Annotated in this window: 48 protein-coding genes, 1 tRNA gene and 1 other RNA gene (1 of these 50 running past the window's edge); 31 read left to right on the forward strand and 19 right to left on the reverse strand. The window is 44.2% G+C overall.

The features are described 5' to 3' along the window. The 5 genes from AB5Z01_RS08355 (at position 1) to ppdK (ending at position 7,248) form a co-directional block, all read left to right on the forward strand. A tRNA-Gly gene (locus AB5Z01_RS08355) sits at positions 1 to 76 on the forward strand. Positions 77 to 399: 323 nt separating this feature from the next. Continuing rightward, entirely contained in the window at positions 400 to 1,413 is a 1,014-nt protein-coding gene (locus AB5Z01_RS08360; protein WP_368365454.1) for a helix-turn-helix domain-containing protein, read from the forward strand. Between the two features lie 279 nt (positions 1,414 to 1,692). After that, positions 1,693 to 2,361 carry a M23 family metallopeptidase gene (locus tag AB5Z01_RS08365; protein WP_287216446.1) on the forward strand — a complete coding sequence of 223 codons (669 nt, stop codon included), beginning with the start codon at positions 1,693 to 1,695 and terminating at the stop codon, positions 2,359 to 2,361. 256 nt (positions 2,362 to 2,617) lie between these two features. After that, complete coding sequence (locus AB5Z01_RS08370) at positions 2,618 to 3,844, forward strand: class I SAM-dependent rRNA methyltransferase (protein ID WP_287216445.1); 1,227 nt, start codon at positions 2,618 to 2,620, stop codon at positions 3,842 to 3,844. 773 nt (positions 3,845 to 4,617) lie between these two features. After that, positions 4,618 to 7,248, forward strand: coding sequence for a pyruvate, phosphate dikinase (ppdK, locus tag AB5Z01_RS08375; RefSeq protein ID WP_022288531.1), 2,631 nt, complete (start codon positions 4,618 to 4,620; stop codon positions 7,246 to 7,248). A 147-nt stretch (positions 7,249 to 7,395) separates the two neighbouring features. On the opposite strand, the gene AB5Z01_RS08380 is transcribed toward ppdK, so the two are convergent. The 3 genes from AB5Z01_RS08380 to AB5Z01_RS08390 form a co-directional block, all read right to left on the reverse strand. After that, positions 7,396 to 10,125, reverse strand: a complete 2,730-nt coding sequence (locus AB5Z01_RS08380) for a glycosyl hydrolase (protein WP_287216410.1) — start codon at positions 10,123 to 10,125, stop codon at positions 7,396 to 7,398. Between the two features lie 138 nt (positions 10,126 to 10,263). Further along, complete coding sequence (locus AB5Z01_RS08385; RefSeq protein WP_368365455.1) at positions 10,264 to 10,566, reverse strand: hypothetical protein; 303 nt, start codon at positions 10,564 to 10,566, stop codon at positions 10,264 to 10,266. 99 nt (positions 10,567 to 10,665) lie between these two features. Next, positions 10,666 to 11,670, reverse strand: coding sequence for a zinc ribbon domain-containing protein (locus tag AB5Z01_RS08390; protein ID WP_278460298.1), 1,005 nt, complete (start codon positions 11,668 to 11,670; stop codon positions 10,666 to 10,668). Between the two features lie 154 nt (positions 11,671 to 11,824). Here AB5Z01_RS08390 and rnpB point away from each other — a divergent pair. The 3 genes from rnpB to AB5Z01_RS08405 all read left to right on the forward strand — a co-directional run bounded on the left by rnpB (position 11,825) and on the right by AB5Z01_RS08405 (position 16,562). Next, an RNA gene (gene rnpB / locus AB5Z01_RS08395) (RNase P RNA component class A) lies at positions 11,825 to 12,171 on the forward strand. A 180-nt stretch (positions 12,172 to 12,351) separates the two neighbouring features. Next, on the forward strand, positions 12,352 to 14,514 hold the full coding sequence (locus AB5Z01_RS08400; protein ID WP_287214347.1) for a bifunctional diguanylate cyclase/phosphodiesterase: 2,163 nt from the start codon (positions 12,352 to 12,354) through the stop codon (positions 14,512 to 14,514). A gap of 86 nt (positions 14,515 to 14,600) precedes the next feature. Beyond that, a complete protein-coding gene (locus AB5Z01_RS08405; RefSeq protein WP_287214349.1) occupies positions 14,601 to 16,562 on the forward strand; it encodes a cellulase family glycosylhydrolase in 1,962 nt (653 codons plus the stop codon). 60 nt (positions 16,563 to 16,622) lie between these two features. Here the strand turns inward: AB5Z01_RS08405 and AB5Z01_RS08410 are convergent, their stop codons facing one another. Both AB5Z01_RS08410 and AB5Z01_RS08415 read right to left on the reverse strand, forming a co-directional pair. Next, on the reverse strand, positions 16,623 to 17,492 hold the full coding sequence (locus AB5Z01_RS08410; protein ID WP_038670760.1) for a DegV family protein: 870 nt from the start codon (positions 17,490 to 17,492) through the stop codon (positions 16,623 to 16,625). A gap of 98 nt (positions 17,493 to 17,590) precedes the next feature. Continuing rightward, positions 17,591 to 19,945, reverse strand: coding sequence for an ATP-dependent Clp protease ATP-binding subunit (locus tag AB5Z01_RS08415; protein ID WP_368365456.1), 2,355 nt, complete (start codon positions 19,943 to 19,945; stop codon positions 17,591 to 17,593). Positions 19,946 to 20,176: 231 nt separating this feature from the next. On the opposite strand from AB5Z01_RS08415, the gene AB5Z01_RS08420 reads away from it, so the two are divergent. Next, entirely contained in the window at positions 20,177 to 20,332 is a 156-nt protein-coding gene (locus tag AB5Z01_RS08420) for a hypothetical protein (RefSeq protein ID WP_022288524.1), read from the forward strand. 49 nt (positions 20,333 to 20,381) lie between these two features. Here the strand turns inward: AB5Z01_RS08420 and pap are convergent, their stop codons facing one another. After that, positions 20,382 to 21,893 (reverse strand): polyphosphate:AMP phosphotransferase, encoded by a 1,512-nt coding sequence (pap, locus tag AB5Z01_RS08425; RefSeq protein ID WP_368365458.1) that lies wholly within the window; start codon positions 21,891 to 21,893, stop codon positions 20,382 to 20,384. 197 nt (positions 21,894 to 22,090) lie between these two features. Between pap and AB5Z01_RS08430 the strand changes: the two genes are divergently transcribed. Next, the gene (locus AB5Z01_RS08430; protein WP_368365459.1) at positions 22,091 to 23,125 is read left to right on the forward strand and encodes a hypothetical protein; all 1,035 of its coding nucleotides are present in this window, start codon (positions 22,091 to 22,093) and stop codon (positions 23,123 to 23,125) included. Positions 23,126 to 23,226: 101 nt separating this feature from the next. Here AB5Z01_RS08430 and AB5Z01_RS08435 read toward each other — a convergent pair whose 3' ends face one another. The 3 genes from AB5Z01_RS08435 to AB5Z01_RS08445 form a co-directional block, all read right to left on the reverse strand. Further along, a complete protein-coding gene (locus AB5Z01_RS08435) occupies positions 23,227 to 24,207 on the reverse strand; it encodes a D-alanyl-D-alanine carboxypeptidase family protein (protein WP_368365460.1) in 981 nt (326 codons plus the stop codon). Between the two features lie 93 nt (positions 24,208 to 24,300). Beyond that, a complete protein-coding gene (locus tag AB5Z01_RS08440; protein WP_287214357.1) occupies positions 24,301 to 25,305 on the reverse strand; it encodes a zinc ribbon domain-containing protein in 1,005 nt (334 codons plus the stop codon). Continuing rightward, complete coding sequence (locus tag AB5Z01_RS08445; protein ID WP_051706340.1) at positions 25,289 to 26,050, reverse strand: serine/threonine-protein kinase; 762 nt, start codon at positions 26,048 to 26,050, stop codon at positions 25,289 to 25,291. The genes AB5Z01_RS08440 and AB5Z01_RS08445 overlap by 17 nt, the downstream gene beginning before the upstream one ends. Before the next feature lie 60 nt (positions 26,051 to 26,110). On the opposite strand from AB5Z01_RS08445, the gene AB5Z01_RS08450 reads away from it, so the two are divergent. Then, positions 26,111 to 26,530, forward strand: a complete 420-nt coding sequence (locus AB5Z01_RS08450; RefSeq protein WP_022288517.1) for a hypothetical protein — start codon at positions 26,111 to 26,113, stop codon at positions 26,528 to 26,530. 156 nt (positions 26,531 to 26,686) lie between these two features. On the opposite strand, the gene AB5Z01_RS08455 is transcribed toward AB5Z01_RS08450, so the two are convergent. From AB5Z01_RS08455 to AB5Z01_RS08465, 3 genes are all read right to left on the reverse strand, one after another. Beyond that, complete coding sequence (locus tag AB5Z01_RS08455; RefSeq protein WP_287214362.1) at positions 26,687 to 28,726, reverse strand: zinc ribbon domain-containing protein; 2,040 nt, start codon at positions 28,724 to 28,726, stop codon at positions 26,687 to 26,689. A 203-nt stretch (positions 28,727 to 28,929) separates the two neighbouring features. Further along, entirely contained in the window at positions 28,930 to 29,304 is a 375-nt protein-coding gene (locus AB5Z01_RS08460) for a DUF4363 family protein (protein ID WP_118162147.1), read from the reverse strand. Between the two features lie 13 nt (positions 29,305 to 29,317). Further along, on the reverse strand, positions 29,318 to 30,004 hold the full coding sequence (locus AB5Z01_RS08465; protein WP_287214364.1) for a DUF421 domain-containing protein: 687 nt from the start codon (positions 30,002 to 30,004) through the stop codon (positions 29,318 to 29,320). A gap of 110 nt (positions 30,005 to 30,114) precedes the next feature. Between AB5Z01_RS08465 and AB5Z01_RS08470 the strand changes: the two genes are divergently transcribed. The 3 genes from AB5Z01_RS08470 to AB5Z01_RS08480 are packed head-to-tail and all read left to right on the forward strand — an operon-like array spanning position 30,115 to position 33,810. Then, positions 30,115 to 31,614 carry a spore germination protein gene (locus AB5Z01_RS08470; RefSeq protein WP_287214366.1) on the forward strand — a complete coding sequence of 500 codons (1,500 nt, stop codon included), beginning with the start codon at positions 30,115 to 30,117 and terminating at the stop codon, positions 31,612 to 31,614. Next, a complete protein-coding gene (locus AB5Z01_RS08475) occupies positions 31,611 to 32,678 on the forward strand; it encodes a GerAB/ArcD/ProY family transporter (RefSeq protein WP_287214368.1) in 1,068 nt (355 codons plus the stop codon). The genes AB5Z01_RS08470 and AB5Z01_RS08475 overlap by 4 nt, the downstream gene beginning before the upstream one ends. Continuing rightward, on the forward strand, positions 32,665 to 33,810 hold the full coding sequence (locus tag AB5Z01_RS08480) for a Ger(x)C family spore germination C-terminal domain-containing protein (protein WP_287214370.1): 1,146 nt from the start codon (positions 32,665 to 32,667) through the stop codon (positions 33,808 to 33,810). The genes AB5Z01_RS08475 and AB5Z01_RS08480 overlap by 14 nt, the downstream gene beginning before the upstream one ends. Here the strand turns inward: AB5Z01_RS08480 and AB5Z01_RS08485 are convergent. The 3 genes from AB5Z01_RS08485 to AB5Z01_RS08495 are packed head-to-tail and all read right to left on the reverse strand — an operon-like array spanning position 33,791 to position 36,170. Next, positions 33,791 to 34,636 carry an RluA family pseudouridine synthase gene (locus tag AB5Z01_RS08485; protein ID WP_287214372.1) on the reverse strand — a complete coding sequence of 282 codons (846 nt, stop codon included), beginning with the start codon at positions 34,634 to 34,636 and terminating at the stop codon, positions 33,791 to 33,793. The two genes, AB5Z01_RS08480 and AB5Z01_RS08485, sit on opposite strands and share 20 nt — an antisense overlap. Continuing rightward, positions 34,633 to 35,466, reverse strand: a complete 834-nt coding sequence (locus AB5Z01_RS08490; RefSeq protein WP_368365461.1) for a hypothetical protein — start codon at positions 35,464 to 35,466, stop codon at positions 34,633 to 34,635. The genes AB5Z01_RS08485 and AB5Z01_RS08490 overlap by 4 nt, the downstream gene beginning before the upstream one ends. A gap of 44 nt (positions 35,467 to 35,510) precedes the next feature. Further along, on the reverse strand, positions 35,511 to 36,170 hold the full coding sequence (locus AB5Z01_RS08495) for a histidine phosphatase family protein (protein ID WP_287214376.1): 660 nt from the start codon (positions 36,168 to 36,170) through the stop codon (positions 35,511 to 35,513). Between the two features lie 173 nt (positions 36,171 to 36,343). Here AB5Z01_RS08495 and AB5Z01_RS08500 point away from each other — a divergent pair, with 173 nt between their 5' ends. The 11 genes from AB5Z01_RS08500 to AB5Z01_RS08550 all read left to right on the forward strand — a co-directional run bounded on the left by AB5Z01_RS08500 (position 36,344) and on the right by AB5Z01_RS08550 (position 47,538). Next, entirely contained in the window at positions 36,344 to 36,937 is a 594-nt protein-coding gene (locus AB5Z01_RS08500) for a helix-turn-helix transcriptional regulator (RefSeq protein WP_117864901.1), read from the forward strand. Between the two features lie 75 nt (positions 36,938 to 37,012). Next, positions 37,013 to 38,011: an FAD:protein FMN transferase gene (locus tag AB5Z01_RS08505; protein ID WP_368365462.1), complete on the forward strand. Its 999-nt coding sequence runs from the start codon at positions 37,013 to 37,015 to the stop codon at positions 38,009 to 38,011. A gap of 27 nt (positions 38,012 to 38,038) precedes the next feature. Continuing rightward, a complete protein-coding gene (rsxC, locus tag AB5Z01_RS08510; protein ID WP_287214382.1) occupies positions 38,039 to 39,343 on the forward strand; it encodes an electron transport complex subunit RsxC in 1,305 nt (434 codons plus the stop codon). A gap of 13 nt (positions 39,344 to 39,356) precedes the next feature. Beyond that, a complete protein-coding gene (locus tag AB5Z01_RS08515) occupies positions 39,357 to 40,298 on the forward strand; it encodes an RnfABCDGE type electron transport complex subunit D (RefSeq protein WP_287214384.1) in 942 nt (313 codons plus the stop codon). Next, positions 40,295 to 40,855, forward strand: a complete 561-nt coding sequence (locus tag AB5Z01_RS08520; protein ID WP_022288501.1) for an FMN-binding protein — start codon at positions 40,295 to 40,297, stop codon at positions 40,853 to 40,855. Before AB5Z01_RS08515 ends, AB5Z01_RS08520 begins: the two co-directional genes overlap by 4 nt. Beyond that, a complete protein-coding gene (rsxE, locus tag AB5Z01_RS08525; protein ID WP_022288500.1) occupies positions 40,848 to 41,531 on the forward strand; it encodes an electron transport complex subunit RsxE in 684 nt (227 codons plus the stop codon). The genes AB5Z01_RS08520 and rsxE overlap by 8 nt, the downstream gene beginning before the upstream one ends. Positions 41,532 to 41,533: 2 nt before the next feature. Next, the gene (locus AB5Z01_RS08530; protein WP_022288499.1) at positions 41,534 to 42,103 is read left to right on the forward strand and encodes an electron transport complex protein RnfA; all 570 of its coding nucleotides are present in this window, start codon (positions 41,534 to 41,536) and stop codon (positions 42,101 to 42,103) included. A gap of 48 nt (positions 42,104 to 42,151) precedes the next feature. Beyond that, positions 42,152 to 43,390: a 2-hydroxyglutaryl-CoA dehydratase gene (locus AB5Z01_RS08535; protein ID WP_368365463.1), complete on the forward strand. Its 1,239-nt coding sequence runs from the start codon at positions 42,152 to 42,154 to the stop codon at positions 43,388 to 43,390. Between the two features lie 22 nt (positions 43,391 to 43,412). Next, the gene (locus tag AB5Z01_RS08540; RefSeq protein WP_117896861.1) at positions 43,413 to 44,222 is read left to right on the forward strand and encodes an RnfABCDGE type electron transport complex subunit B; all 810 of its coding nucleotides are present in this window, start codon (positions 43,413 to 43,415) and stop codon (positions 44,220 to 44,222) included. Positions 44,223 to 44,426: 204 nt separating this feature from the next. Beyond that, positions 44,427 to 47,210 carry a right-handed parallel beta-helix repeat-containing protein gene (locus AB5Z01_RS08545; protein ID WP_287214388.1) on the forward strand — a complete coding sequence of 928 codons (2,784 nt, stop codon included), beginning with the start codon at positions 44,427 to 44,429 and terminating at the stop codon, positions 47,208 to 47,210. 79 nt (positions 47,211 to 47,289) lie between these two features. Continuing rightward, positions 47,290 to 47,538: a hypothetical protein gene (locus tag AB5Z01_RS08550; protein ID WP_022288495.1), complete on the forward strand. Its 249-nt coding sequence runs from the start codon at positions 47,290 to 47,292 to the stop codon at positions 47,536 to 47,538. A gap of 101 nt (positions 47,539 to 47,639) precedes the next feature. On the opposite strand, the gene AB5Z01_RS08555 is transcribed toward AB5Z01_RS08550, so the two are convergent. The 3 genes from AB5Z01_RS08555 to AB5Z01_RS08565 are packed head-to-tail and all read right to left on the reverse strand — an operon-like array spanning position 47,640 to position 51,768. Next, positions 47,640 to 49,541, reverse strand: a complete 1,902-nt coding sequence (locus AB5Z01_RS08555) for an ABC transporter ATP-binding protein (RefSeq protein WP_117891317.1) — start codon at positions 49,539 to 49,541, stop codon at positions 47,640 to 47,642. 12 nt (positions 49,542 to 49,553) lie between these two features. Further along, positions 49,554 to 51,311, reverse strand: coding sequence for an ABC transporter ATP-binding protein (locus AB5Z01_RS08560; RefSeq protein WP_330019217.1), 1,758 nt, complete (start codon positions 51,309 to 51,311; stop codon positions 49,554 to 49,556). A 25-nt stretch (positions 51,312 to 51,336) separates the two neighbouring features. Beyond that, positions 51,337 to 51,768, reverse strand: a complete 432-nt coding sequence (locus tag AB5Z01_RS08565; RefSeq protein WP_022288492.1) for a MarR family winged helix-turn-helix transcriptional regulator — start codon at positions 51,766 to 51,768, stop codon at positions 51,337 to 51,339. A gap of 199 nt (positions 51,769 to 51,967) precedes the next feature. On the opposite strand from AB5Z01_RS08565, the gene AB5Z01_RS08570 reads away from it, so the two are divergent. After that, a complete protein-coding gene (locus AB5Z01_RS08570; RefSeq protein WP_368365464.1) occupies positions 51,968 to 52,840 on the forward strand; it encodes a LysR family transcriptional regulator in 873 nt (290 codons plus the stop codon). A 166-nt stretch (positions 52,841 to 53,006) separates the two neighbouring features. On the opposite strand, the gene AB5Z01_RS08575 is transcribed toward AB5Z01_RS08570, so the two are convergent. Next, positions 53,007 to 53,741 (reverse strand): D-alanyl-D-alanine carboxypeptidase family protein, encoded by a 735-nt coding sequence (locus AB5Z01_RS08575; RefSeq protein ID WP_368365465.1) that lies wholly within the window; start codon positions 53,739 to 53,741, stop codon positions 53,007 to 53,009. 247 nt (positions 53,742 to 53,988) lie between these two features. On the opposite strand from AB5Z01_RS08575, the gene AB5Z01_RS08580 reads away from it, so the two are divergent. The 5 genes from AB5Z01_RS08580 to AB5Z01_RS08600 all read left to right on the forward strand — a co-directional run. Then, positions 53,989 to 54,711, forward strand: coding sequence for a carboxymuconolactone decarboxylase family protein (locus tag AB5Z01_RS08580; protein WP_287214396.1), 723 nt, complete (start codon positions 53,989 to 53,991; stop codon positions 54,709 to 54,711). 15 nt (positions 54,712 to 54,726) lie between these two features. Further along, positions 54,727 to 55,092: a MerR family transcriptional regulator gene (locus AB5Z01_RS08585; protein WP_022288488.1), complete on the forward strand. Its 366-nt coding sequence runs from the start codon at positions 54,727 to 54,729 to the stop codon at positions 55,090 to 55,092. A gap of 241 nt (positions 55,093 to 55,333) precedes the next feature. Further along, a complete protein-coding gene (locus AB5Z01_RS08590) occupies positions 55,334 to 56,290 on the forward strand; it encodes a hypothetical protein (protein ID WP_287214398.1) in 957 nt (318 codons plus the stop codon). A 395-nt stretch (positions 56,291 to 56,685) separates the two neighbouring features. Beyond that, on the forward strand, positions 56,686 to 57,522 hold the full coding sequence (locus tag AB5Z01_RS08595) for a glycosyltransferase (protein ID WP_256322002.1): 837 nt from the start codon (positions 56,686 to 56,688) through the stop codon (positions 57,520 to 57,522). Continuing rightward, positions 57,522 to 57,671, forward strand: partial view of a CDP-glycerol glycerophosphotransferase family protein gene (locus AB5Z01_RS08600; protein WP_287214400.1) — the 5' portion only. 975 nt of this gene lie beyond the right edge of the window; only the first 150 of its 1,125 coding nucleotides appear in the window; it begins with the start codon at positions 57,522 to 57,524; its stop codon lies beyond the right edge, outside the window. Before AB5Z01_RS08595 ends, AB5Z01_RS08600 begins: the two co-directional genes overlap by 1 nt.

Here is a 57,671-nt window from a genome sequence, read left to right on the forward strand (position 1 = left end):
GCGGATTTAGCTCATCTGGTAGAGCGCCACCTTGCCAAGGTGGAGGTAGCGAGTTCGAGCCTCGTAATCCGCTCCAAAAAAGTCCTTACGATGAGTAAGGACTTCATATTTTTTGCGGGTTTATTTCAATTACCAGAATACTTTTCTTCCTGAAAGGAGATGGAGGTGCGACCCCTCTGACCCGCTCCAGTAACGCCTTGCTTTTTAGCAGGGCGATTTTTTGTGCTGTTTTGTGGGTGTGGATAGGGCAGTGATAAGATGAAAAAGATGCGAAAAAGTGCGTAGATAGGCGGCTTGACTGACAGTCCAGCCCGATTTTATTGACATTTTCAAAGCCTTGGTCTATAATGTTGACTATAGAGAGCGCACTCTGAATTATGCTGAAAGGTGACGATGAAAATGGAAGATAAATCTACACTGGGAAAATTTATTCAGACAAAAAGAAAAGAACTTGGCTTATCACAGAAAGAGCTTGCAAAGGCGCTTTATGTTACAGAGTCGGCTGTGTCAAAGTGGGAACGTGGTATATCTTATCCTGACATAACCATGATATCAGGCATATGCGAGGTCTTGCACATTTCTGAGCATGAGCTTTGCACTGCAAGCGAGGATCGTCAGCAGAGGGAAGCCGACCTTATGGTGAAAAGCTATAAACGCTTCGTTCGTGGGTATACTATCATAACAGGACTTTGCTATCTTGGAGCGATAATACCGAGCTTAATTTATAATGTGGCACATGGGGGCATTGGCTGGTTTATGGTGCTTATCACATCGCTTATGCTGACGTTTTCTTTTATAAATGTGCCTGTGCTTGTGAGGGAGAATAGGGCGTTGTGGACGCTTGGGGCTTCAACAGTTTCGCTTATGCTTCTTTATGCCGCAGGGTGCGTTTATTCACATGGGGATTGGTTTGTTATGGCGGTTCTTGGAACTCTTCTGGGGGAAGCTGTCGTATTTTTGCCTTTTGTGCTGAGAAGTGAACAGCTTGAAAAGTATGTGAGAAACAGCAAGGGTCTTGTGTGCATGGCGGCGGATTCGGTACTGACTTTTGCCTGCGTTATTTATGGTACGCTGAAATACGGTGACGTGGTAGATCTTCGTGACGGCATGATGGCGACGGTGGCTTGTGTGGCATTGGTGTGGGCTGTGTTCCTTATTATAAGGTATCTGAAAGTGAACGGCTTTTTCAAGGTGGCACTTTGCTTTGTGGCATCTGCGGTATGGGTAGCGGCAATGACTGTGCTGAGCAATGCATGGAACGGCATGAAACTGTCTGAGATAGTTTCGCTGAAAGGTGCTGACAACAGCCGCTATGATGTTATAGTCTGCCTTTGTCTGGCGGGAGTTGCGGCGGTGCTTGCTATTGCAGGGGTTGTGTATAAGTTTGTGAGGAAAAAACCGCAGGATAGGTAAGGCTGAGAGGACAAAAGAAAGATACAAAACGGATAGGGATAATTGGACCTATACAAAGACATTGGGACGTCGAGGACACCGTCTCCTACATAAATGTGATTAGAAATAGGAAATACTGCACTTGGGTGAAAGCTTGGGTGCGGTATTTTTATTTTGCTGTGAATATTTTACCCGTATATGTCAAAAATAATGCCAGAGGACTTATGCCGCCGATAGCATAAGACTGCCGTGGGCGCAACAGTGGCTGCGGAAATCATATCGGAGAAAGGTTTTGTGTGTATGAAAAAATTCAGTATCAGAAATTCACACGCAGGCAAGGCTCTGGGAGCGAAGGGTGTTTACATTACACTTGCGGCGTGTCTGCTGGCTCTTGGCGGTGCGGGTATAGCTGCATATAACAAGGCTATGGAGGATATCACCGACAATCTGACTATTTCGAGCGTCGACAGCACTGCGCCAAAGCAGGCTGATAACAAGAAAACGGACGTTAAAAAGGACGAAAGCTCCAAGCCGGATGTGGACATTCAGACGCAGCCAAATGTTATGCCTGTGAACGGTGAGATATTAGAGCCGTTTTCTAATGGCGAACTTGTGAAGTCAGAAACTCTCGGCTACTGGAAAACCCATGACGGCGTTGATATCAAAGCTGACCTTGGCGAACCTGTCAAGGCGATGAACAAGGGCACTGTCACAAAGATATGGGACGACCCTCTGTGGGGCGACTGCATGACTATCGACCATGGAAACGGCATTGTAGGGCATTACTACAATCTGTCAAAGGAAATGTCCGTCAAGGAGGGCGACGAGGTGAATGCAGGGGAGGTCATAGGTGCTGTGGGCGACACTGCTCAGGCGGAAGCGGCAGAGCTTTCTCATCTGCACTTTGGCTTGAAAAAGAACGGTCAGTGGATAGACCCTATTGAGTTTATTGACCCTGCTGACAAATAAGCTTTCTTCATTTTGGTGCTTTGTAATACAAAGCGCTGATGTTATAATCCCCCATATAACGCCGCATCTGAAAATTTTCGGGTGCGGTGATACATATGTATTGCAGAATAGAGAGAATTGTGCTATAATTATACTTTAAGGCAATATTGCTGATGTTTTTACACAGAACATAGAGTGGCGGGACGCCGAGGGCGTCGTCCCCTACGGTCTGTTTTATATTGTGTGGATAATGTATAAATTATTGTGAGGTATAATAATGAAAAGCAAAAGAATCTATCCTGCGTTCACTATATCGAAAAAAGGGGAAATGTCTCTGAAAAACGGTCACCCATGGGTGTATTGTGACGAACTGAGAAACGAGCCTGAGGGCTTGAAAAACGGCGAGCTTTGCGATGTTTTCTCTGAAAAAGGTTCTTATCTTGGAACGGGTTTTCTCAGCCTTAACAGCAAGATAAGGATAAGGATCTTATCGGACAACGCAAATGAAAATTTCTCGGAAAATTTTTTCCGCAGACGTATCCGCTATGCTATAGATTACAGAAAAACTGTTATGGGGGACGATTTTTCGGCTTGCAGGCTTATTTTTGGTGAGGCTGACGGCATGCCGGGGCTGACTATCGACAAGTATGGGGATATACTTGTTTCGCAGGTGCTTTCCTACGGCATGGATATGATAAAGGATATGATATTCAGGCTTCTTGTTGAAGAGCTTGAAAAGGACGGAGTTAAAGTTTCGGGCATAATGGAGCGTAACGATGTCGCTATCAGAAAGCTGGAGGGATTGGAGCAGTACAAGGGCTGGTATAGGGCTGAATTTCTCCCTGAGCCACCGTCAAATATCACTGAGATAACGGAGAATGGCATACGCTATGAGGTCGATGTTGAGAACGGTCAGAAAACTGGATTTTTCCTTGACCAGAAATATAACCGCCTTGCGGTGTCGAAGATAGCAAAGGGCAAGAAGGTCCTTGACTGCTTTACCCACACAGGTTCGTTCGCACTCAATGCGGCAATGGGCGGTGCAAGGCACGTTACGGCGGTGGACGTTTCACAGTTCGCTGTTGATACGGCTAGGGAGAATGCTGAGAGAAACGGTTTGACGGACAGAATGGATTTTCTTTGCGCAGACGTTTTCGACCTGCTCCCGAAGCTTCTTGAGGAAAAGTCTGATTATGACATGATAATCCTAGACCCGCCTGCTTTCACAAAGAGCAGAAAGACAGTTGGAAGCGCTGAGAGGGGATATAAGGAGATAAATTACAGGGCAATGAGACTTCTGCCAAGGGGCGGATATCTTGCCACCTGCTCATGTTCACATTTTATGGAGAACAGGCTGTTTGTGAAAATGGTAATGAGTGCTGCAAAGGACGCAGGCGTTCAGCTAAAGCTTATTGAAGCAAGACAGCAAGCCCCTGACCACCCGATACTTCTCAATGTGCCTGAAACGGATTATCTGAAATTTTATCTTTTTCAGGTGGTATAGGGTTGACAAATGCTTGCGGATATGCTATAATATAGTTGTTTAATAAACCTGATATATTTCAGCGAGTCTGCTGAGTTCGGACATAAGTAGCTTATTTTTCCGCAGTAATGCGGCTGCTTCCAGCCGACAAAATAGACGTTTTAGCCCTGTTGTTTTTCAGCAGGGCTTTTTATTTTGCATTTTGGTGTTGACAAATGCTTGCGGATATGGTATGATATAGGTGGCTTAGAAATAAGCGTGGCGCACCCCGTTCAGCGCATTATAAATGTACGGCATATCATAAATTGCCGTTTGTCTGCGGTATCGGACATAAGTAGGTATTTTCTGCAGAGGCAGCTGCTTCCACCGACAAAATAGACGTTTTAGCCCTGCTGTTTTCAGCAGGGCTTTTTATTTTGCATTTTGGTGTTGACAAATGCTTGCGGATATGCTATAATATAGCTGTCGAAAGACCCAATATATTTCAGCGAGTCTGCTGAGTTCGGACATAAGTAGCTTATTTTTCCGCAGTAATGCGGCTGCTTCCACCGACAAAATAGACATTTCAGCCCTGTTGTTTTTCAGCAGGGCTTTTTTTATGTGCTGATATTTAAAAACTGTCATATTGCACATAAAAAGCGAACAAATATTGTATAAGATTTTATGTATAAAAGTGAGAAAAACCTATGGTAATTTGGCTTTAAATCTGTTATAATATATATGTAACCGTGGGCGACGGGATAATTGTGTCCGCACGCTTCGGAATTCAAAAAATTTTTGGAGGTAAAAAACCAATGGCAAAGAAGTATTGTTATCTTTTCTCTGAGGGTAATGCCAACATGAGAGAGCTTCTCGGCGGTAAGGGTGCTAACCTTGCTGAGATGACAAATATCGGTCTCCCTGTTCCTCAGGGCTTTACGATCACAACGGAAGCTTGTACTCAGTATTATGAGGACAACCGTGAGATCAATCCTGAGATCATGGCAGAGATCAACGAGTACATTGTAAAGATGGAAGAGATCACAGGCAAGAAGTTCGGTGACAAGGAGAACCCACTCCTCGTTTCTGTACGTTCAGGTGCTAGAGCATCAATGCCTGGTATGATGGATACAATCCTTAACCTCGGTCTTAACGAAGAAGTTGTTGAGACTATCGCTGCTCAGTCTGGTAACCCAAGATGGGCTTGGGACTGCTACAGAAGATTCATTCAGATGTATTCTGACGTAGTTATGGAAGTTGGTAAGAAGTATTTTGAAGAGCTTATCGACGAGATGAAGGCTAAGAAGGGCGTTAAGCAGGACGTTGAGCTGAACGCTGAGGATCTTAAGGAACTGGCTAACCAGTTCAAGGCTGAGTACAAGTCTAAGATCGGTTCTGACTTCCCAACTGATCCTAAGGAGCAGCTCATGGGCGCTATCAAGGCTGTATTCCGTTCATGGGATAACCCAAGAGCTAACGTATACAGAAGAGATAACGATATCCCTTATTCATGGGGTACAGCAGTAAACGTTCAGTCCATGGCATTCGGTAACATGGGTGACGACTGCGGTACAGGTGTTGCATTCACAAGAGACCCAGCTACAGGTGCTAAGGGTCTGTTCGGTGAGTTCCTTACAAACGCACAGGGCGAGGACGTTGTTGCTGGTGTTCGTACACCAATGCACATCTCTGAAATGGAGCAGAAGTTCCCAGAGGCATTCGCTGAGTTCAACAAGGTTTGTAAGACACTTGAAGATCACTACAGAGATATGCAGGATATGGAGTTCACTGTTGAGCACGGTAAGCTTTATATGCTTCAGACAAGAAATGGTAAGAGAACTGCACAGGCTGCTCTTAAGATCGCTTGTGACCTCGTTGATGAGGGCATGAGAACTGAGGAAGAGGCTGTTGCAATGATCGACCCAAGAAACCTCGATACACTTCTTCACCCACAGTTCGACGCAAAGGCACTCAAGGCTGCTACTCCTATGGGCAAGGGTCTTGGCGCTTCTCCAGGAGCTGCTTGTGGTAAGATCGTATTCACAGCTGATGACGCTGAGGCTTGGAACGAGAGAGGCGAGAAGGTCGTTCTCGTAAGACTTGAGACATCACCTGAGGACATCACAGGTATGAAGGCTTCACAGGGTATCCTTACAGTTAGAGGCGGTATGACATCACACGCTGCCGTTGTTGCTCGTGGTATGGGTACATGCTGCGTATCTGGCTGCTCAGATATCGTTATGGACGAGGCTAACAAGAAGTTCACACTCGCAGGCAAGGAGTTCCACGAGGGTGACTATATTTCAATCGACGGTTCAACAGGTAACATCTATGATGGTATCATTCCAACTGTTGACGCTACAATCGCTGGCGAGTTCGGCAGAATCATGGGCTGGGCTGACAAGTTCAGAACAATGAAGGTTAGAACAAACGCAGATACTCCTGCTGACGCTAAGAAGGCAAGAGAGCTGGGTGCTGAGGGTATCGGTCTTTGCCGTACAGAGCACATGTTCTTTGATCCTGAGAGAATCGCTGCATTCAGAGAGATGATCTGCTCAGACACAGTTGAAGAGAGAGAAGCTGCTCTTGCTAAGATCGAGCCAATGCAGCAGGCTGACTTCGAGGCTCTTTATGAGGCACTTGAGGGTAACCCTGTTACTATCAGATTCCTTGACCCACCACTTCACGAGTTCGTACCAACAGAAGAGGCTGATATCGAGGCTCTTGCTAAGGCACAGAACAAGCCTGTTGAGACTATCAAGGCTATCATCGCTTCACTCCACGAGTTCAACCCAATGATGGGTCACCGTGGCTGCCGTCTTGCAGTAACATATCCTGAGATCGCTAAGATGCAGACAAAGGCTGTTATCAAGGCTGCAATCAACGTTAAGAAGAATCACCCTGACTGGACAGTTAAGCCTGAGATCATGATCCCACTGGTAAATGATATCAAGGAGCTTAAGTATGTTAAGAAGTTCGTTGTTGAGACTGCTGACGCTGAGATCAAGGCTGCTGGTTCTGACCTTGAGTACGAGGTTGGTACAATGATCGAGATCCCAAGAGCTGCTCTTACAGCTGACGAGATCGCTAAGGAAGCTGACTTCTTCTGCTTCGGTACAAACGACCTTACACAGATGACATTCGGTTTCTCAAGAGATGACGCTGGTAAGTTCCTCAATGCTTACTATGATGCAAAGATCTACGAGAACGATCCATTTGCTAAGCTCGACCAGAACGGCGTAGGCAAGCTTATGGAAATGGCTCTTGAACTTGGTAAGCCAGTTAATCCAAAGCTCCACTGCGGTATCTGCGGTGAGCACGGCGGCGACCCAACATCTGTTGAGTTCTGCAACAAGATCGGTCTTGACTATGTATCTTGCTCACCATTCAGAGTTCCAATCGCTAGACTTGCTGCTGCTCAGGCTGCTATTGCACAGAAGAAGTAATTCTTGCAAAGTTTAGGATATCTGAATAGATAACAAAAATTTCACCCCGTATCTTATGATACGGGGTGTTTTTGTGTGCGAACAAAAATAATAGAGGTCTGACGTTTGAGCCAGACCTCTATTTTGCTATGGATAATCACTTTTTCTTTATTTTTTTGTAGTCACGCTCTTTGAAACCGACCATGCACCGTAATATTTTGTGCCGTTCACTGCCGTGTAGGAACGGACACGAACGTAATATTTCTTGTTGCCTCTAAGTTTGGAAATTGTGGTCTTGTCGGTCTTGTTGTTTTTTATGGTGACTTTCTTTGCGTTTGTAAACTTGGAGTTAGTCGCATACTGTATCTCATAGCCCGTTGCAGAGCCTTTTTGCGCCCAATCCACGAAAAATGCTTTGGATTTAGACGTAAGCTTTTGTATCTCCTGTTTGGCAGGGTTTATGGTAAAAGTCTTTGTGATAATGCCACCATATTTGCCTTTGCCTGTTATCTTGACAATTGCCTTGCCGATTTTTTTGTTGTTTGAGTAGGAAGTTGTGTAATCAGTTCCGTTTTTCAGGGCAGTGCCGTTGTATTTCACAGTAATGTTCTGTGTTATAGCCTTGCCTGTGTATGCCTTGGTGGAAATGCCAGAAACGGAAGCTTTTGTGATATCATATTTTGCGGTCTTTATGTTTTTTATGTCAGACCATGGACCATAATAGGTCTTGCTTCCAACGTTTGTGTAGGAACGCACACGAACGTAGTAGGTCTTATCGGCTGTCAGACCACTTATTGTCAGGTTATCTGGCTTGTTGGCAGTGAGGTGTTTGGAATCCGCACCGCTCATGTTTGCACTGGCGGAATACTGAATGTCATAGCCTGTGGCAGAGCCTTTCTGCGCCCAATCCACAAAGAAGCCTTTGTATCTTGTTTCAAGCTTTTGTATGGTCTGCTTGGCAGGGATAATGTCAAAGCCTGCGGTATAACTGCCGTAGTAGTTGCCCATGCCTGAGATAGTGATGTTAGCGTGACCGATTTTAACATTGTTCGTGACTATCACACGATAGTCGATGTTCTGACGTAGAACTTTGCTTCCGTCCTTAACAGTGACTGTCGGAATAATTGCACTGCTTGTGTACTGTGCAGTGCTTGCATAGGAATAGCCTGATGTTGGAAGCTTTTTTGTGGTGACCTTTACAGTGCAGACGGCAGACCTTCCGTTAGGCAGGGAGGCTGTTATCTTTGCTGTGCCTTTGCCCGTGGCGGTCACAATGCCGTCTTTTACTATGGCAACGGCTGTGTTGGAGCTTTTCCATGTTACTGACTGAGGAGTGTCTGAGGTCACGCTGGCTTTTAGGGTAATGCTGTCGCCGTATGTGATTTCTTTTGACGTGGAGTCAAGAGTTATTTGTGTATTGTCACTGCTGATAGGATAGCTTTTCAGGTCGGGCAGACTTGAAAGTGTCACGGCATAGTCGCTGTTATAGACTTTTTGCCACATACTTTTCTCGGTATATTTCTCAGAGCTTGATATGCAAAACTCACCGCTCCATGTGCCGAAATATGACCATGCGGTGTTTGCATCAAAGGCTTTGTCAAGGTCGAAAAGACAGCCGTTTTCTGTAAGGGCAACTATTTTTCCGTTTGGTGAACAGTCTGTGGCTTCAAGATATTTTGAGCTTTGGGCTGAATAATCTCTTGTGCCGGGGTAGATATCCTCTCCGATTATGTCAACATATTCGTCGCCAGGATACCAATTTGCCGCCTGACCATTCCATACCCATATGATATTGTCAAGCTTGTATTCATTCGTGAGCTTGTCATATATTGCCTGCCAAAGCTTTTTGTAGGCTTCCGAGCCGTCTGCACCCCACCAGAACCAACCGCCGCTTGCCTCGTGGAGCGGTCTGAACAGTACAGGAACGTCTGCGTCAGAAAGACGTTTGAGTTGTTTGGCGATCTCGTCAACGTCGCTCATAAGAGTGTTGTAGCCCTTAGGGTCTGAGCCGTTCATTATTTTGGTAAGCGAGAACTTTGAGCGGTCAACGTTTTTGGTGTAAAAACCACCCCACCAACGTGGATTTCCGCCGTCTGTACCTGAGAGGAGATATTTGTCAGGGACGTTCCAATGCCAGCAGAATGTTACTATTCCTCCTGCCCGAGAGAACTCGATAGCCTTTTCGACAGCGTCGGAGGTGTCACCGTTCTGGACACGGCATGGAGTATAGCGCATAAAGTCAAGACCTAACATAGCAGGAGCCTGACCTGTGGCGGACTTTATAGCTTTGAACTCAGCGCCGTTAAGACCACCATCGCAATACTGTCCTGTTATGACCTTTTTGCCGTAAACGTCTTTCATATAGCTGTAAAGGCGCTGTGTGCTTTGTGAAGCGTATGGGTCAACGAGATTTTCAGCGGCAGTGTAGGCATTTGAAAAACTCATTTTTTCAATGGTTATGTAGTCGAGAGTAAAATATCCCCACGACATTGTTATTTTGACATTGTTCTGACCCTTTTTGAGATAAATACCATTCACTGTGGACGCTTTATAGGCAGAGCCGTTTGCACTGCTGAAAGTGCCTGCATTTGAGCCGTTTACAGAAAGGTTGTTTATCTTATCCGAGCCTTCCCCGCGGCTGTAAAGCTTTATTTTGTAGTATCCGCTTTCGCTGACTGTAACAGTCTGTGACCATGTGCAGCTTGAGTCTGAAAAACTAACTGACCTAGAGCCTGATGCGGAGCTGTCTGTTTTGATATAGGCAGAACCGCCCAAAGTGCCGTTTTCGGCTTCATATTTAAGCGTCTGCTGTGCAAAAACAGAAAGCTGAGCCGAGCCTGTGGTGAGCATGGCCGCACTTAAAAATGCGGCTGCGACCTTTTTGATATTGAAATTCATAGATGTTTTTTCCTTGTTATATTATTTACTGATAAAGCTAAGAGCTTAAAAGCATACATTTATTTTAGCATAATTTTTGTGGATTGTAAACAATATATCAAGGCTAATTATAAGATGATTTGTAAACTTTAATTTTGCTTATTTCATTAGCCAAATTTCGCAGACATATTCGGTCGTGTATGAAATATCACCATTAGGCTTTTGCTGACTATCACATCTATCATATATTGCGCAGCCGAAATATTTGTAATCCAGTCTTTGTGAATAAACTGTAAGTGTGCCTTCTTTATCAGTGAAAAGCTCGTTTGAAAAATTTACTTTTTTGGCATACTCAAATACTTCATCATAGCTTTTACAGCAGTTCATTACATAGCTTACCCTTATAAATTCACTGTCTGAGGGAAGTCCAACGTCGCTGAGGTTGCTTTTTAGCTTATCCAATGTTATTTCATTCCTAGTATCGATCTCGCCCTCGCTTTCCACATAAAGGACAAGTTCTCATTTTTACGCTCCTTCCTATATAGCGAATTTTGCCGTGCATTATTTCATTGCATATATCCTTATCCCATATCTTTGTCCGTCATATGGACACCATTCGTTTGCAGTTTCTTTGGCGTTCTTATCCATAAGTGGGTCGGGGTAGTAGACTACTGAAAGATAGGTATAATCATTCATGCCATGCGCAAGGTCATTATCATTGAAATTGTCATTTGGAAAGTCTTGATGTAGGGCTTCAAGACATTTTTTTAATGGGTCTTGCCCTTCATCATAGTGAAAGCCCCAGCCATAAACAAATGTTATCTCACTGTTTAAAGGCAAACCAACATTTGCAAGTTCAGAATATGGGTCAGATGTTAATTCGATATGAGTTGTAGTAGCTGTATCTTTTTCTGCATGCAAACTGTCAAGCACTGCTTTGTCTAGCTGACCGCAAGCCCTGAATGGTTTAAGACCATAGCTTTCACGGATATTGTTTATATATTTAAGATAGTAGATAGTCATTTCTTCTGCTCCGTCCTCGGAATAATATGACGGCTCGGGCTCGGCTGGAGCTGTGTTATCCTCCTGCTGAACGTTATTTTCATCAGGCTGATTTTCACCATTATTTTCTTCAGGCTGAGTTTCTTCAGGCAAGGTTGTTGTAGTGGTAGTAGTTCCTGCTGTGCCTGTGGAAGCCTGCCTAATACCGCCTGAAATTATGTCTATCTCATCTGCCGTTGGTGCAGGTGCGGTGGTGGTAGTAGGTACAGTTGTTGTGGCGGCAGTCGTTGTCTGCGGTATGGTCGTTACAGTGGCAGAAGTTGTCACAGCTTTTGCAGGCTCAGGTGTTTTAGTTTCTACGGCATTGTTTTTCTTGCTGACAACGGCAAACACTGACGATGCGGCTATGATAGCGACTGCAACACAAACCATTGGTATGGTTCTTTTGCGTGACGTGTTTACCTTTATAAGTAATTCTTTACGCTCGTTGACGATGGACATACAGGCAAAGCAGAAAGTAGAATCATCGTGAAGCTCGCTGCCACAGTGAGGACAAGTTCTCATTTTTTACGCTCCCTTGATTTGGTTATTTTAATTCTATCACATTTTCTGTAAATTGTAAATATGTGTGAGACGTTTTGCATGATTTTTAAGAATGCTCACTGTCTATGCAGGCTTTTATTTGACATTTCGTCATTCATGTGATATAATCATAGTGTGAGCGAGCTATGCGATAGCGTAAACGTTCTAGGTTTATGAGGAAAGTCCGAGCATCATAGAGCAGGATAGCTGATAACGTCAGCCGAGGGTGACCTTAGAGCCAGTGCAACAGAAATATACCGCCAACTTTTGTTGGTAAGGGTGGAAAGGTGGGGTAAAAGCCCACCAGAATGGCGGAGACGTCATTGCTATGTAAACCTTATCCGATGCAACACCAATGGTAGCTTGCAAGTCAATGGCTGCTCGTCAGACTTGGGGCTATAGGTGGCTAGAGCTGTGCGGCGACGTACAGTCCAGATAGATTATCGCACTCGACAAAACTCGGCTTATCGGTTCGGTCACATTTGCTCCGTCAGTTAAACTTTTTTTAAGCTTAACTACGGGGCTTGTTTTTTAATAATATATAAATTTGGTCATTTGTTTTGTACATTATAAATAAATTTCTATAATTCCCCTTGTGATTTTACAGAAAATATGTTATAATGATGCTAGACGTATTTATATAAGCAGAGGAGGGCTGTTTGTATGGAAATACCAGCTAAGACCTATAACGAAAAGTTCGAGAGCTTTTTGAAAATACTTGAAAGCGATGACAGATTTGATAATGTGTGCAAGAATTTTCTCGAAAGTATTTGCTCTGCACTTTATGTCAATGCGGCTACGGTAACAGTTTCAGGCTATGAAAACTCAGAACCTTTGAGTTATGAATTGATCGCTGATACACATAAATATACTGTATTTGCTTTTGATAAAGAATTTAATAGAAATAGATACAATGCAATGAAAAAAGCGCTTATGCAAACTGGTATCCACGTTGCGGATAAGGCTCATCCGAATGGAGATGCGGAGAAAATATCCCTGCGTGGGGTGGTGTATCCTTGTTCACTCACTTGTGCTGTCAAGGACACCAATAAGTATGTTGCATATTTCAATCTTTTGTCCTCTGATCCTGAGAGAGTATGGTCCCCTGAGGAGATACAGCTAGCCTCACGTCTGACATACATACTTTCTGGCATGCTCCATACTAGGAGAGCGGCTGAACATGCTGAAAGCACTACTCGCACGCTTACTGACGTTATGGATAATATGAATTCCTATGTGCTTGCAGTGGCACAGGACAGTGGTGAGATAGTTTTTGCCAGCAAGAGCTTTGAACAGTATTTGGGGAAACTGGTCGGCAAAAAGGAAAGTGACGTTTTCAGCAAAACTTGGTGTGAACTTCCTGCTCATAAGGAAGGAATGCTTTTTGGAGGAGATTATTATTCCGAGATCATGAACAAATGGTTCAATGTGTCGGAAAAACTCATAAAATGGCATGACGGCAGAACTATCAGACTTTGTACACTTAATGATATCTCAGAAAAGATAAATTATGAGAGGGTCATCGAAAAGCAGGTCTTTTACGATAATCTCACAGGTCTTCCTAACAGATTAAGTCTTGATAAGAGTATACAGGGCATTATTGAAAGCGATGAGAACAGCACTGTTATGCTCATTGACCTTGATAATTTCAAAAACATAAATGACAGCTATGGCCACAATAATGGTGACCGACTTCTTAAAGAGATAGGTAAATTCTTTGAGGATTTTGCCCAGAAGAATAAAAAGCTGAGCGTTTTTAGATTTGGCAGCGATGAGTTCGTTGTGCTTCTGAGAGATCAGGATCAGACCGAGATCGACAAGATATGCAAGATCATACATGATAAGTTCAACACAGAGTGGCAGATAGCTAACAGCACTTGCTATTGCACTTGTTCAATGGGCGTTGCGAAGTTCCCAAAGCTTGACGATACTGTAAACACAGTTCTTAAAAGGATCGACCTTGCCATTTCATATGCGAAAAAGCAGGGCAAGAATTGCACTATAAATTATAACGAAACTATCGGCAGGATACTTTCAAGGCAGATCGAACTTGAAAGGCTTATGCACAAGGATATCACAAATGGCTTTGCACATTTCACGGCGTACTATCAGCCTATATTCAGCAGCTCCGAAAAGAAGCTTGTGGGCTGTGAAGCGCTTATGAGGTGGAATCCACCTGAGTTCGGTCAGGTTTCCCCTGCCGAATTTATCCCTATGGCGGAAAGGCTTGGCTATATCAATCTCTTGGGCGAGAACATGATAAGGATCGCAGGCAGACAGTGCAAAAAGTGGGCTGACGCAGGGCTTGATTTGAGAATGAACATCAATCTGTCTGTAGGTCAGATAATTGAGCCTGATTTCCTTGACAAGATAGACACACTTTTTGACGAAACAGGCGCACCCCCTGAGAAGATATGTTTTGAGGTCACTGAAAGTCTTGCTATCCATGATATGGAAAAGATGAAGGAGCTTTTGAAGCATATAACAGACAAGGGCGTGAAGATAGCACTGGACGATTTCGGAACAGGATATTCTTCGCTTAACTGCATAAAGGAAATGCCTCTGAATACCATTAAAATAGACAAGTCGTTTATTGATGATATCGCAAAAAATCCTGACACTGCGGTGTTTGTTAAAATGATAGTTAATCTTTCTCACGACCTGCATATAGCAGTTTGCGCAGAGGGCGTTGAGGAACAGGTGCAGTTCGATATCCTGAGAGACCTGGAAACTGACGTTATACAAGGCTATTATTTCGGCAGACCTATGCCGTCAGACAAGTTTGAGGAGAAGTTCCTTAGCGAGAAACTCCAGTCAGTAAAATAAGTCGCCAAAAAAAGAAAGTTCGACCGTCGGGCGTAATACTCGGCGGTCTTATAAATATGTAAAAATCAAAATAAAGGGGAAAGCTTATGAGTGATGAGAAAAAAGACGTAAACAGCCAGCAGGAGAATGTGGGCAAAAAAGGCATAAACAAAAAGCTTATTATCGCTTTTGCAGGCATGGGCGCTGTTATAGTGGGGCTTGTTATTGCACTGATACTGGTGGCAACATCAGGTAAAAAAGACGTGGACAGCTCGGCTTCAAAGGCGGAGAGCGGTTCTGCGGTGGCTTCAGAAACCGATGACACCAGTGAGGAGGACTCTGTGGCTGATGAAAGCGAGGACGGGCCTGATGCTGATGAAGAGGAAAGCTCTCAGGAAAGCAAGGACGATAAAAAGGAAAAGGGCTTTATCATCTCCTATTCAGGGGACAACAGTTGGCAGGACGGCGACAAGGTCATGACAGGCATGGAGATAGGCATTGAGAACAACTCCGATGAAGCCCTCAAGGAGTGGACGCTGGAGCTTGAAATTGACCAGCTCAAAAGCTGTGACGGCTGGAACGGCAACTTTAAGGTCAAGGGCAACAAACTCACGGTCACGAATGTTGATTACAATGGCGAGATCGCAAAGGGCGGTTCGACCTCTATCGGCTGTAATATCGGAACTGGAACAAAGCTCAATGTTAAGTCTGCAAAGCTAAACGGTGTGGAGTGTACTGTTAAAAAGGGCAAGGTATCACAGAATAATAACAATAACAACAATAATCAGAATAATGACAAAAAGGTCACGGAAAAGGACGTTAAAAAGCTTCTAAAGCGTACCTCAAAGGCTAAACAGGGCGATGATTGGCTCCACACAGACGGAAGCAAGATACTTGATAAGGACGGCAAAGAGGTTTGGCTCACGGGCGTGAACTGGTTTGGCTACAACACAGGCACTAACACCTTTGACGGACTTTGGAACAGCGAGCTTGTGTCATCGGTGGAAGCTATCGCAGACCATGGTTTCAACCTTATAAGAGTGCCTATGTCAGCGGAGCTTATCAACCAGTGGTCGGAGGGCGAATATCCAAAGGCGAACTACAATAACGCATACAATGAAGAGCTGAACTCTATGAACAGCCTTGAGATATTTGATTATTTTCTCAAGCTTGCGGAGGAAAACGGTCTTAAAGTAATGCCTGATATCCATTCAGCGGAAACCAATGCCAGCGGTCATACTGTAAATCTGTGGTATACTGACAAGGTCACTGTAAAGGACTATTACCATGCTTTGGAGTGGCTTGCCGACAGATATAAGGACAATGACACTATCGTTGCATTTGACCTGAAAAACGAGCCCCACGGCAAGCCTAACGAGGGTGACGCTGCGGCAATATGGAATGATTCAAAGGATGCAAACAACTGGAAGTATGTGGCTGAAACGGCAGCGAGCAAGGTGCTTGCGAAAAATCCTAATGTGCTTATAATGGTCGAGGGTATCGAAATATACCCTAAGAACATCAAGAAAAACGGGGATTATTCCTCCACCAACAGTGATGATTACTATTTCAACTGGTGGGGCGGAAATCTCAGGGGCGTAAAGGACTATCCTATCGACCTTGGCAAATATCAGGATAAGCTTGTTTACTCGCCGCACGACTATGGTCCGACAGTTTATCAGCAGCCTTGGTTCGAGGGGGATTACACATACAAGAGCCTTATGAAAGATTGCTGGAAAGACAACTGGTTCTACATTCAGGAGCAGGATATCGCACCGCTTCTTATAGGCGAGTGGGGCGGCTTTATGACAGAGCCTAACCTAACTTGGATGACCTACATGAGAAAGCTCATAAAGGACAATCATGTAAATCACACTTTCTGGTGCTTCAATGCAAACTCAGGTGACACGGGCGGACTTGTAAAGGACGATTTTGTTACATGGGACGAGGAAAAGTATGATTTTGTCAAGGAAGTTCTTTGGCAGGAGGGAGGCAAGTTCGTTGGACTTGACCACGCTATCCCGCTTGGAGATAATGGTATAACTTTGAAAAAGGCAAAGGGTCTTTGATATCACATATAAAAATAGCGGACGAAGTTTTCGGGCTTCGTCCGCTTTTGTATTGTATTTTTATCGCTGGTCGCCCATAAAGAACAGAGCGAGAGTTCCAGGTCCTGAGTGTGAGCCTATAACAGCACCTGTGTAGCAGATATGCACAGTGGTCTTCTTGCCAAGCTTTTTTCGCATAAGGTCGGCTGCATATTCTGCGTCTGAAAGGCAGTCGCCATGGCAGACGGCTACTGTGGAATTATCCCAATTTCCCATGCGTTCGCACATCATATCCACAAGCTTTTCAATGGATTGCTTTCTGCCTCGTATCTTTCCAACTGGGATAAGATGTCCCTCGTTGTCAACGTGTAGAAGCGGTTTAATGCCAAGAATAGAGCCTGCTATGGCGGCAGTCTTTGATACTCTGCCACCTCGGTGGAGATATTTCAGGTCATCAACTGTGAAAACATGGCATAGGTGAAGCCTGTTGTCAGTGATCCACTGGGCAAGCTCGTCAATGGAAAGACCCTGCTTTTTCTTTTCGTCAGCCTTTATGAGCAAAAGACCTTCGCCTGTTGAAGCACAGAGGGAGTCTATGCAGATTATCTTGCCTTCTGGGTATTTTTCCATTACGCTATCTCTTGCAATGCAGGAAGTGTTGAAGCTGCCGCTAAGACCTGACGAAAATCCAAGATAAAGCACGTCATAGCCTGCGGCAAGTTCCTTTTCAAAAGCCTGTTCATAGTCGGAGATACCTATTTGCGATGTTTTCGTTACTGCTCCGTTTCGCATTTGGGAATAAAATTCAGGCAGCGTCATGTCATTCTTGCTCTTTACAACACCGTTTACCTCAAAAGATAATTCCAGAAGCGTCACGTCCATATTTTTTAATATATCCTCCGACAGATCGCAGGTGGAGTCGGAATATAGCTTGTATTTTCTGTCAGACATTTTTATCCTCCTTTTGCCGCTTGGGCAACAATATAAAAATATTATAACATATGGGCGGGCTTTTGTAAAATATCCCTCAACTATACTTTGTAAAATTTCTATGAACACAGTTGTCTGCGGTGCTGTGCGACAGTTAAGGTGTTTTCAGATACGCAAACAGAAAAGTCACGGCAGGCGGAGGAGATAAGCATATCGCTTATGCGATTTTCTATGAGGGCGGTAATTATGTGGCGTATCTCTCGTGCAGAGCCGCTTTTTGAAAGTGCCTGCTTTGCGATAAAAGGGTAGACCTCTGGCTGACAGGCGAGTGTACAGCCAAGTTCAGAGAGCCTTTTTTCAAGAGCGGATATTTCAAGGCGTGTAATGTTTTCCATATCGGAAAGGGTAAGATCGTTAAAAACTATCACCTCATCTATCCTGCCTAAAAGCTCGGGAGACATAAAGCTTTTAAGCTCTGAGAGCATGGCTTTTTTCTTGGCTTCGCCATTTGACTTGCTGTTTGAAAAGCCCACGGTCTTGGTTTCGGCAAGCTTTTTCACGCCGATATTCGAGGTCATTATTATAAGGACATTGGAGAAAGAAACTGTCCTGCCAGCGGAGTCGGTAAGACAGCCGTCCTCTAGTATCTGCAAAAGCAGATTGTAGATGTCAGGGTGAGCCTTTTCTATTTCGTCAAGAAGAAGCACACAGTAGGGCTTGCGGCGAATTTGTTCGGTAAGCCTGCCACCCTCGTCAAAGCCTACATATCCAGGGGGCGAGCCTATGAGCTTTGAAACGCTGTGGCGTTCCATGTATTCTGACATATCAAGCTTTACAATGGCATTATCTCTGCCAAAAAGCGTTTTGGCAAGATCTTTTGCAAGCTGGCTCTTGCCCACTCCCGTTGACCCTAAGAAAATAAAGCTTCCCATGGGGCGGTCGCTGCCCTTTAGTCCTGCACGACAGCGGCGGACGGCAGAGCAGAGTGACTTTATAGCCGTCTGCTGTCCCACAATGCTTTCGCTTAGCTTATCTTCAAGCCCTGTGAGCCTTGCGGCTTCGTCCTGTCCGATATCGGCGCAGTTTATGCCTGTGAGCGATGAAATAACGCTGTCAATGTGCCTTTTTTCAAGTGGTATGCGCTTTGGACGGCACTCTGTTATGGCGGTGAGATATTCGTCACGGGTGAGCTTGCCTTTCACATAATCGTTGAAAGCGTCTGATATTTTCTCACCAGAATTATTTTCACTTTGCTCTATGACCGCACAGGCACAGGCTTCGTCAAGGATATCAATTGCTTTGTCAGGAAAAAATCTGTCGGTGACATACCTTGCGGCAAGCTTAACTGCATATGGGATAAGGTCAGGGGAGATGTCAACGCTGTGGTGCTGTTCATATTTGTCTATAAGACCGCTGAGGATACGGCAGGTTTGGCTTTGATCAGGCTCATCTATCTTCACTTTCTGAAAGCGTCGCTCCATAGCTGAGTCTTTTTCAATATTTTTGCGGTATTCCTCAAAAGTCGTTGCGCCTATGAGCTGTAGACCGCCCCTTGCAAGCTGTGGTTTCAGGATATTTGCAGCGTCTATTGCACCCTCTGCCGCTCCTGCACCCATTATGTTGTGAAGCTCATCAATGAAAAGTATTACGTTTCCAGCCTTTGCGGCTTCGTCCATACAGCTTTTCAATCGCTCCTCAAAGTCCCCACGATATTTTGCTCCTGCAAGGAGGGCAGTTATATCAAGGGAGAAGATCCGCTTTGAGGACAACGCAGACGGCACTTCTCCAAGCATGATCTTTCTCGCAAGCCCCTCCACAACAGCGGTCTTTCCCACACCTGCCTCACCTACAAGGCAGGGATTGTTCTTTGTGCGGCGGCAGAGTATCTCCATGATACGTTCTGTTTCAGCTTCTCTGCCTATGCAGGGGTCAAATCTTTCGCACTCGCTTTTGCGTGTAAGCTCTCTGCCGTAGCGTTCAAGGGTCTTTAGCTTGGGATAATTTCTGTCTGAAAAAATATTAGGCTCGTTGCCTGACAATGAGCAATCGTTGTACATCTTGTTGCAGTTCACCCCTAACTGCTGCAATATCTCAAAGGCACAGCAATCACTGCGGCGGAGTATCATAGCAAGAATGTATTCCGTTCCTGCGATACCGCCACCCATGCTCTCGCACAGCCTTTTTGCGCCTTTTAAAACAGCAGCAGCGTTAGGAGTGATGTCATTTTTCGTAAGACGGCATGGCGTGCCTCTGCCTATGATGTATTCTATCTGCTCCTCTATACTTTGAGCCGTGACCTCGTGGCGCAGAAGCACTGCACAGGCTGTGGAGTCCTCCTCATAGGCGGCAGAGAGCAGGATATGCTCAGTGCCGATATAAGTATGCCCCCAGCTTCCTGCCAGAGTGACGGCATTTTTCACAAGCTCTCTTGCCCTTGGTGTAAAGCTGTCGCTATCAAAAAACTGTTCGTTCATAATATTCACCCCTTAAAATGTTTAAGACAAAGCTTTGTCTTAGCTACATTCTTGACAGTTTTGCGTCTTGTTATTCTCGCATTTTTATCGCTTTTATATTCTTATGCACAGGACAAATTCTCCTTGCAGATTTTTTTGTAACACATTTTTCTCTGCGTCATAAACTGTAATATAAAGCAACGGAGCAAAGCTTCAGCTTTATAAATCTTAATAAAAAAGGAGATTTCATTTATGAACGGTTGTGGATTTGGCGGTTGTTGGTGGATCATTATCCTTATTCTCATATTCTGCTGTGGCTGCGGCGGTTGCGGAAATGGCTGTGGCGGTTGCGGAAACGGCTGCGGTGGTTGTGGCTGCGACAATGGTTGCGGCGGCTGCGGATGCTGATCTGACGGCAAATAAAAGACGGCGGAGCATTACGCTTCGCCGCTTTTTTTTATTTATCTTCTTTTTCCAAACGCTTTTCAAGGCGTTTCACAATAGTTTTCAGTGCTTTTATGCGGGCGTATTTTTTATCGTTGCCCTCAAGTATCGTCCATGGTGCTATATCTGTGGAGGTAAGTGTTATCATGCGGTCAACATATTTCTCATAGGTGTCCCACTTTTCACGGTTGCGCCAATCCTCATCGGTTATCTTCCAACGCTTTTCAGGCGTGTTCTCACGCTCGTTAAAACGGCGGAGCTGTTCGTCTTTATCAACATTCACCCAGAATTTTATTATCTCTGCGCCCCAATCATGAAGCTGACTTTCAAACTCGTTTATCTCACGATAAGCCATGTTCACACGTTCTTCGGGGGTGAGCTTTTCGATAGGCTCGACCATTACTCTGCCATACCATGTGCGGTCAAAGATAGTAAAGTGACCATTCTTTTCAAGACGTGTCCAGAAACGCCATAGATAGTGCCTTGCAAGCTCTGACGGTTCTGGTGCAGCGATAGGGTGAACTTCATAGCCCCTTGGATCAAGGGCAGCCGCAATACGCTTGATATTTCCGCCTTTTCCTGCTGCATCCCAGCCTTCATAGCATATTATAACAGGTATCTTCTTCTGATAGCAGAGATTTTGCAGCTTGAAAAGCTTGTCCTGATATTTTTTCAGCTTTTTCTCATATTCCGCTTCGTCAAGGGACTTGTTCATATCCACTTCTGCAAGAGCAGGCATTTCAATAGTTTTATATTCAGGATAATTGTATCCGCAGGTGTCGAGCTGTGGTTCGGGAATATAATGTTCGCCCTTCTCCTTGGCGGAAACTGCAGTGCTTACTGCCTTTGTGACCGCTGTCAGCACTTCAAGCTCAGCAGAGGCACGTTCATTTGCCCCAACGCAAGTCCACGGAGCAAATGCTGTGTTTGTGTTTTCAAGCATTTTGTCATATCTGCGGAAAAACTTATCGTATTTTTCCATGTTCTTTATATCGTGGCTTTCCACACGCCAGCTTGTAACAGAGGAGTTCTCCAGCTTTTCGATACGCTTTTTCTGCTCGTCTTCGGTAATGTGCAGGAAAATTTTCACGATAACATATCCGTCATCTGTAAGCTGCCTTTCAAAGGTGCAGATATCTTCAAGACGTGTGTCCCTTGTTTCCTTGTCTATCTCACCGTACATAAAGGCGTTCACAGTGTCGCGATACCAGCTTCGGTCAAGGATAAGAAACTCACCTTTTTTCGGCAGTGTCTGCCAGTAACGCCACAGCCATGGCATACGCTTTTCCTGCTCATTCGGTGCACGATAGGAAACCACCTTGTAAAAACGTGGGTCAAGAGAGCGTATGAGCTTTGCTATCATCGAGCCTTTGCCTGCGGCAGACCAGCCGTCAAATGTGATTATAACAGGCACTCCTGCGGTCTTTATTTTGTTTTCAAGCAGTGTGAGCTGTTCTCTCAGCCCTTTTAGCTGTTCGGATATCTCTGATTTTTCTGTGTTTTTCTGTATGATCTTTTCAAGCATTGCTATCTCTCCTCTTTTCACTAAATTGTTATTATCACAACTTAATTTATTTGATTTATGCATATTATACACAATTTATCTTTAATTGTATATAGACATTTTTCATGAAAATGCTATCTCTTTTTTGTTAATACGGAGTTAATATTATTGGTTTATACTAATATGATATAAAATATCTCGCAAAGGACGGCAGTGATATGTCAAAAAAAGACGAAAAGGACATTAATATATCAAAGCTCGACAAAAGTCTGGAGGGTCAGGGTCTGTTGGAGGACGCTGATGACGCAGAGTATGAGCGCACACTGGCTCAGCAAAGGCGTGAGGCTGAGGAGCGTGAAAGGCAGGTTTTAGAGCAGGCGGAAGCTGAAAGACGTGAGCGTGAACGTCAGGAAGAAAAGGAACGTGAACGCAGGCTTGCTCAGGAGCGTATCGAGCTTATGAAGCTCAAAAGCGGAGTTATCGATGAAAGCGAGTCTTCCATAAAGGAAGAGCATGACCAAATAAGAGAGCTTCACGGCTTTGAAAAGGTGCAGAATTTCTTTTATCACAACAAGGTGTGGATAATCTTTACAATATTTATCATAGCGGTGGCGGCATTTATTTTTATTGACGCTGCAAGGCGAGAAAAGGCTGACCTGACAGTGCTTATGATCGCAAACAACGGCTTGGAAACACGTCAGGAGGAACTGGAGAATTTCTTTGAAAAATACACGGACGATCTTGACGGCAATGGTTATGTCCATGTTGAGGTCATTATGATTCCGCTAAATTCTCACAGCGACGATTATCAGCAACAGAACGTGAACAGCACTAAGTTTTTGGCACAGCTTCAGGGGGGCGAGTCTATACTTGTTATAACAGACTCAAACACTGACGAGGAGTTCAAGTCAATAATGACTCCTGAGTTGCCAAAGGAATTTCCGAACAACAAGTATGTTGATGATATGGGCATGAGCTGGAACATGGAGATCATGGCAAAGGAGCTTAACTTCGAGAATATGCCGAATGATATCCACCTTTCAATGAGAACGCCAGTTAAGACTTTGGGCGACTCAAAGGAAACTATGCAGGAGAATTATGATAAGGCGTTCAAAGTTTTCAAACGCATAGTTGACGATATGACTGAGAAAGCCATAGAGGCAGGAGATAAGGGTCTTACAACTGAGCCTGTCCACTATGATGACAGCAGTTTGGAAAGCTCTGATAGCACAGAAAGCTCAGAAAATAAGTAACGGATATTTGGCTGTAGGGGACTGCGTTTTCGACGTCCCGTATGACAAAGTAAAGAATAGCGGACAACCACTTTCCTGTGGCTGTCCGCTTTGTGTTTGTATCAGTATTGATAATCATAATTTGTGTTGTCCTGATAATAGCCGTCTGCCTGACTTGATTGTGTGTCGGAAGTGTTCAGGCTTGAACAGTTTTGATCTTCGGCATATTTGTAATCAGAGGTGACACCAAGATATTCTTCAAGGCAAAGTCCGCTCTTTGTGACAGCTTCGGCTTTTTCCTTGCCAAGATAGCGGATATGCCACGGCTCATACACATATCCTGTTTTATCCTCTTTTCCCTCAGGGTATCGGATAATAAAGCCGTACTCTGCACAGTGTTCAGCCAGCCAGTTGGCTTCGGGAGTGCCTGCAAAGCTGTCCTCGGTGGTGTTTACATCAAAGGTCAGACCCGTCTGATGTTCTGAATGTCCCGGACGGGAAGATACCTCGTCTGCGGCTTCTGTGCCACGCTCTGCGGCATAGGAGTTATAAAGAGATTCCTGATCCTGATATGAACGATAGCTTGAATTTACAAAGAGCGTTATGCCGTCCTGAGCCGCTGCAGCTGCCATTTCGTCAAAGGCGTTCTGTGCAATTGTGCTTACGCCCGGTGCATAATCTGATGGCAGGGAGTAGGTCTTGTTCACAATAAGAATACCGTCAACAAAGGTCATGCCGTTTGACTGCTCTATCTTATGCTTTGTTTCTTCTGCTTTGCTGTTGTCGGAGGTTTTCTTTTTGGTGGTGGTCTTTGCTTCCGCCTGCTTTGTGCTTTCGGTCTGTGATGATGAATCAGCAGCAGGCTTGTTGTCTGACTTTCCACCACAGGCTTTCACTATCACAAAAATTATCACCAAAAGAATTGCTATGGCAATGATACGGTTTTTCATAACACGCCTGTGTTCTCTTGCGCGCCTTTCAGCACGGCGTTTTTCCATTTCAATGCGCATTCTTTCGTATTCTTCATCACGATAAGCGCTGTATTCGTCAGGCTGGCTATTAGTGCCTTGGGATAAATTCTCGTTATTAGTCTGATTATTCATAAATATCCTCTTTTTTGTAATTTGTTTTTTACGTTTTGTGTTGCCTTTATTATATCACAGACACATAAAATATTCAAGTCGGATATTGTCGGCTTATTTCATAACATAAACATAGCATTGATATAGCGGCATAGATTCGTATTCACCATTATCTGGGTCATTCCACATGTGGTCTTTTCTTTCCTGAACTATATCATCATGGAAAAAGCAAACACCAAGATATGTGTAATCTTCCAAGCCGTTGATCAGATTGTCACCGTAAGAGAGACCGAAGCTTGCATTATTTTTTAACCAAGTAAAAAGCTCTGTGTATGCCTCGTCATAGTCTGAAACACAGCTGTTGTTTGCTGTGAATTGTCGTATTTTGCTGTTGTTAGGCAGACCGACCTCAGAGAGATGTTCGTATACGTTGCCAATGCCTTGGCAGTAGTCGTCCATTTGATACAGGCTCTTTTGCAAACATTCATCAAGCTGTCCGCTTGCACGGAGTGGTTTCAGACCATATTTCTCACGGAGAGGATTTACATAATCGAGCAGGTCAAGGGTCATCTGACTTGCACCATCAGGGGAGTAATATTCAGGCTCGACAGACTCGGCCTGCTGGGTATCTTCTGTGTTTTCCTGCGGTATATCCTGCTGTATCTCAGGCTCTGTCACAGGCTCAGTCACTTTTTCTGTAGTGGTAGTGGTGGTGACTGCGGCGGCTTTTGACTCTGCTAACGCCGCCCCTTCTGCAATATCTGACGCAAGGGCAGCCTTGTCAGGCTCACGCTTTTTTGTGGTAGTAGTCATGACAGTGGTGACGGGAGGCAGAGTAGTTGTCACAGGTGTATTTGTGGTGACAGTGGCAGCAGATTGAGGTGTGCTTTTTTTCACAGCCGTGGTCTTATCACTATTGTTATTATAAGTATACACCCCGAAAACAGTTGCGGATACTAATGCCACAGCGATTATTGGTGTGGTTATTTTTGCTTTTAAAAACACTTTTTTTGGAGTAGCGAGAACTATTTCTTGCCTCTTGTTTATTTCGCTCATGCAGCCAAAGCAAAAAATGGAATCGTCATGAAGAATTCTTCCGCAATTAGGACATTTTTTCATATTTTAGTTTTCTCCTGATCTTATTAAGCACATTGTACAGCTCTTCCGCAGTGCTATATCTGTCGTCTGGATTGATAGAAAGGCATTTCTTTATGACTTTCAGAATTTTTTTGTTTTCGCACATTTTGACCGACGGGTGTTCGCCTGTCAAAAGAACGTTCAGAAGCACTGCCAGAGAATAGAGATCTGTTCTTGCGTCAGATTGCTGCATACCGAATTGTTCAGGTGCGGCAAAGCCTACAGTTCCTAAAGTCTGGGTGTCAGAGCGTTGATTAGATTTATAAATTTTAGAAATATCAAAATCTATAATCTTGACATTATTGTCGTCACATATTATAATATTATCAGGCTTTATATCACGGTGAACGATGCCGCTGTTGTGAAGAGCATACAATCCCTGGCATATGGAGCAGGTAATGTTCAGGGCGTCGTGTTCTGCTAGTGTTTCGCCGTTTGCATAATCCGTAAGAGTCATGCCGTCGCAGAATTCTTCATAGATAGTATATGCTTCAGTGCTTTCGGAGATCTCGTAGATACGGCAAAGATATGGATTATTTATCAATGCGAGCCTTTGGTATACAGAAACGTCAGCAGGCTTATAGATAATGTGCCGCACCATTTTTACACCTGTGTCACTCTCTAAAATGACTTTTTCGTGCTTGCTGTTTTTAAATAGATAGTTTTTGCAGTCGAACATTTTGTCGATCTGTTCTGTTTCAAAATCATATAAGCTTTTTTGTGACATATTTCTCATCTCCAATGTAAAAATGTAAAAAATAAATTATTATAGGAAGGAACTGGTGACATGAAAAAAACAACACAGCTTATGGAGGAGCTAAATGGAAGCGATGATATCAACAGTTTTTTAAGCAACAATAAGGATTCTCTTGACAGACAGGATTTTGCACGTTATCTTTGTGAGCTTGTGAAAAAGAAAAAGATGACAAAGATAGAGGTCATAAGAATATCCCAGCTAAATCAAATATATGGATATCAGATATTTGCAGGAGCAAGACTTCCAAGCAAGGATAAGATAATCGCTATCGCACTTGCAATGAAGCTTGATGTTGATACCGTTCAGCGACTTCTGACCCTTGCGGGTGAAGCTCAGCTTTATCCTAAAAACACCCGTGATTGCATACTCATTGACGCAATAAACAAAGGCTATGATGTGGCAAAGCTCAACAAAGTGCTTTTTGAAAATGGTTCACAGTGCCTTAAATAACGATCGTTTCATAAAGCAGCTCTGGTTCTTCGGAGCTGCTTTTTTATTATCGTAACAAATATTATATCACATTTTGACAAGGTTTTCAAGAGTTGTCAGGACATAAAAACACACGCCGCAGAAAATTTCCGCGGCGTGTTTCTCTCTATTTAACTCTTATGGAACGAGAGTTGTAGTTGTTGCCTTATCCTTTGCAGATGTAGTTGTTTCTGCTACAGAAGAATCGGTCTTTGCTGTTGTTGTGGTCGTAGTTGTTGCTTCGTTTGCTGCAGCCGATGAAGAATCGTCAGTTGCAGGCTTTGAAGCCGCACCAGCCTTAGTTGTTGTGTAACCCTCGGCTTCAATTACCTTCTTCTTGAAATCTGCTTCTTTGTTGTAGTAAGATGTTGAGAAGTAAGGCTCTTCAGTAAATGTTTCACCTGTTGCAACGATATTTGAGCAGTAGATCGAAGCATAGAATGAAACTGCCTTTTTCTCCTTATCTGTCTTTACAGTTATCTTGTAAAGATTGTAGAGTGCATTTGTGTTCTCCCAAGAATCATAATTCTTCTTGTTTGTGAATGCAACATAAGTGTCAACGTAATCAAAAGACTCGATAGATGTTACCTTGCCGTCAAAGTCAGCAGGATATGGAGCGTAATGACCCTTTATATCCTTTCTCATGTCTTCGATCTTGTCGTCGAGATATGACTGATAGCTGTCCATAGCAGCCTTGCCGTTGTCAGCTGTTACATATGCAGGGAATGTTTCGTCAACTGTTATTTCCTTAACATAAACAGTGTCGCCCCAATCGTTTGTTTCAGTTTTGCCGGAAAGTGTGATACCATTTCTTGCAAGTGAGGAATAAGGGCTGCAAGTTACCTTGAATGTGCCGCCGATGCCAATATAATCATCGCATGATACTGAGTAAGAAACATTGTCCTTAAGAGCAGCAGGGATAGACTCGTCCTTTACTGAGTAAGGCTTAACAAATGGAACACCGCCTGAGCATTCAAATTCAAGTCCCTCGAATGGGTCGATCTCCTGAGTTTTTTCAAGACCCTCAACAGTGAAATCCTTTGTTACCTTGCCGTCCTTAACGTCGGCTGTCTTGTATGTATAATACTTGTCGTCATATTCAAACCAAGTCATGTCACCGCTTTCTTCTGCGCCATAAACGTCTATGTTAGCTGTAACAGTGTACTTGTCGCCGTTTTTCAGATCTGACTTGTAGTCATAATCATAGTAGATAAATGGATATGCTGAGTCATATGAAACGTCAGCAGAGCCGTTGCCGTCAAAGCCTGAGAACTTGACCTCAACGCCCTTGAAGAAGTCGATCTCCTCACCATTTTTAAGATCCTTTACAGTTACCTCAAACTCAGTGTTCTTTAGCTTTATGTTCTTGTCCTTGAGAGAATCCTCGTTGTACTTTACGGTGCATTTTACCTTGTCACCGTTTTTAAGATTCTTGTTTGCTTTCTTATCAAAAGTGATCTTCAGCTTATACTCGCCATCGCTATTTGTTTTGAGAAGGGCATTTCTCATCTTCTTAGCTTCTGTAAAATCATCAGCTTTGTTAAATGCTTTTGTAAGAGTTTTCTTGTCAAGTGCAAAATACTTGCTTACCTTTGATGACTTGTCAGATGAGCTTGCATAGTCGGAAAGATCATCAAGGTCGCCAAGGTCAAGATCTGTCTCGTCAGCAAGGTCGCCGAGAGCGCTTGTAGCGTCTGCCATTGAATAGTAGCTCTTGTCATAGCAGTTAAGCTCTGCCTCAACATAGCCACAGCCGTCAATGCCCTTAAATTCAAACTTGAAAAGATCCTTTGCGTCGATCACCTGATATTTAAGAATGTTGCACAGAATGATGATCGCAACGATAACAACGATAAGAGCTGCAGCGGCGATAAGTGTTATCTTCTTGTGACCCTTTACCCATTCGCCAAGCTTAGCAAAAGGATTTGGCTTTGCAGCCGCAGGAGCTGCTGCCTGAGCGTAGTTGTTTGCTGGTTGTGCATACTGCTGGTCATACTGAGGAGCCTGCTGCTGTACAGGCTGAGCCTGCTGAACGGGTGCCTGAGCAGGTGCTGCCTGCTGTGTGGAAATGCCTGCTTCGGCTTCCATTTCGGCGACAGACGCACCGCAGCCGCCACAGAATTTTTCTTCTGGACCTATTGGCGCTCCGCACTTAGCACAAAACTTGATAGTGTTCATTTCATACCTCCATTGATACTTCTTTTCTAAACAGGATAAAATTTTTTATCCTATTCATACATTCTAAGTATAATATTAGCAGAAAGAAAAGTCAAGAAAAACTCTTTGAAACCGCCTTGTTCTGTATGATTTTTGTAGATTTGTACAATAACGCAAGAAAAAATCATACACTTTGATAACGTTTTAGACACAATTTTTCTACATTAAAAAACCGAATATAAATGAGGATACTGAGTGTGGTATATCTTCTCTGTCCATGAGCGTATGCTCTCGCACTCTGACAAAAATTCCTCAGAGCTCTTTTCCAATAGGGCGGGGAGCTTTGCCACTGCATAGGAGATATCATCAAGTGTGCAGGATTGTGCTATATATGATATTCTTACATAATATTTATTCCAGGCATTTTCGAGTTCTTCGAGCCGTTGGGCTGTGTCGCTGTCCTCATTTCTGTAGCTGTTTTCAGCGGCGTTCACAAGGCTTATGAACTTATCGTTTTCTTTTTTTACCGCAAATACGGAGAACACTGACATGGCGGCTATGACAGTGAGGATAATAATGCAGGCGGTCAATCTTTTCATTGTGATTGCTCCTTTATACTTTTTTCTTGCCCTTGTCTTTTCTTATGGCAACTATCTGCCCTGAGGGGTCAGCGGTGCAGATGTAAACATCTTTCAGGGGCATACCCTTTTCTCCTAGCTTTTTCATGAGCCACTTTTCGTCCTTGCCGATAAGACCAAGGGCGGAATATATTATCCTTCCGTTGTCGACAACGAGCTGTGGAGGGTCGGTCTGAGATTCTTTTAAGCCCATTCCGCCATTGTTCACAGGTCGAAACTGTGCTTTCTGATAGACCGATATCTTGCCTGTTGTTTCCACCACCGCAAGCTGTACCTCGTTTATATCGAATATACCCATGCTTCTTAGGGACTCCAAAAGATCGTCTGCAGAAAAACGCAGGTCTTTGAGCTGTTTTTGATCTATGATCCCACGGGTCACGACTATTTTCGGAGAGCCGCATATGAGCTTTCTAAGCCCTCTGAATTTAAGCGAGCAGTGAGAGAGTATAACGTCAAGGCACACCAGCGTGAATATAGGCACTATGCCCATTGACATCGGTATAGTCATATCCTCGATAGGCAGGGTGGCGATGTTTGAAAGCAGAAGCGTTATAACAAGCTCCGAGGGCTGTAATTCGCCTATCTGCCTTTTGCCCATAAGGCGTATGCTTATGACAATGAGTATATAAAGTATAACGGCTCTGAAAAAAACTATCAGCATTTTGTTTTCCTCCAATATGGTCAAAGCTATTTTTTGCAGCTTTAATGCAGAATATTCTGATAACAGCCGCAGATAATAAATACAACAAAATTTCATGTAGGAGAAACAAAATGAATACACCCGATTTCAGAAACTACAAAAACGCTGAGATAGATAAGACCATTGACGCCGCCATGACTTCCCTTCGCACCATAACAGGCAATTCAATGGATCTTAACATAATGAATGTGAAGATATGCTCCGTAAGCTGTGCGTTGGTATCCATAGAGGGAATGATCTCAACGAGCGCAATGTCAGAGCTTATTTTCAGACCTATAATGGAGCTTTCTGCACAAAAGTCAAAGGGCAATTCAGAGCAGGTATTCGACTTCCTGACAAAAGAAAGCCTGCTTGCCGCCGAGAGAAAAACGGTCTTTAATTATGGTGACGTCATACAGTTTTTGTTTTCGGGCTTTGCGGTCATATTTGTGGAGGGGCTTTCAAAGGCTGTTGTTTACGGTATCCAAGGTTACGACAAGCGGTCGGTTTCTGAGCCTGCAAGCGAGCAGACTATAATGTGCGCACAGGATTCTTTTACGGAAACAATAAGAACTAATATTTCTCTTGTGCGCCGACGAATGAAAACACCATCGCTGCGGTTTGAGATGATGCAGATAGGAAAGCGTTCTTCCACCGACGTGTGCATGGTCTACATGAGCGACCGGGCAAGCTCAGATGCTGTGGACAGGCTGAGAAAACAGCTCAAAGGCATAAAGCTCGATACTGTTCTCACAAGCGGATATATCGAACCTTTTATCGACGAAGGCTTCGGTTCGTCAGTGTTTTCACAAATGGCTTATTCCGAAAGACCTGATATGATATGCACAAGGCTAAATCAGGGCAGGATATGTGTTTTTGTGGACGGCACGCCATTTGTGCTTATCTGCCCATCGCTTTTTGCGGAAAATTTTCAGACCATGGACGATTTTACGGAAAAGCCTTTTTACGTCACCTTTATGCGGTGGCTGAAATATATTGCGTTCTTTCTAGCGGTGGCGTTTCCGGGACTGTATGTTGCACTGGCGAGCTTTCACCCTGAGGTCTTCACATTGAAGCTTCTTCTGAATCTTGCAGTTTCAGAGGAGTCAACGCCTTATCCGTTGACAGTGGAGGTGCTTGTGCTAATGCTTCTGTTTGAGATAATGAAAGAAGCAGGCTTGCGGCTTCCAAAGCCTGTGGGAAGCACTGTTTCTATAGTGGGCGGTCTTATCATAGGCGACGCTGCCGTAAAAAGCGGACTTGTGTCCGCCCCTCTGCTTATAGTGGTGGGGATAACCACAACATCATCGTTCGTTATACCGAGCCTTTATCAACAGACGGCTATATTAAGGCTAGTGTATATCCTGGTGGGCGGTGGCTCGGGGCTTTATGGCATTGCACTTTGCACTGTGCTTTTGATGATAAATATAAACTCCATGGACGACCTTGCAGTATCTTACACCGCTCCTGTTACGCCATTTTTCTCAAAGGGTATAAAGGACGTTATTTCAAGGCGGAGCTTTCGGTCATATGAGAAAACTCACAGCACCATTAAAGAATACAAGCTTGACGAAAAGGGGGGAAGCCAATGAAAAAGCTTACGCCAATGCAGTTTTTTGCAATGCTTATCTGTACAAGAGCCTTTTCAATGATGACATTTCTCCCTGAAAGCACCGCAAACGCTTTGGAACTTATGCTTGGAACAGTGCTGTCTACAGTTTTTCAGATAGTTATGATATGCGGTATGGCGGCTTTCCACAAGCGCTTTCCTAATGATGACCCATGCACCCTTGTGGTGAGCCGTTCAAAGTGGGCAGGCAGGGGAGTTTGTACAATGTATCTTGCATATTTTCTTACAGTGTCATTTTATGTTATCGGCACCTTCACCTATTTTATGGATTATTATTTTTCTGATTATATACCACGGCTCATGATAGTTCTCAGCGTTGCCGCCTGCGGGATATATGTTGCAATGTCAGGCCTTGGGGTCATAGGAAAAACGGGGACAGTGCTTTTTGTACTTTTTCTCTTTGTGACATCCATCCTTGTTATAAGCTCTCTTGAAGATTTCACATTCGTTGATTTTCACCTTGCGGAAAGAAACGTTGGAAAAGGCATTTTTCATTCTGCTGTCAGCGAGCTTGCAAGAAGCTCTTATCTTGCAGTGATAGTTTTTCTTTTACCATCAACAAAGGGCAATGCAGCAAAAACGTCTGTGTATTTTCTGCTCACAAGGCTTGCCCTTGTTGAAATAGTCTTAGGCTTTATCACAATGATACTTGGAGATTACACTCTTCTTGCGAAACTGCCATTCTTCGCACTTGCGGCATTTTCACGCACTGCCATAATAGAACGCTATGACGCCGCTGTTATGGGCGTGTGGGTAATGCTCTCGGTATATAAGCTGGGAGTATATTTCCATTGTTCAGGCAGATGCCTGAGATATGTTTTTCCTAAGCTCGGTTCTGGCTCGGGCGTGATAATAACAGCGGCGATTCCTGCGGCGGCAACGCTTTTCTGGCTCTTGCCTCACAAGTGGGAGAGCATCGCATACGCAGGGCTCAGCCCTATCCCACTCATATTTCTCGGAGGCGTAATACCGCTTCTATGCCTGATATTTGTGAAAAAGGGGGCGAGATCTGATGAAAAAGCGTAAGATACAGGTAGTTGTTGTGCTTTTTATCGCAGCAGTGACGCTGTTGTCTTCTTCTTTCGGCAGGCAGGTGGATATCGAGGAGCGTGTTCTTTGCCACGCCATGGGCGTTGACTATGAGAACGGGGAATACAATGTGTCACTGCAGGTCTTTAAGACCCAGAGTATGGGTTCTGACACTCCTCTTGATGTGAGCCAGTCCAATATACAGACTGTCAATTGCAAAGGCAGGAGTATCCGAGACGCCATTGAGGGCTGTCAGTATCAGATAGGCAGGGAGATCTTTTTTGGCCATCTTCAAATAATATGCTTTAATAAAAATATAGATCTTTCCTCTCCGGAGGAGCTGTTCTCTTTTGCTATAAAGGACAAAAATGTTTTTCTTGGAGTGGAGCTTTGCTTGGCGGAAAATACCGCAGAGGAGCTTATGAACGTTCAGCTAACAAGGGGAACGATGTCCTCAGAAAACTTCACACAGGTCATAAAAATGGGTGTGAAAAACGGCATAACGGTGGAGTGCCGCCTTATCGATCTGCTTTCCTGCATAAGATCACCGCAGTATATCGCTATGCCAGTTATCTCTATCAAACAACCGCTGGGAGATTTTGCGGAGAGCCATGAGGAAAAGTCAGCGGAACAGCAGGAGCCGCTGTTGGAAATAAAAAAGACCGCCCTTATACGAAAAGGTACGGTGCTTGAGAGCTATCTTTCCCACGCTGACGCATCAGGCTGTCTGTGGCTCACGGGAAAAGCAGAGCAGTATTATGATATGATCGAATATAATGGAAGCCCCATGGACGTTAGGATAACCTCTGACAGCCACAGTCTGAAGCTTGATAACGAGAACGGCAGGCTCGTATGCAGATTGAAGCTCACTGTTCTTGCACACACTTCTCTTGATATCCGTGACGAGAAAAGCTCAGACCAGGTGGCGGCACTTGTGAAACAGCGCCTTGAAGAAAACATCACAGGGGTGTGGAACAAAGCCCTGTATGAGAACAGGACGGATATTTTTGATGTGTGGCGGCTTTTCCGTCACAAATATCCGCAAAGCTATCTAAAGTATGCCGACCGCCTTGATGAAGTGCTAGGCTCGGTGGAGCTTGAAACGGATATTACCTGTCGGGTGTCATAAGACAGAGCATATCCTCGGGAAGCGGTGCGGTAACAGTCACTATCCTGCCGTTTTCAGGGCTTTGAAAAGTCATCTTCTCGCAGTGGAGAGCCTGACGGCTTATAAGAGGGCTTGCCTCGCCATAAAGGTCATCACCCAGGAGAGGATAGCCCATAAAAGCCGAGTGTACTCTTATTTGGTGCGTTCTGCCGGTTTCAAGAAAGAAGTCCACAAGAGAAAGGTCTCCCAGCCTTTTGCGTACAAGATAATCCGTTGCGGAATATTGTCCGTCAGCCCTCACACAGCGTTTTATTATAGTTTCCTGCTCCCTTGCGATAGGCGCACAGATACGCCCACCGCAGTGGGGCAGGTCTTTTATTATTCCAACATAGGTCTTTTCAAAGCTTTTTTGGAGCATTGCGGCGCTTCGCTGACTTTTTGCCACAAGCACACAGCCGCTCGTGTTGCGGTCAAGGCGGTTGACAGGTCTAAAAGCGAGGTTTGGATAAAGTGCGGCAAAAAGATTTCCCAGCGTATCGTCACGATGCTTTATTGACGGGTGGCAGGGCATAAAAGGCGGCTTTGAGAACACCACCACCTCGCTGTCCTCATAGAGGATATCAGCTTTCAGGTCAGGATTAGGGTCAAGAGCTTCACCGTCACCCTCGTTTATCATGATGATGTCATTTTCATATACAAGGTCAACGGTGCGGATAAGGACGCCCTTTCTTGTCATGCCGTTTTCAGTGCGTTTGAGCCTTGTTATGAGCCTTTTTGAAAAGCCCCTTGAACGCAGTACACATTCAAGGGCTTTTTCATTTTCTTCTTTTGTTATTTTCACAGTCATTTGCTGTATTTCCTCCAACGCTTTATCATTGACGGCATTTTGTCCTGCCAGTAGCTTCCCATTATATCCTGCAAAAACACTATATAGCTTAGTCTGAAATATGGATAGATGATAAAAACAGGATATACTAACAGAAGTGCGGGGATATACATAACAAAGCTCAGCAGGAACGAGATATATCTGCCGTGCTGACCGTCCATGAGCCTTACAGAAAGATCGCAGGCGTCAAAAATGTTGGTGCGTGGGTTTAGAGTCATTATATATGGCGCAAGGGCAAGGGATATCCAGTAATGCACCATAAGTCCGAAAAACACAACAGACAGACCAAGTGAGAACATGAAACAAAGAAGACCTGCGGAGGTAAGCTCGCTGAGCTTGCATACCCAGCCCCAATAATACACGCTGTAGGTTGAGATAGCGAAAGGTACTGCGGAAAATAATTTCAGTGAATTAATTATAATGGAAGAAAACATGGTGTGGGAATAATATACATAAGAATGTGAGTTTATATACTGCCTCGATCCCACATAGCTGTCCGCTCTTGCAATATCAACAAAAAATCTGCGGACAGTCCACATTTCAAAAGCTGCAAAAGGTATAATGACAATGAGGTCAAGAAACCAGAATAGCCTTACGGAAACATGATCTTTTATTCCCTGCCACGAGAAAAAGTACTCCCAGCCGATGCGTTTGAAAAGCATAAAAAGGGCAAGGTCGCACAGACCAAGAAATACAAACACCGCAAACAAAAATGCCGTGAGCGATACGCAGTTTCCCATGTTCTGGCTTATATTTTTTCTTGCTGACAGTTTTATCTCTTTGTTTGTCAAGCCTTTTCCCCCCTCGTTTCTGTTTTTACTGTTTACTTATCCTCTTAGTCGGTATAATAATCCTCAACAGTGTAATCAGGCATTTCCTCATATTTTGGCGGATATGTTCCTATTACCTCGAAAGCGTTTGAACGCTGCCACATGGAAGCTGTCACCATGACTTCAAAGCCCTCACCGAAATCGCAGGCGTAGTCCATAGGCTTCCTTTTCGGCACACCGAAGCCTGCCAGCATATTCATTATAAGACCTCCGTGGGTGCATACCGCAACATTTGTAAGACCCTCGTACATCATATCGGAAATGATGATGTTCAGAGCTTCATAACAGCGGTTTATGACCTCTCTTGTTGATTCGCCGTTCGGCGGAGGATTGTCAAGTCCTCCTTTTATGAACTGCTCATAATCAGGGTCATTCATAAGCTCATCAGTGGTCTTGTTCTCAAACTTGCCGAAGTCCATTTCACGAAGCTCGGGCATCTCAGCCACAAGCCTGTTAGGCTGGAGTATAGATATAGTCTGTTTGCACCTTTTCAAAGGCGAGGTGTAGACCTTCTGCACCGAAGGGTAATCGTACTTTTCTATCTTTTCATAAAGCTGGTCAGCACCCTCTCTGCACAGGGGCAAGTCGGTAGTACCGATATAACGTCCGTCAAGATTTGCCTGCGTCATTCCGTGACGGATAAATGCTATTCTGTAGCCTTTCATATTTAAAATACCTGCTTTCTTTTTCTTTTATGATAAGTGCTTTAAAACCTGCACAAATTTTTTTTACTTAAATACGTCAATTTATAGATTTTATATTTACAAATAAATAAATTTATAGTATAATAGAATAATGGTTGAAAAACCAATATGATTTTATACATGGGAGATATTACATGAGCAATGACAGCAAAGATGAGCTGACTCTCAGAATAGGTGAGAAGCTTACCGCCGCAAGGATAGAAAGCGGTTATACACAAAGCTGTGCGGCTAGAGCAGTCGGCACCAGCCAGTCTTGCATATCAGCCGTTGAACACGGCAAAAAGCAGAACGTCAATATCATCATTGCTCTTATAAAGCTTTACGGTGCTTCCTATGAAGATGTGTTCGGTTTAGTCAAGGTCAGAGAAAAAAACTCTGCGTTAGGCTGTCCAGACGAGGGAAGCGAGCTGCTGAGGGAGCTTATAAAAGACAGCGGCATAAAGGGTCTTGAAACTCAGACGGACATGGCGGTGAAAATATGCACCTATATGCTTTTGAGAAAGCTTTACTCTGAAAATCCTCACAACTCCCACAAGCTTTTTGAGCTTGACACTGAGGAAACTATGGAACGCTGTGTAAAATATCTTTCCGCTCAGCCTGAAGACCTTGACAGGATCCTTGGCATGGCAGGAAAAAAGGTGAACAGGCTCGAGGTTTCAGTGGGGAAAAATCCCGAACTGAGGGCGTTTATCAAAGAGTGCGAACACATTTTGCTCGCTTGCACATAAGAATTTTGATACCGATGTTATCATACTTCGGATATTATAACACACTTTTCAACTAATTTCAAGTGAGGTATAAAAATGAAAAAGCCTGAAAGGCGGCTGTTTGTATCGGTAGCGTGTGCGGCGGCTCTTATGGTGTGCGGAGCGGTGTTGATGCACTTAGATAAAAAGCCTGACGAGGCGACATTTTTCGCCATGGATTGCCCGTGCACAGCCGCTGTTTACGGCGGCGACGCAGAGCAGGTGAAAGAGCGGATAAAGGCTTTGGAAAAGCTTTATTCGCCTTATGAGGAAGGCTCGGAGATATCACGGCTCAATGAGAGCGGCAGGCTTGAGCTTTCTGAGGAAACTGCACAGCTTGTGAAAGAGAGCATAGAGCTTACAAAAAAATACGGCGGGGCGGATATTTCCGCAGGGGCAGTGACGGAACTTTGGAACGTCACCGGTGAAGAACCGAGAGTGCCTGAGCAAAGTGAGATACAGACTGCTCTTTCCGCTGTGGGATATGAGAATATAAAGCTTTCGGGGAGCGAATGTGTCCTTGAAAACGGCACACAGATAGACGTGGGCTGTGACGGAAAGGGCTTTGCCCTTGACGAAGTGAAAAAGCTTTTGGATAGTGAAAAAGCCGATTGTGCGGTGGTGAGCTTTGGCTCGTCAACGCTTCTTTACGGGCAGAAGCCGGATAAAACAGATTTCAAGGTTGCGGTCACAGACCCTTTTGATGACGATAACACCTGCCTTAGCTTCACGAGCGGCGGCGGATTTGTTTCCACTTCTGGTGGATATGAGCGTTATTTTGAAGCACAGGGCAAAAAGTGGAGCCATATTTTTGACCTGACAACAGGCTATCCATGCGAAACAGACCTTGTTTCAGTCACTGTGATAGGGCAGAGCGGCATTGAAACCGATTTTCTGTCTACCTGCATTTTTATTGGCGGAAGCGTTGAGCTTGACAGGTGGCTCAGTGATGAAGATATAGAAGTTATTGCCATTGATGAAAATGGCATAGTTTATTGCTCTGACAGTATAAAGAGCAGGATAAGTATAAGTGATGATAAATTCAGGTTTGAATAGTCATAAAGTATGATAAGGGGGAAAATTATGAAACTCAACAGCATTTTTCTTTCCCACAAAAAGGGGACGGAAAACAGCGAAACTATCGCCATGCCGCTGCCTGCAAGAGTGAAGATATCCATGTCACAGCACATGGGAGCACCTTGCGAGCCGACAGTTGCCAAGGGTGACAGAGTGCTTGTGGGACAGGTCATAGGCGAAAGCAACGCTTTTATGTCATGCCCTGTTCACTCGTCTGTGTCAGGCACAGTGGCGGCGATATCCGAACTGCTCACAGCAGGCGGAAAAGTGTGCAAAATGGTGGAGATCGACACCGACGGAGAGCAGGAGCTATCACCTGACGTAAAGCCGCCTGTTATAACAGACAAGGCGAGCCTTTGCGAAGCCGTAAGGCAGTCAGGCTGCTGCGGAATGGGCGGCGCAGGCTTCCCAACGCACATAAAGCTCAACTTTGACGAGAACAAATACAAGGTTGATACCCTTGTTATAAACGCCGCTGAGTGTGAGCCTTACATAACAAGCGACTACCGTGAGATGATGGAGAACGCTGACGATGTTATGTGCGGAATAAAGCTCGTGCGTGATATGCTGGGGCTTAAAAAGGTCGTTATCGGTATCGAGGACAACAAGCCACAGGCTATAAAGCTTATGCGTGAAAAGTCGGCTGATGATGAAAGTATCGAAGTAAAGGTGCTGAAGTCATGCTATCCTCAGGGTGCAGAAAAGGTGATAATATTCAACGCCACGGGACGTGTAGTTGGCGAGGGTCAGCTTCCGTCAGATCAGGGCGTTATCGTAATGAACGTTACCACAGCAGGCTTTATCGGCGAGTATTCAAAAACAGGTATGCCACTCATATCAAAGCGTATAACTGTTGACGGTGACGTGGTATCTACTCCATGCAACGTGAGAGTACCTATAGGAACTTCTGCGGAGGATATACTGAAATTCGGTGACTGCGATAAAGAAAAGGTTAGAAAAGCCCTTTTTGGCGGTCCTATGATGGGAATGTGCCTTTATGAGCTTGACACCCCTGTGACAAAGACCACAAACGCCATTCTTGCATTTGGTGAAAAGGCTGATAAGAAAAAGGGTATCGAGGACAGGTGCACACAGACAAACTGTATAAAGTGCGGAAGATGTATCTCTGCTTGTCCGCTGAATCTTATGCCTACAGAGCTTGAAAAGGCTTATGACAGGCGTGATAAGGAAGCTCTTATGAAGCTCAAGGTGGGTCTTTGCATGAACTGCGGTTCGTGTTCATACGTCTGTCCTGCAAAGAGAGATCTTGCAGAGAAAAATCAGCTTGCAAAAGCTTTCATAAGAACGTAAGGAGGTAAGAAAAATGGAAAAAATGCTTGTCAGCCCTTCGCCTCAGATAAGGGATAATATTTCTACCTCTAAGGTGATGACCCATGTGCTTGTGGCGCTTTGCCCTGCACTTGCAATGTCTGCCTATGTTTTCGGCGGACGTGCGCTCATGCTCACAGGCTTCTGCATGATAACGGCACTTATATGGGAAAGGCTTTGCAATCTTATAATGAAAAGGCCTGATTCCACAAAGGACGTTTCGGCACTTGTGACCGGTATGCTTTTGGCGTTCAATCTCCCTGTGACAATGCCTTATTGGCAGGCTGCTATCGGCACATTCGTTGCTATCGTAATCGTAAAGCAGCTTTTCGGCGGTTTGGGACAGAATTTTGCCAACCCTGCTATTGTGGGAAGAATAGTTCTTATGCTTGCTTTCACAGGCAACATGACCCATTGGGTAGTGCCTTTCTATGACCCTGACAATATCGTAACAGGTGCAACACCTCTTGCGGCGGCACATTCCGCCCCTGCCGATTATCTCGATCTTTTCCTTGGAAAAGTAGGCGGCTGTCTTGGCGAGGTGTCTGCGGCGGCTTTGCTCATTGGCGGCATATACCTTATAATGATGAAGATAATCTCAGTACATACACCTCTTGCATTTATCGGCACAGTTTTCGTGTTCTCATATCTTTGCGGCGAGGACGGCATCTATCAGATACTTGCAGGCGGCGTAATGCTCGGTGCATTCTTCATGGCAACTGACTATGTTACAACTCCTGTTACAAAAACAGGCAAGGTGATATTCGGTATCGGCTGTGGTATCATCACTTGTGTGATACGCTTCTTCGGCTCTTATCCTGAGGGTGTTTCATTCTCAATACTGCTTATGAATATACTTACACCATATATCGACATGATAACAAAAACAAAGCCTTTAGGGGCTGTAACAAAGAAGAAGGAGGCGAAGTCTGAATGAAAGATAAAATAATGCCTCCATTGGTGCTGACTATAATATGTATAGTTGTCAGCGGACTTTTGGTGCTTGCCTATAATGCCACATATGTTGACAATACAGGTGTTCTTACAGACGATATGAAAAAGGGCTGTGAGGAGATATTCGGCAAGGGCGATTATGAGATAATGCTTGACGGCGAGGGTGACAGCAAGACCCCTGTCACATTTGATACAGAGGGCGTGAACTCCATTATCACAGATAAAGATAACGGCAGATGCGTTATCGAGATAACTGAGGACGGCTATTCAAAGGGCGGACTTCATCTGCTTATCGGTATAAACAGCGAGGGAACTGTCGAGGGGATAGAATTTCTTTCCATAGGCGAAACTCCGGGTCTTGGCACAAAGGTGCAGGACGATAGTTTTCTTTCAAAGCTAAAGGGCTTTGGTGTTGACACTGATGAAAATTCTATCGACAATGTTACCGCTGCCACCTATTCTTCAAAGGGAATGAAATCTGCGTGCAAAAAGGCTGTAAAGCTTTTTGACGAGCATAAGGAGGAGATACTCAATGGCTGAGAAAAATTCTAATCTGTATGAATTTACAAAGGGTATCATAAAACAAAACCCGACGCTTGTTACGCTTCTTGGTATGTGTCCGACGCTTGCGGTCACAACAATGGCGAAAAACGGTATCGGCATGGGACTTGCCACAACGTTCGTGCTTGTCTGCTCAAACTTTGTTATATCCCTTTTGAAAAACGTTATCCCTAAGGCTGTAAGACTGCCTTGTTTTATCGTAATAATCGCAGGCTTCGTTACTCTTATCGAGTTTCTTATGAAAGGCTATATACCTGAGCTTTACAGTGCATTAGGCGTATTCCTGTCCCTTATCACGGTAAACTGTATTATCCTTGGCAGAGCGGAGGCTTTTGCCAGCAAGAACAAGATATTCCCGTCCATACTTGACGGACTTGGAATGGGCCTTGGATTTACACTTTCACTTTTCACAATGGGATCTATAAGAGAGATACTTGGAACAGGCTCATGGTTCGGCTTCAAGATACCTTTCCTGTGCGACGATCCTATGACAGTGTTCATCATGCCGGCAGGCGGATTTTTCGTGCTTGGCTGTCTTATCGCACTTGTGAACAAGATAGCGAACAAGAAGCCGCCAAAGGAGATATCCTGCTCAGGCTGCCCAAATGCGGCTTTGTGCAAGGGTCAGTGCAGAACAGAGAGTGAGGAGGCATAAAAATGAGCTACATACTTATACTTATTGGCTGTGTGTTCGTAAATAACGTTGTGCTTTCTCAGTTCATGGGAATATGTCCTTTCCTTGGCGTATCCAAGCAGATGAAATCATCTGTGGGAATGGGTGCAGCAGTAATATTCGTTATGATATGCGCAACAGCTATCACATATCCTGTATACAGACTTCTTGAGCATTTCGGCATAGAGTATCTAAAAACAGTGGCATTCATACTTGTTATAGCAATGTTCGTTCAGCTTGTTGAGATAGTCATGAAAAAGATGATGCCGCCTCTCTATAAGGCACTGGGCGTTTATCTGCCTCTTATCACAACCAACTGTGCAGTTCTCGGTGTTACTATCGGAAACATAGACAACGGCTATAATTTTCTTCAGTCCCTTACAAACGCACTGGGAACAGGACTTGCGTTTACTCTTGCCCTCTTGCTTTTCAGCGGGGTAAGAGCAAGGATAGAAAACTGCGATTTTCCTGAAACTTTCAAGGGCGTGCCTGCAACGCTCATTGCGGCGTCTATCGTTTCGCTAAGCTTTATGGGCTTTTCGGGAATAATCTGATAATAATTTATCGATATGAAACGATCAAGGGTTGAATTTACAAAGCCGATGAAAAAGACCCACACTATATTGATACCATCAATGCTTGACTTCCACTTTCCGCTGCTTAAATATGCATTTCTTAGCGGCGGATATAAGTGCGACGTAATCGGTGTGAACGAATACAGTCGGTCAAAAATGATAAACGCAGGCTGGGAATATTCAAATAATGATGTCTGCTTTCCCTGCAACCTCATAATAGGACAGTTCATATGTGCATTGAAAAGCGGCAAATATGACACCGCAAAAACAGCCCTGCTGCTGCCTCAAACAGGAGGAGGGTGCAGAGCGTGCAATTACATTATGCTGCTGCGAAAAGCTCTTTTGAAAGCCGGTCTGCAAAATGTTCCTGTGGTGTCACTTAATGTCAGCGGCGTTGAGAAACACAGCGGATTTTCCATAACGCCTAAAATGGTGCTGACGGCTTGTGCAGCGATCTATTACAGTGACTTGCTTTTGTATCTTTATAATGAGCTTTCACCCTATGAACTAAAAAAGGGTGAAACGCTTGATAAAGTCCGCCTATGGAACAGCAGGCTGTCACGGCTCTTTGAACATGGCAAAGCAGCCGATCCGATCTCAATGTGCGTCATATTCCGCAAGATATGCGAAAGCTTTGCTACAATAAATTGTGATAAAAGCAGATCGGTCAAAAAGGTCGCCGTAACAGGGGAGCTTTACATAAAATTCTGTGCTCTCGGCAACGGCAAAACGGAGAAATACCTCCGTGATCTCGGTTGTCAGATATATATGAGCGGCTTTGTTCCATACATAATGTACCTTGCCGATTCCTGTACAAATGATGATAACATTTACGGAAGAAAAACCTTGGCAGGTGTGGGAGCAAAAGTCCTTATTGCCTATATGAAAACGCTTTGGTGCAAAATGAATTCTGCACTTGTACAAAACGGTTTCGAACCTATGGAAGACTATAGATCCTTGAAAAGCTACGGTGAAAACTTTGGCTGCCTTGGCGAAACAATGGGGGACGGCTGGCTTATCGGTGCAGAAATGTGTTCAGCGTTGAAGAACGGCTGCAAAGGTGTTGTGATGCTGTTGCCGTTTGGCTGCCTTGTGAGCCACACCTGTGCAAGAGGCATAATAAAGCGTATAAAAAAGCTCTACCCAGACAGCATCATAACGGCGGTCGATCACGATTCGGGAACAGCGGACGTTAATATCAAAAACCGCATTAAGATGACCCTTGATTTTATGGATAATAATATAATGAAACACAACAAAAACTGAAATTCTGAAAGAGGAGAATGATATGGAATATTTGATCCCTTTGGCTATATTTGCCGCTTTGGGCATATTGGCAGGCGTTCTGCTGACGGTGGCTTCAAAAGTTTTTGCCGTTGAGGTGGATGAGCGTGTTGACGCTATCGCAGAAGCTCTTCCGCAGGCAAACTGTGGCGCTTGTGGCTTTTCAGGCTGTGCAGACTATGCCGACGCTATCGTGAACAAGGGTGCGGAATGTAACCTTTGCCGTCCTGGAGGCGAGGCTGCTGCAAAGAAGATAGCCGAGATAATGGGCGTTGAAGTGACTGTAACAGAGCCACAGGTGGCTTTCGTGCGCTGTTCGGGAGATTGCTCTCATACACCGCATAAATACGATTTTGACGGCATTCAGAGCTGTGCGGCGTGCAACAGATTTTATGACGGAAGCAAGCTTTGCACAAGTGGCTGTTTAGGCTACGGCGATTGTATCAAGGTCTGCTCTCAGGGGGCAATATCTATCGTTGACGGCATTGCCGTTATCGACAAGGCAAAGTGCATGGGCTGTGGGCTTTGCGCAAAAGCCTGTCCAAATGGTCTTATCGCAGTGAGAAGGATCTCTCAGGCTGTGGATATCTGCTGTTCATCAAGAGATGTGGGCAGAGTGACAAGATCTGTTTGTCCTAACGGCTGTATAGGATGTAAGCTGTGCGAGAAAAACTGTCCGTCAGGTGCCGTTACAGTGCAGAACAACCACGCTGTTATCGACTATGACAAGTGTACAAACTGCGGAAAGTGTGCAGAGGTGTGCCGTGTCCACGCTATCAGGTCTATCATGGGCGAAAAAGTGGAAGTGCAGTAAAATATTTTGCTTTAAAGGCTCTCTTGACGTTTATGCGTCAGGGGAGCTTTTTTGTGCCAAAAATACACAGCCAAATTTGTGCAGTGTTCACGAAAAGTTTAGCGTTTGTTGACAGATACTTATAAATGATTTATAATACTATTTGTACGAATAATTGTCAGCGGCAAGAAAAATATAGCCGAACTTTAAGGAGAACACAGCAGAATGAACATTAAAGGCAACAGAATTATCAGTGAAAAAAACGTTTTCAGACGGATAGCGGCACTTTTGACAACGCTCTTGCTCGTTATCACAGTGATTCCCGAGGGCTTCTCTACGACTATAACATCGGTGGCAGAAGCGGCAGATACGGCTGTGACAGGTGCGTATTTTGATACAGACGGCATGGAAATCGTCACTTATAACGTGGTTAATGACCTCGGTGCAGACAACACAGGAAACGCCATGACCGAAAAGCAGATACAGCAGGCACTTGACGCTGCACAGGAAAATTCAGGACAGGGCATTTTCACAAAGGTCGTGATACCAAAGGGAACGTATCTTATTTCTTCTGCACTTGTGGTATACAGCGATACTTGGATATACTGTGAAGAGGGCGTTGAGATAAAAAGGTGCATTTCCTATGGACCTATGCTCAGGTGTGATAATAATGGCGTCGGCGGCTATGACGGCGTTAAAAATGTTATCGTTGAGGGCGGGCTTTGGAACGGAAACACAGACCAGTGGCCAAATACCGCAGATTTTTCAAATATCAGATTTGCACATTGCAGAAATATTCTTCTGAAAGATATGCACGTCAAAAATAACGAGAACGGTCATCATATGGAGATAGGCGGTGCGGCTGACGTCACCATAGAGGGCTGTACTTTTACAGGATATACAGGCTACAGGAAAAAAGAAGCCATTCAGCTTGATTGCATGAACAACAGCAGAGTTTTTGCAGGCTATGCGCCTTTTGATGATACATCATGCGAAAATGTGGTCATAAAGAATAATCTTTTCTCAGGCATTTGCAGAGGTCTTGGTTCTCATTCCGCCACTCTGGGTATCTATTATACAGATATCCTTATTGAGGGCAACGTTTTTGAGAACCTCGACGATGTGGCAATGATAATGTACAATTATAAGAATTGTACCATAACAAATAACACTATCACAAACTGCGCAAGCGGTATAGAGTTCAAGGCAATGTCCAGCCTGCCTAACAACAATTTCAATCCCCCTGTGGTGAAATCTATGGAGGAAGCAGTTGACGGCTTTGAGGACGACGCAAACTCTGTTATTTCATCTAACACTATCTCTGTAAGCGGTGATGACGAATATGGCATTACAAGCGGCATACGCCTGACAGGGTATGAGGTCAAGGACAACGGTGTTATCCCTGACTATAATTTCAGAGTGGCAGGAGTAAAGATCCTCGAAAATCGAATCGAGAGCAACGGAACCACTATCGCACTTAATGACGCTGAAAATTGCAGTATCGAATCAAATATTCTCGTTACAAAGCAGGACGGTGTTAATTACAAGGATAAAAATGGTCTTACTCTCAACGAGTGCGACAATATAAAGATAACAGATAACTATATTTCAGGCTCAGCCAGAAACGGTGCTTCCCTTACTGACAGCTCAGGGAATACCCTTGAGAACAATACCATAGAGAACGTTGGAATGAACGGAATAAATATCTACAACGGCTCTGAGAACAATATTGCAAGCTCAAACAGCGTAATTTCAGCGAAAAAGCATGGCATAGCAGTGGCTGAAAATTCTTCCGCTGTGATAAAGTCCAACAGCATTTCAAAGGCGGGGGACACGGGCATTCTTATTTATAACGGCTCAAAGGGCGAGTGTTCAGGCAACAAAGTTAAAAATGCCGTGGGGCATGGTATCGTGTTCAGCAAGAACTCTTCGGGCAAGGCGACCTCAAACACTGTTTCTGGCGCAGGCAAGCATGGCGTGCTTGTTACAGACCACTGCGGCAGTGTGGCTCTAAGCTCAAATAAGATATCAAACAGCAAGCAGAACGGCATTTGCGTGTCAAATTACAGCAGTTCTGTGAGTGTAAATTCAAACAGCATAAGTGGCTCAGGAAAAAGCGGCATAAGCGTAAGCTCTCACAGCAAGGCTTCGCTGAAAGACAACGCTGTGAACGGCTCAAAGTCTGCAGCAGTGTCAAAGAGCGCTGATTCTTCTATCAGCCTGCCGAGAGTATCAGGATTGTATGTTAATTCTGTGAATAACACGGATATACAGATCAGCTTTTCTGGCAGATCAACTAACAAATGCGGCTATGAGATTTACAGGAAAACAGGCGCAAAGGGAAAATATTCTGCCGTGGGGACGACTGCAAAAGGAAAGTTTACAGATGGATTTTTCAAGGCGAACACAGATTATTATTACAAAGTACGCTGTTATGAAACTGTGTCAGGCAAAAGGGTATACGGCGGATATTCCGCTGAGATAAAGGTAAGATCAGCAACGAAAAGATCTGTCGGGAAGGCGTCTGTCAAGGTGTCAGATCAGGTGTGGACAGGTAAGGCGCTGAAGCCTGCTGTCACTGTAAAGGACGGAAATGTCACCCTCAAAAAGGACAGGGACTATACTGTAAGCTACTCCGCAAACAAGGGCATAGGCACTGCTAAGGTGACTGTCACAGGGAAGGGAAGCTACACAGGTAAGATAACAAAGACTTTCAAGATAAACCCACAGGGACAGAGCATTTCTGCCAAGGGCGACAAGAGCGGAAAGAAGATAGCGGTCACTCTTGCAAAGCACAGCTCAAATTCAGGCTATCAAGTGTCATATGCCGACAACAGCGGCTTTAAGAACAGCAAGTCCTTGTGGCTCAGCGGAAACTCAAAGAACAAAGGCACAATAAAAGGTCTTAAAAGCAAAAAGACATATTACGTCAAGGCAAGAGATTATAAGACAATTGGCAAGACCAAAGTGTACGGCAAGTGGTCGGCTGTGAAGAAGGTAAGTATTTAGGGCAAAAAATTTTCCAAGCCGATTGACAAGGCTCTTATAATGTGGTATAATTCAAGATATGACAAGGAAGGTGAATATAATGACCAATGTTGTAAAGGGCGATCAGGTAAAGGATTCATACGGCAAGATCTATGATGTTATCGAAGTTCATGAGCATAATGTTATGGTGCTTGAGCCGGGTAAACCATACTGGGAGCGTATCTGCATGGGACGTTTTGATTTCGACTCATATTTCAGAAGAGCAGATGAGCCCATGACAGATGATATGCCTCGTCCAATGGGCATCGATGAAGAAGATTTCGATGAGGACGAAGAGGAAGAAGAATAAGATTTATTGCGGTTGGCTTTTGTCAGCCGCATTTTTATTGCACAAAAACGCCACGGAGATATTCTCTCCGTGGCGTTTTTCTTTGGGCGGAATAGCCCCTTTTATGCTGTTTCTTCTGCGAAGTTTCCTGTGTAGAGCTGATAATACTTGCCCTTTTTGGCAATAAGCTCGTCATGTGTGCCACGCTCGATTATCCTGCCCTGCTCAAGTACCATTATGCAGTCTGAGTTTCTGACAGTTGAAAGTCTGTGGGCGATAACAAATGTTGTTCTGCCCTGCATGAGAGCGTCCATACCAGCCTGAACAAGACTCTCTGTTCTTGTGTCGATAGAAGAAGTAGCCTCGTCAAGGATAAGAACAGGAGGATCGCCGACTGCCGCTCTTGCAATGGCTATGAGCTGACGCTGACCCTGTGAAAGGTTCGAGCCGTCGCCTGTGAGAACAGTGTTGTAGCCGTCAGGAAGTCTTTCTATAAAGCCGTTTGCGTTTGCAAGTCTTGCGGCTGCCATACATTCCTCGTCGGTGGCGTCAAGGTTGCCGTAGCGGATATTTTCCATTACTGTGCCTGTGAAAAGGTGTGTGTCCTGCAAAACGATGCCGAGAGTTTTTCTCAGAGCAGGCTTCTTTATCTTTGTAATGTTTATTCCGTCATAGCGTATCTTGCCATCCTGAATGTCATAAAAGCGATTGATAAGATTTGTGATAGTTGTCTTTCCTGCGCCTGTTGAGCCAACAAAAGCTATCTTCTGACCAGGCTTTGCAAAAAGCTTTACGTCATGAAGAACTATCTTGCTGTCGTCATATCCGAAGTCAACACCGTCAAATACGACCTCGCCCTCCATTTTCTTGTAGTCAACAGTGCCGTCAGCCTGATGACGATGCTTCCAAGCCCATATGCCTGTACGCTCTTTGCATTCTTCAAGCTCGCCGTTCAGGTTATATTTTGCATTAACGAACTCAACATAGCCCTCGTCTGTTTCAGGCTTCTGGTCGAGGAGGTCAAACACTCTGCCTGCGCCTGCGGTAGCCTGAACAACGAATGCCATTTGCTGGCTTATCTGTGTGATAGGCTGTGTGAAGTTCTTGTTAAGGGATACAAATGTTACGATAGTGCCGAGGGTAAGACCTGCATAGCCGTTTATGGCAAGGATAGCTCCCACAATGGCACAAAGCACATAGCTAAGGTTTCCGATATTTGCGTTTATCGGCATCATGATGTTAGCGTACTTGTTAGCTTCGTTTGCACTGACTCTCAGCTTGTCATTTATCTTTACAAAGTCTTCTATTGCCTTATCCTCGTGACAGAACACTTTTACTACTTTCTGTCCGTCAAGCATTTCTTCGATAAAGCCGTCAACTGCGCCAAGGTCACGCTGCTGAGCCGCAAAGTGCGCTCCTGACTTTGAAGCGAGATCGTTGGTCACCTTTACCATTACAAATGCCATTGCGATAGAGAGTATGGTAAGAGGAATGTTGAGGACTATCATGGAAACGAGGGTGGATATAAGTGTTGCAAGAGAGTTTATAAGCTGAGGTATGCTCTGGCTGATAAACTGTCTGAGGGTATCAACGTCATTTGTGTATACTGACATGATGTCGCCATGCGGGTGTGTGTCAAAATACTTGATAGGAAGTGTTTCCATGTTGAGAAACAGATCATCTCTTATGTTTCTCAGCGTACCCTGACCTATGTTTACCATTATCCTGTTGTATGCGTATGAAGCCGCAATGCCCACAACGTATACTACTGCAAGACCGCCGAGAGCCTTTGCAAGGGGTGAAAAATCATGGCTGGAGGTCTTTAGCATAGGTGTGATGTAGTCATCAACAAGTGACTGCATGAACATCATTCCCGCAAGTGTGGTGACAGCCTGAATAAGTATGCACGCCACAACTATTATAAATGAGAACTTATAGTTTTTGAGCATATATTTCATTACTCTGCCGAGGACTTTCATCTGGTCGCCTGACATTTTAGGCTTGCCGCCCATTTCTTTATTCATTGGCTTAGGCATTTAAGCTTCCTCCTTTCCTGCTGACTGAACGTCGAAATCTCCGCCGCCCTTTACCTGAGATTCATATATCTCACGGTATATCTCGTTTGTTTCAACAAGCTTTTCGTGTGTGTCAAAGCCGTTTACTCTGCCGCCGTCAAGAACTATTATCCTGTCGGCGTCTTGAACGCTTGAGATCCTCTGTGCGATAATGAACTTTGTTGTGCCTGGGATAGACTTTGCGAATGCCGCTCTTATCTTTGCGTCTGTTGCAGTGTCTACTGCGCTTGTGGAGTCGTCAAGGATAAGAACCTTTGGCTTTTTCAGAAGCGCTCTTGCAATACAAAGTCGCTGCTTCTGTCCGCCTGATACGTTTGTACCGCCCTGCTCGATATAAGTTTCATACTTTTCAGGAAAGCGTTCAATGAACTCGTCAGCGCAGGCAGCCTCACAGGCTTCGATACACTCAGCGTCTGTTGCGTTTTCGTTGCCCCAGCGGAGGTTGTCAAGGATAGTGCCTGAGAAAAGCACGTTTTTCTGCAATACTACAGAAACCTGATCTCTCAGATATTCCATATCGTAATCTCTTACGTCCTTGCCGCCAACGCATACAGAACCTTCGTCAACGTCATAAAGACGGCTGATAAGATTTACAAGGCTTGTTTTTCCGCAGCCTGTTGAGCCTATGATGCCGATAGTTTCGCCGGACTTGATGTGCAGGTCGATATTGTTAAGCACCATTTTTCCGCTTCCATGCTTGTATGAGAAGCTTACATTGTTGAAGTCAACAGAGCCGTCTTTAATATCCTTTGCTGGGTTCTCACCGTTGTGAAGATCAGGTGTTTCCTTGAGTATCTCTGAGATACGTCTGATACTTGCTGTACTCATTGATATCATAACGAATATCATAGAGAGCATCATAAGTGACATCATGGCGGAGATAACATATGTGAAAACAGATGAAAGCTCGCCTGTTGTCATCGTACCTGCAACAACATTCTTTGCGCCAAGCCAGCTTATGAGCATTATGCAGGAGTAGATAACGAACATCATAACAGGGCTGTTCAGTGCGATAAGGCTCTCAGCCTTTACGAACATCTTATAGAGGTTGCCTGAGGCTTTCTTGAATTTCTTCTGCTCGAAGTCCTCTCTTACATATGCCTTTACAACTCTGATAGCCGATACGTTTTCCTGTATGCTTGCGTTAAGGTCGTCATACTTTTTGAAAGCCTCTGTGAAAACTTTCATCGTCTTTTTAACGATGATTCCGAGAACTATGCCAAGAAGAACGATAGCTGCAAGGAATATAGTGCTCATTGAGCCGCTTACTGCAAAGCACATTGCCATTGAGCAGATGAGCATCAGCGGCGCTCTCACTGCGATACGGATTATCATTTGGTATGCGTTCTGAACGTTTGTAACGTCAGTTGTCATTCTTGTTACAAGACCTGCGGTGCTGAACTTGTCGATGTTTGAGAACGAATAGGTCTGCACCTTGCGGTAGATAGCTTCACGAAGATTGCAGGCAAAGCCTGATGAAGCAGAAGCCGCATATTTTCCTGCAAGAAAGCCCGAAAGCAGGCTGACCATTGCCGCCACTACCATTACGCCACCGAAAATATAAACGTTTGTCATGTTGCCCTTTTCAATGCCGTCGTCGATTATCTTCGCCATTATAAAAGGCAGAAGCATTTCCATAAAGACCTCAAGTGCGGTAAAGACAGGGGTCAGAATGGAGTCCTTCTTGTACTGTTTGATCTGTGCTAGTATTTCTTTCAAGCCAGATCCCTCCTCTCGCTTATTTTTATATTGTATTGTCTATCATTTTTTTCTGGAGCCGTTCCATTTCGTCAAGCTCCTGATCTGTAAAATTACGGAAAGCCATTGTTTCTATCTTTTTAAGACAGTCGCAAATGTCCTGCTGGAGGGTATAGGCTTTCTCGGTTGCTATTATCTTCTTGTGACGCTCGTCATCATCACTGCCCTCATAGGAGAGATATCCTCCTGCACGGAGCTTTTTTATAAGCCCTGATACCGTCGCACGGGAAATATTCAGATCGTGGTGTATCGCCGTTGAGAAAACAGGCTCGCCATTATGTTCCATTATGTACATAAGCACATGGCTCTGAGCGGCGGTTATACCCTTGCCTGCGAGCATGGTGTTTATCTCGCATTCTATTTTCAGATGAATGTATTTGGAATACCGCAGAATGTTCTTTTTTCTGTTATCCGCCAAATTGTTCGCCTCCTTACATTTTTGTACCTAACATTTTGCTTTAATTAATAATATCACACTTTTACTTGAAAGTGAAATACAAATATGTTATAATGAATAAAAGAATTTTATAGATTACTATCAAATTTAATTATTATTAAGAATTGTTTACCAAACGAAACAATTTGCGGAAATAAACAAACATAAAGGGGCGTTTTTTGTGAATACTGTACAATTGGAGTGCTTTTTGGCTGTGGCGCAGTATCTTAACTTTTCCAAGGCGGCGGAATCTGTGAGCATCACTCAGCCTGCGGTGAGCCACCAGATAGGTTCTTTGGAAGACGAGCTAGGGGTGAAGCTTTTCGTGCGAACGAGCAAGAGCGTTTCGCTCACAAGAGAGGGAATAATGTTTATTTCAGACGCAGAGCAGATACTTAAAATAGCAGGCTCAGCAAAATTCAGGCTGTCAGAAAAGCTTGAGGACGAACCTGTAAGGATAAGCATAGGCTGTCACAATCAGGCGGAGCTGAACGTTTTGACTCCTGCCCTAAGAGAAATGTCCGGGCTTTATGATGATCTTTTGCCGTATATAGATCTTACTCCGTTCAAGTCTATAGACAATCAGCTCAAAGATCAGAAGATACAGCTTCTTCTGTCATTTAAAAGTCCTCATAAACAGCCTTTTGACTATGTGGAGCTTTGCCGCTGTCAGTTTATGTGCCTTTGCCAGAAAGATCACCCCCTTGCAAAGGCGGATAGCCTTGATGTGGACGATATCTCAGGCAGACCTATTTTTATAGAGCGCCACACTTGTCCTGACGAGATATTTGCCTTGCAGCACAGGATACTTGCGAACGGCAAGGTGGATAAGATAATATTCTGTGGAGATTATGAAAGCGCAGTTGCAATGGCGGAAGCGGGGCTGGGTTTTATGATTTTCCCCGCCATAGGGGACGCTTACAAAGGTCCGCTAAAAGCGATACCAATAAAAGGCGTGAAAGAGATATCTTTCGGTGTCTATTATCTCAGGTCGCAGCTTGAAAAGCAGGCAAAGGATATGCTTGGGATACTCAAAAATCAGTTTGCAAAATAAAAGCACTGTATCGGTGGGTGATACAGCGCTGTGAATGTTGCAAAGAAAATAATTAGTGGGCGACCTCAGGTCGCCCATACATAAAATCGCATATCAATAAGTGGTAGGGGCGAACAGCGTTCGCCCGCAGTATTACATATCAAACAATGGGTACATAATTTCATTTTTATGACACATTCTGTAAATATTCTTCAAGGCAGAGGTTATTTTCATACATTTCCTTTGCCGCCTTTTCGCCAACATATCTGTAGTGCCATTCTTCTGGAATAATACCGGTAATATCTTGCTTTTCGGCTGTGTAACGCTCTATAAAGCCATATTTGTAGCTGTTTTTGGCGAGCCAATCCCATACTTCCTGATTTGTAACTCTGCTGTCACCGCTTGCGATATCGACGCACAGACCAAGCTCGTGTTCGCTTGTGCCGGGCATCGCCACCCATTCTTCCGCATAGGCTTTCGCCTTTTTGTCGCTGTAGCCTATTTTCTGATAGTGTTCATATTTGCTCTCAAGTATGTCCTGCTGATCCTCTGCGGTGCGGAACGATGATGTGATAGTTGGATATATCCCCTGCGAGCGTGCGTCATCAAACATTTTCTGAAGCTGTGGGTAAATGCGGCAGTCCACTGCCTGACCATTGTCAAGGGCGGTGAGTATCACTGAGCAATTCTCGCATATAGGCGTGTCATTGTTCACCAATGTGAGCTGCCAGTCCTGCCGGGCATTATACTCCGCAAGCTGAGATGAGGTCACGCTGTCGTCATAGGTGTATTCCACTGATGCAGGTGTGGATTGCTTCTTTGGCTTCATATCAGGAATGTAATATCTGTATATAAGTAATGCCACAACCAAAATAATGATTGCAGTGGCAATTACGATATGCTTTTTGTTTTTCTTTGTCATAATGACCGCTCCTTTGCTTTTGCTGTATCAATGATACCATACTAAAGAAGCTTTCGCACGAGTATTAGCTTAACTGTTTCTTAAGATTTTCTTAATGTGTCGGACTAGCGTTAAGCTATTGTCGGTGATAACAAATTTTGCATGACGATTTGTGCATATCGACGATTTTATAGAAAAGGTCTTGACTTGGAGTTAACTCCAGGTGGTAAAATGTAATCAATAAATAAAACTCTAGGAGGTAATTACCATGGCAGTAAAACAGACAGCAGGCAGAAATAGTCTTGGCGACCTTGCTCCTAAATTTGCAGAGCTTAATGATGACGTTCTTTTCGGCGAGGTATGGTCAAGAGAGGACAAGCTCTCACTGAGAGATCGTTGTATCGTTACGATAACAGCTCTTATGGCAAAGGGCATTACAGACAATTCTATCAAATATCATATCGAGAACGCTAAAAATCACGGAGTAACAAAGACAGAAATGGTGGAGATCATCACTCACGCCGCATTCTATGTTGGCTGGCCTAACGCTTGGGCTGTCTTTCCAATGGTAAGGGAAGCGTATGCTGAGGAAAAGGACGGCTGCTCAGATTCACTTTTCGGTCTTGGCGAGCCTAATGTGAACTTTGCTCAGTATTTTATCGGTAACAGCTATCTTAAACCGCTGAATGTCAAGGGCGTAGGCGTGTTCAACGTTACCTTTGAGCCAAAGTGCAGAAATAACTGGCATATCCACCACAAGGGCGGACAGATACTTCTTTGTACAGATGGCGAGGGCTGGTATCAGGAATGGGGTCAGCCTGCAAGAAAGCTACACCCTGGTGATGTTGTTTACATTGCTCCGGAGATAAAGCATTGGCACGGTGCAACAAAGGACGAGTGGTTCACGCACGTTGCTCTTGAGATACCTGCCGAGGGCACATCGAACGAGTGGTGCGAGCCTGTTTCAGACGAGCAGTATAATGCACTTTAATAGAGAGGTAAAGCTATGACTATTTCTGAAGTTAGTGAGAAATACGGGCTTACACCCGATACACTGAGATACTATGAGCGTATAGGACTTATCCCGCCTGTGCCAAGAACGAGAAGCGGTCTTAGGGACTATGATGAAAGCTCATGCAATTGGATAGAGTTCATAAAGTGCATGAGAGGCGCAGGTCTGCAAATAGAAGCCCTTATCGAGTATGTTGCTTTGTATCAGCAGGGCGACAGCACTATCGAGGCAAGAAAAAATCTGCTTATCGAGCAGAGAAAAGATCTCCTTGAAAAGCAGGCTGAGATAGCTGCGACTATTGACAGACTCAACTATAAGATAGACAATTACGAAAAGATATGCGCTAAGGTCATAAAGTGACGGATAAGGTCTTGTTACAAAGGACGGCAGTAAAATGCCGCCCTTTTTTTGCAAAACTTGCTCTTTTCTGCTTTGATTTTTAACAATTTTATGCTATAATAAAACATAAATAATATGATTCTCTAGGAATCGTGGAAACATTCACTTAACATTATAATAGAATAAAAACGAAGGATATGGAAAATACCAATGTGGAAAATAATAGCGGTGACAAAGAAGCAGAGAAACAGGAGGAATGTATATGACTTATAAAAAGAATGTTTTAAAAATGGTGATTGCCATCGTTTGTGTCATTTTGTTTGCTATGACTGCGTTTTATAGTGTGCCGAGATTCTCTTTGCTTTCGTCGGATGCAGTGTCAGCAACGGTTGTGGATGCGGACAAGCATGGGACTAGCGGTTATGCAGTATTAAAGGTAGATGAAGCCAGAGAGGATGGGGGAACGATATTTTTCCATTATTATTATCCAGGAAACAAGTCTCATCTAAAACCAGATGAAAGTGTGTTGGTAAGTGGTAACATCATGTTTATGGATGAATCGACAAAACAGGGTGTGAACGCAGACTTGGTTATCGGAACAAGGATGCCAGTACTTATATGTTTGATTTTATCCTTGCTGGGGGTGGTTGGTGCAATTTGCCTGTTACCATCTGCAATTCGCAATTTCCATAATAAACCGTGGAGTAGTGATGAGGAGATATATACTAGGAAAAAATTGGTGAATGCATTTTATACCGCTGAGGTTTTAGCACTTGTAGTTGCTTTGATTTTCTTTGTGGCTGGTATGACGCAAGTGGTTGGATATGCCTGTAAGAAAAATCATACAACAGGAAATGTAACATATCAAAATTCTCGACAGAGCTCCAAGTATGTCAAGGTGCATAGCGGGAACGGTGTCAGAAATTACAAATCACATTATGGGAAAGGCATTCGGTCAACCTATACGGTGCTGCAGATCAAGGCGAATTCGCCGGTCAATGGCACCGATGTGTTCTGGTACGAGGGAAATTGCATTATTCTGGGTAGCAAGAACGTTTATATAGGTTATAATGATGATTCTATGTCAGTCTTATCACAGTTTGAACTAGTAATGACGATCATAAGCGGTATGTTTTTATTAGTTCATGCAGTTTCTACAATGTTGATCAGTAAGAAAAATCCATATGGAGGAAAAATCTTCTGGTTTTTTAAATTCTGACAAGCTCTTTCAGGAGTTGTTTTATATAATTTCACTTAAAATATTTGAGAGAAATGTATAAAGCTATATTGACAATAGCATTTCTCGTTATGACCTATGAAATATCCATAGTATTTATTGCAATCGTTAAGGCTTCAACTTATTTTTGATAAAATGCCTCTTTTCAAATTACTATTAAGTGTGCTATGATCGATCATAGTGCAATACGCTCCTTCTTTCATTTTTTTATTTGCCTTTTGTTGCTTAAATGCGCTATTTTTTTCAACATTTTATTGTTGATTTTGGGGAAAGTTAAGCCCCGCCTGCGTTGACAAACAGCGGTTTTAATGGTATAATGGAATAGCCTACAGATTTGTGGGGATAATTTTGACAGAATGAAAAAAGGACGGTGCGCTATGGTAGTGAAAAATGTGGAGTTGCCTGAATACAGCGTGCTTATGTCTGTTTATGCAGGAGAGAAGCCTGAACATCTCAGGACAAGTATCGAGAGTATGCTGTCGCAGACCTATGTGACGAACGATTTTGTGCTTGTGTGCGATGGAAAGCTCACAAAGGAGCTTGACGAGGTAGTAGACTACTATGAGGAGAATTACGAGTGCTTTCACCCCATAAGGCTCAAGGAGAATGTTGGCACAGGAAGATGCGCTAACAGGGGTATAGACGCCTGCAAAAATGAGTATATAGTCAAAATGGACTCTGACGATATCGCTAAGCCTGACCGCTGTGAAAGGTCGCTTTATGCTTTGGCGAAGCACCCTGAGATAGATATGCTTGGGGCTTATATAGACGAGTTCGACAGTCAGACGGGCGAAGTGATAGCCACAAAGAAAACGCCACTGACCAATAAAGAGATACACAAATATGCAAGGCGGAGAAATCCGTTCAATAATCAGACCCTTGTTTATAAGAAATCCCGTGCTTTGAGCGTGGGAGGTTACAGCAATATAAAACGCTGTGAGGACTATGAGTTCGTGGTGAAAATGCTTGCGGACGGTGCAAGGGGAATAAATCTTGACAAAACGCTTGTGATGTACAGAGTCACGGCGAACAATTATGAGAGAAGAAGAAACTGGGCGAACACAAAGTCCTTTGTGAATGTCAGGTGGAAGATATTCCGTATGGGATATTCAAACCTGTGGGACTTTATTGTTCCATGCACTTTTCAGTTTTTCATTTTCATAATGCCGAAATCGCTGACAGGCAAGATATATAAGAGGTTTCTTAGGGGATAATGGAGAGCCGCAAACGTATAATAAGACAGCACATAAAATCAGCACTGCAAAAAACGCTTTTGCCGCTGTGCTACAAGCTGTCAAAGAAAAATGATATAGACAAAAAGCTCGTTATCCTTGCAGACCTTAACAGCGTTTCTACTCCTGAG

Source organism: Ruminococcus sp. RTP21359st1_H3_RTP21359_211015 (assembly GCF_040909065.1).
GTDB classification, from domain to species: Bacteria; Bacillota; Clostridia; order Oscillospirales; family Ruminococcaceae; genus Hominimerdicola; species Hominimerdicola aceti.

Bases quoted from the DNA above. Each gene is read 5' to 3' on its own strand.
- AB5Z01_RS08360 (WP_368365454.1), top strand. From the start codon at position 400: ATGGAAGATAAATCTACACTGGGAAAATTTATTCAGACAAAAAGAAAA.
- AB5Z01_RS08365 (WP_287216446.1), top strand. From the start codon at position 1,693: ATGAAAAAATTCAGTATCAGAAATTCACACGCAGGCAAGGCTCTGGGA.
- AB5Z01_RS08370 (WP_287216445.1), top strand. From the start codon at position 2,618: ATGAAAAGCAAAAGAATCTATCCTGCGTTCACTATATCGAAAAAAGGG.
- ppdK (WP_022288531.1), top strand. From the start codon at position 4,618: ATGGCAAAGAAGTATTGTTATCTTTTCTCTGAGGGTAATGCCAACATG.
- AB5Z01_RS08380 (WP_287216410.1), bottom strand. From the start codon at position 10,125: ATGAATTTCAATATCAAAAAGGTCGCAGCCGCATTTTTAAGTGCGGCC.
- AB5Z01_RS08390 (WP_278460298.1), bottom strand. From the start codon at position 11,670: ATGAGAACTTGTCCTCACTGTGGCAGCGAGCTTCACGATGATTCTACT.
- AB5Z01_RS08400 (WP_287214347.1), top strand. From the start codon at position 12,352: ATGGAAATACCAGCTAAGACCTATAACGAAAAGTTCGAGAGCTTTTTG.
- AB5Z01_RS08405 (WP_287214349.1), top strand. From the start codon at position 14,601: ATGAGTGATGAGAAAAAAGACGTAAACAGCCAGCAGGAGAATGTGGGC.
- AB5Z01_RS08410 (WP_038670760.1), bottom strand. From the start codon at position 17,492: ATGTCTGACAGAAAATACAAGCTATATTCCGACTCCACCTGCGATCTG.
- AB5Z01_RS08415 (WP_368365456.1), bottom strand. From the start codon at position 19,945: ATGAACGAACAGTTTTTTGATAGCGACAGCTTTACACCAAGGGCAAGA.
- AB5Z01_RS08420 (WP_022288524.1), top strand. From the start codon at position 20,177: ATGAACGGTTGTGGATTTGGCGGTTGTTGGTGGATCATTATCCTTATT.
- pap (WP_368365458.1), bottom strand. From the start codon at position 21,893: ATGCTTGAAAAGATCATACAGAAAAACACAGAAAAATCAGAGATATCC.
- AB5Z01_RS08430 (WP_368365459.1), top strand. From the start codon at position 22,091: ATGTCAAAAAAAGACGAAAAGGACATTAATATATCAAAGCTCGACAAA.
- AB5Z01_RS08435 (WP_368365460.1), bottom strand. From the start codon at position 24,207: ATGAATAATCAGACTAATAACGAGAATTTATCCCAAGGCACTAATAGC.
- AB5Z01_RS08440 (WP_287214357.1), bottom strand. From the start codon at position 25,305: ATGAAAAAATGTCCTAATTGCGGAAGAATTCTTCATGACGATTCCATT.
- AB5Z01_RS08445 (WP_051706340.1), bottom strand. From the start codon at position 26,050: ATGTCACAAAAAAGCTTATATGATTTTGAAACAGAACAGATCGACAAA.
- AB5Z01_RS08450 (WP_022288517.1), top strand. From the start codon at position 26,111: ATGAAAAAAACAACACAGCTTATGGAGGAGCTAAATGGAAGCGATGAT.
- AB5Z01_RS08455 (WP_287214362.1), bottom strand. From the start codon at position 28,726: ATGAACACTATCAAGTTTTGTGCTAAGTGCGGAGCGCCAATAGGTCCA.
- AB5Z01_RS08460 (WP_118162147.1), bottom strand. From the start codon at position 29,304: ATGAAAAGATTGACCGCCTGCATTATTATCCTCACTGTCATAGCCGCC.
- AB5Z01_RS08465 (WP_287214364.1), bottom strand. From the start codon at position 30,004: ATGCTGATAGTTTTTTTCAGAGCCGTTATACTTTATATACTCATTGTC.
- AB5Z01_RS08470 (WP_287214366.1), top strand. From the start codon at position 30,115: ATGAATACACCCGATTTCAGAAACTACAAAAACGCTGAGATAGATAAG.
- AB5Z01_RS08475 (WP_287214368.1), top strand. From the start codon at position 31,611: ATGAAAAAGCTTACGCCAATGCAGTTTTTTGCAATGCTTATCTGTACA.
- AB5Z01_RS08480 (WP_287214370.1), top strand. From the start codon at position 32,665: ATGAAAAAGCGTAAGATACAGGTAGTTGTTGTGCTTTTTATCGCAGCA.
- AB5Z01_RS08485 (WP_287214372.1), bottom strand. From the start codon at position 34,636: ATGACTGTGAAAATAACAAAAGAAGAAAATGAAAAAGCCCTTGAATGT.
- AB5Z01_RS08495 (WP_287214376.1), bottom strand. From the start codon at position 36,170: ATGAAAGGCTACAGAATAGCATTTATCCGTCACGGAATGACGCAGGCA.
- AB5Z01_RS08500 (WP_117864901.1), top strand. From the start codon at position 36,344: ATGAGCAATGACAGCAAAGATGAGCTGACTCTCAGAATAGGTGAGAAG.
- AB5Z01_RS08505 (WP_368365462.1), top strand. From the start codon at position 37,013: ATGAAAAAGCCTGAAAGGCGGCTGTTTGTATCGGTAGCGTGTGCGGCG.
- rsxC (WP_287214382.1), top strand. From the start codon at position 38,039: ATGAAACTCAACAGCATTTTTCTTTCCCACAAAAAGGGGACGGAAAAC.
- AB5Z01_RS08515 (WP_287214384.1), top strand. From the start codon at position 39,357: ATGGAAAAAATGCTTGTCAGCCCTTCGCCTCAGATAAGGGATAATATT.
- AB5Z01_RS08520 (WP_022288501.1), top strand. From the start codon at position 40,295: ATGAAAGATAAAATAATGCCTCCATTGGTGCTGACTATAATATGTATA.
- rsxE (WP_022288500.1), top strand. From the start codon at position 40,848: ATGGCTGAGAAAAATTCTAATCTGTATGAATTTACAAAGGGTATCATA.
- AB5Z01_RS08530 (WP_022288499.1), top strand. From the start codon at position 41,534: ATGAGCTACATACTTATACTTATTGGCTGTGTGTTCGTAAATAACGTT.
- AB5Z01_RS08535 (WP_368365463.1), top strand. From the start codon at position 42,152: ATGAAAAAGACCCACACTATATTGATACCATCAATGCTTGACTTCCAC.
- AB5Z01_RS08540 (WP_117896861.1), top strand. From the start codon at position 43,413: ATGGAATATTTGATCCCTTTGGCTATATTTGCCGCTTTGGGCATATTG.
- AB5Z01_RS08545 (WP_287214388.1), top strand. From the start codon at position 44,427: ATGAACATTAAAGGCAACAGAATTATCAGTGAAAAAAACGTTTTCAGA.
- AB5Z01_RS08550 (WP_022288495.1), top strand. From the start codon at position 47,290: ATGACCAATGTTGTAAAGGGCGATCAGGTAAAGGATTCATACGGCAAG.
- AB5Z01_RS08555 (WP_117891317.1), bottom strand. From the start codon at position 49,541: ATGAATAAAGAAATGGGCGGCAAGCCTAAAATGTCAGGCGACCAGATG.
- AB5Z01_RS08575 (WP_368365465.1), bottom strand. From the start codon at position 53,741: ATGACAAAGAAAAACAAAAAGCATATCGTAATTGCCACTGCAATCATT.
- AB5Z01_RS08580 (WP_287214396.1), top strand. From the start codon at position 53,989: ATGGCAGTAAAACAGACAGCAGGCAGAAATAGTCTTGGCGACCTTGCT.
- AB5Z01_RS08585 (WP_022288488.1), top strand. From the start codon at position 54,727: ATGACTATTTCTGAAGTTAGTGAGAAATACGGGCTTACACCCGATACA.
- AB5Z01_RS08590 (WP_287214398.1), top strand. From the start codon at position 55,334: ATGACTTATAAAAAGAATGTTTTAAAAATGGTGATTGCCATCGTTTGT.
- AB5Z01_RS08595 (WP_256322002.1), top strand. From the start codon at position 56,686: ATGGTAGTGAAAAATGTGGAGTTGCCTGAATACAGCGTGCTTATGTCT.